The sequence below is a fragment of the Bacillus sp. PPSBB_11 genome (assembly GCF_038023285.1).
In the GTDB taxonomy this organism is placed as follows: domain Bacteria; phylum Bacillota; class Bacilli; order Bacillales; family Bacillaceae; genus Bacillus; species Bacillus altitudinis.
In genome coordinates this window covers 599,122-656,792 of record NZ_CP150633.1, presented here as the reverse complement: position 1 = coordinate 656,792, position 57,671 = coordinate 599,122, and the positions used below count along the sequence as shown (strand labels likewise).

Below are 57,671 nucleotides of genomic sequence, written 5' to 3'. Positions count from 1 at the left end.
AAACGGTTGTGACGACAGACGATCCGGTTGATTCGTTGATTTATCACCAACAACTGCGGGAAGAAGGCTTTTCTGTGCAAGTACTGCCAGGGTTTCGGCCAGATAAGGCATTAGATATCACAAATGACTTGTTTATCGAGTATGTTCATCAGCTAGCGGAGGTTTCATCTATCAAGATCGAATCCTATCAAGACTTCATAAAAGCACTTCATATGCGAATCGATTTCTTTCATGAACAGGGCTGTTTGATTTCAGATCATGCCATCAATGAAATGACGTACGAAGACACGACGGAAGAAGAAGCTACGATCATTTTTCATAAAAGAATGTCTGGACATCCATTGACGGAAAAGGAGAAGGTTCAATTTAAAACACACACATTCATTGAACTAGGTCAGGCATATGCTCAGCGGGGATGGGCGATGCAGCTTCATATCAATGCGCTCAGAAACAACAACTCGAAAATGTTTGAGCGGCTTGGACCAGATACCGGATATGATGCAATGAATGATGAAGACATTGCAAAACCTCTTTGCCGCGTATTAGATCGGTTAGAACAAGCACATGCATTGCCAAAAACCATCCTCTATTCCTTGAATCCAAGGGACAATGTGGTGATTTCAACGATAGCTGGAAGTTTTCAAGATGGAAAGACTCCTGGGAAAATGCAGCATGGAACAGCCTGGTGGTTTAATGATACAAAGCAGGGAATGACAGAGCAGATGATGGCACTTTCCAGTATCGGACTGATCAGCCGATTTATTGGGATGCTGACAGATTCACGAAGCTTCCTGTCTTACACAAGACATGAATATTTTCGTAGACTGTTATGTGACATCATTGGAGATTGGGTGGAAAAAGGTGAAGCGCCTAATGATCTCAATTTGCTAGGGGGAATGGTAAAAGGAATCAGCTATGAAAATGCAAAGCAGTATTTTCAATTTGAACGGGCAAATGAGCTTTCGCATAAAAGCAAGATGATATGAACAAAAAGCAAGAATATGAAAGCGTTTTTATGATAAGATGATAAAAAATCATAAAAGGCGGAATAGCATGACAGTCACAATCAAAGATATAGCAAAATTGGCAAACGTTTCTCATACCACAGTATCAAGGGCTTTGAATAACAGTCCTTTTATTAAAGAGAAAACAAAACAAAACATCTTGTCGATTGCAAAACAGCTGAATTACTCACCGAATGTCCATGCCAGAGGCCTTGTCTCGCAAAAATCATTTACAATTGGTCTGTTTTTTACGAGTTTAACAGAAGGCACATCCTCAAGTTTCTTTGTTGATGCATTAAAAGGCGTCAACAGTGTAATAACAGAAAACTATCATTTGGTTGTAAGAGGAATTGACGATTTTCACGATTACACAACCATTCATAAACAGCGGTATGATGGTATTTTGCTTATGAGCCAAAGCGAGCATGATGAAGCGTTTATCCATCATGTGAAAAAACAGGGCATTCCCATTATTGTACTGAATCGCCGTGTAGAAAGTAATCAAGTGATGAATATATTAGCGGATGATGGTGAAGGGGCATACCAAGCTGCACACTATTTCATTCAGCAGGGGCATAAACAAATTGCCATTATTGAAGGGAAAGAAGGGTTTAAATCCACACAGGAAAGAAAAGCTGGTTTTTTGCAAGCACTCATTGACCATCATGTACCCATGAAGAAGGAATACATGATCACAGGCGACTATCATATGAAGAGCGGCTATGAATCAATGGAAGCCTTACTCACTCTTGATGATCCGCCAACTGCCCTTTTTTGCTCAAACGATGACATGGCGATTGGTGCGATGAATGCATTGTTTGCAAAAGGTAAAAGGTGTCCTGATGATCTCTCTATTATCGGTTTTGATGATATTTCATTTTCATCTTATACAACGCCTGCCCTCACAACAGTCAAAAAGCCAATTGAAAAAATGTGTGCGCTTGGAGCAGAAGCGATCCTTTCAGTCATCAACGGTGAAAAGCAAGAAGACGATCATCTGGAAAAAGTGTATGTCCACACAGAGCTGATGATTAGAGATTCAGTAAAAAAGGTGCAGTAATCAGCATCTTTTAAATGAAAATGTTCACGTGTGCAAACAATGCGGGGAGGAAAAGCGTTTGAGACGATTATCCAAAGATGTGTACCCAGTGGCTGAATATCCTGAAACCATTCTACAAATTGGCGAAGGAAACTTTATGCGGGGATTTATGAATTGGCAGATCCAGAAGCTAAACGACTGTACAGATTTTAAAGGAAGAGCAGTGGTCGTTCCTCCTCGAAAAGGATCAGTGACCGCTCTAAATGAACAAGATGGTTTGTACACTTTATGTATTCAAGGATTTCATGACCAAAAAGAAATGAACGAACGGATCGTCATTCAATCCATCAGCAGGGGAATCAGCACATATACAGATTATGAAGCCTTTTTACATGTAGCGGAAAGTCCTAATGTGCGCTTTGTCTTTTCTAATACAACAGAGGCAGGACTTGTGTTAAGAAAAGAGGACCGATTAGAAGATCGGCCGCAAGTAAGTTTTCCAGGAAAGCTGACAGCCTTCTTGTATCACCGCTTCAAAGCTTTTTCTGGAGATGAGAAAAAGGGCTTGATCATTTTACCTTGTGAATTGATTGAACAAAACGGTGATCGATTAAGAGAATATGTGATCACAATGGCAGCTGAGTGGAATCTTCCGCCTGATTTTGTGGCTTGGGTCAAGGAAGCCAACACGTTCTGTAATACGTTAGTTGATCGGATTGTCCCAGGATTTTCTCAGGAAGCAGCGGAGACTGTTCAAAAAGAAGAGGGGTATATCGATGAATTGCTTGTCACAGCAGAATATTATCACCTGTTTGTCATTGAAGCACCTGCGTTTGTTCAAAAAGAGCTTCCTTTTCAAGAAGCAGGGTTAAACGTACTTTTTGTGGAAGATATCGCTCCCTATCGTATGAGCAAGGTTCGCATTTTAAACGGTGCGCATACAGCGATGGTGCCGATTGCATATTCATGTGGCTTGGATACTGTCAAAAAAGCGGTGGATGATGAGCATGTTGGTGTGTTCATTCGCCGCATGCTTGAGGAGGAAGTGCTGCCAGGTTTGCCACTTCCTGAAGAAGAGCTGCTGCTTTATACACAATCCGTTTGGGATCGATTCTGCAACCCTTTTGTCAAACATCAATTACTTGATATTGCCTTAAATGGTGTATCGAAATTTCGGGCGCGTATTCTCCCGTCTCTTCTAGATTATATAGAGCTAAAAAAACAGTTGCCTACGAAACTTATGTTCTCACTGAGCAGTTTGATTTATTTTTATCAAGTCCATGCAGATCAAATAAAGGATGATGAGTCTGTGATGACATTCATGAAGGAAGCATGGGAGGAAGTGGACCATTCCTATGAATCAATGGTCGATCGACTTCTTTCAAACGAAGTTTTATGGGGGATGGATTTGACGAAGATCGCAGGGCTGAAGGATGCAGTAGCCGAGCAGCTCACCTTCATACATGAAAATGGCATGAGAGCTGCTGTTCACCAAATTCTTCAATATGAAAGTCAGGGGGAGAAGGCATGAGAGACTTTGTTGTGATTCATCCTTCAGATAATGTTGGTATCGCTTTAAAAGTGCTTGAGCAAGGCGAAGAGCTTCAGCACCAAGGTCATACAATCATTTTAAAAGAAACCGTTGCTAAAGGTCATAAATTTGCATTGGCTGAGATCAAAGAAAAAGAGAATATCATCAAATATGGCTACCCCATTGGTCATGCAGCCACTAAGATTTCTGCTGGAGAATGGGTGCATACGCACAATATCAAAACGAATCTATCAGGTAAGCTCGATTACGAATACCGACCTTCTTTAACAGAAAACCCCTATGAAAAAACGAATCTGACATTCAAAGGGTATAAACGAAAAAATGGCGCAAGTGGTATACGAAATGAGCTTTGGATTGTCCCAACAGTTGGGTGTGTCAATGGCATTGCCGATCAAATCATTCAAATATTTACTGCTGACATGGGGGGAAGCATCCATCCTTTTGAAACGGCGTTAGTATTAAAGCACAATTATGGATGCTCACAGCTTGGGGATGATCATGAAAACACAAAAACCATTCTTCAAAATGCCGTAAAGCACCCAAATGCTGGAGGGGTTCTCGTTCTAGGTCTTGGCTGTGAAAACAATGACATTGAGGATTTTAAAGCTACATTAGGGGAGTATGACAAGACGAGGGTGAAATTTTTAAGAAGCCAAGAAGTAGGGGATGAGATTGAGACGGGTGTCGCTTTGCTCAAGGAAATTTATGACGCAGCGAAAGAAGATCAGCGTGAAGACATTCCGTTATCTGAGCTGAAAATTGGCTTGAAATGCGGAGGTTCAGATGGGTTTTCAGGTATTACCGCAAATCCACTTTTAGGCAGACTGTCCGATTTTATTGTGGCTCAAGGAGGGACCACCGTCTTAACAGAAGTACCGGAAATGTTCGGGGCTGAAACGATCTTAATGGAGAGAGCGGAATCAAAAGCGACATTCGACAATATTGTGCAGATGATCAATGATTTTAAACAATACTTTATGGATCATCGACAGCCAGTATATGAAAATCCTTCCCCGGGAAATAAAGCAGGAGGAATTTCGACATTAGAAGATAAATCTCTCGGCTGCACACAAAAAGCGGGTACTTCCGTTATAAAGGATGTTTTAACATACGGGGAGCTGCTAAAACGAAAAGGATTGAATTTATTAAGTGCGCCTGGGAATGATTTGGTTGCTTCATCTGCTCTCGCAGCGTCTGGCTGTCAGCTCGTCCTCTTTACAACAGGCAGAGGCACACCGTTTGGCACATTTGTTCCAACGATGAAGGTATCGACCAATACTGCGTTATATGAAACAAAAAAACATTGGATTGACTTTAATGCGGGGGAATTGCTTGAGGATGTATCAGAAGATGTGGTGCTAGAGAAGTTCATTGCCACGGTGATTGATGTGGCGAGTGGAAAGCTGTTAAATCATGAAAAAAACAATTTTAGAGAGTTGGCTATTTTTAAAACAGGTGTGACACTTTAAGGCGTCTGGGGGATAAGGAAATGTCTAAAAAACGGAATTTGATGTATGTGACAGCAGGAACAGTACTAACAGGAATTGGAATCGCACGTTTAGCAAAGCAAGGGAAAAAAGACAAAGAAACAAATGGCATAGATCATGTGTTAAAGCAGATAAAAGCGCCAAAGTTCCCAGATCGTGAATTCAATGTCATTCATTATGGTGCAGATAACAAAGGGATAGAGCTTTCGACAAATGCTATTCAGTCTGCCATTGATGATGCACATCGTTTGAAAGGAGGGCGTGTGCTGATTCCTGAAGGGACATTTTTGACAGGCGCTCTAGAATTGAAAAGCAATGTAGAGCTTCATCTTCATGAAAACGCCTATGTGAGCTTCAGCCAAGATACACGTGATTATCTCCCGCTTGTTCTAACAAGATATGAAGGAATTGAGCTTTATAATTATTCACCACTTATTTATGCCCATCATGCAGAAAACATCGCGATTACAGGAGCAGGCACGCTGGACGGGAGAGGGGATGAACACCACTGGTGGCCTTGGAAGTATGGAACAAATGGTCAACCCTCTCAAGATCGGGATCGTCAGCTTCTTTTTGAAATGGCTGAAAAAAGAATACCAGTGGAAGAAAGAGTGTTTGGTGAAGGACATTATTTAAGATCAAGCTTTATCCAGCCATACAATTGCCAAAACATTCTCATTGAAGGAGTAACCGTAAAGGATTCACCGATGTGGCAAGTCCATCCGGTGTTAAGTGAAAACGTCATCGTCCGCGGTGTGAATATCATCGGTCATGGCCCAAATACAGATGGTGTGAATCCAGAGTCGTGCCGACATGTGCTCATTGAAGATTGTTATTTTGATAATGGCGATGATTGTATTGCCATTAAATCGGGCAGAAATGAGGACGGCCGGAGAATCGGTGTTCCATCTGAAAACATCGTCATTCGTAGAAATACGATGCGTGATGGTCATGGCGGAGTAACGATCGGGAGTGAAATCTCTGGAGGCGTCAAGTATGTATATGCAGAGGATAATGTCATGGACAGTCCGAACCTCGACAGGGCATTGCGCATTAAGACCAACTCTGTCAGGGGCGGTACCATTGAACACATCTATTTTAAAAACAATCTAGTGAAAAGCTTAAAGCATGAGGTGGTCTGTATCGACATGATGTATGAGGAAGGGGATGCCGGTCCGCATAGGCCTGTAGTCCGTCATATTGAAGTAGAAGGGCTAAAAAGCAGCGGAGGGCGATATGGTGTCAAGATCGCCGCATACTCACATTCCCCGGTCACACACTTTAAAATGAAAGACTGTGTCATTGACGATGTCACGTACCCTCTTTCATTAGAACATGCAGTATCTCCTTCATTTCAGAAAGTTGTCATTAATGGTGAACATATGAACCAATAGCGGAAGTGAAAACAGCCACGTCAAAGGCTGTTTTTCTTTTATAAGGGCAAAAAAACGTATTAGCCGTCACATATACAACCTATCTGCTCTGTAGTATAATATTCCCGAAATTAGAAAAGAATTGACGAAAGAGATGACGTCAAGCAGTACATAAAGCAGGGGGTTTATTGATGAAGAAGTTAACTGGTATTTGGCTATCATTGTTACTTGTGATCGGTGTTTTAGCAGGGTGTGCAGGTGCGGAAACGGACCAAAAAACAAACAGTTCAAAGCCTAAAGAGACAGCGGCTGCCGCATTTCCTGTATCCATCAAAGATGCAGTTGGTAAAACAGTTGAAATCAAAGAACAGCCTAAACGAATTGTTTCGTTAATTCCAAGTAATACAGAGGTTGCCTATGCCCTTGGTCTTGGAGATAAAATCGTTGGTCGATCAGACTTTGACAACTATCCAAAGGAAGTAGAAAAGGTGGAGAAGATTGGCGGTCTTGATTTCAATGTAGAGAAGGTTATTTCCTTAAAGCCTGATCTTGTCTTAGCACATGCATCACAAATGAGCTCAAAAGACGGATTTAAACAGCTTGAAGATGCAGGTATTCAAGTGCTGACTGTCAATGATGCGGCTTCCTTCAAAGATGTGTATAAGTCTATCCATATGATTGGTGAAGCAACCGGCGTAAAAGAGGCATCAACGAAGCTTGTAGATGAGATGAAATCAAAACTGAATGACATCAAAAAACAAGCAGAATCCATCTCCAAAGACAAACAAAAAACAGTTTTTGTCGAAGTATCAGGTGCGCCTGAAATTTATACAACAGGTAAACAAACGTTTATGGACGAAATGTTGTCTGTCATTCATGCAAAAAATGCTGCTGGCGACCAAATAGGCTGGGTGCAAATGACGGAAGAATCAATTATTAAACGAAATCCTGATGCTATTGTTACGATTGATGGCGCAAGTTTAGCTGATCTGAAAAAAAGAGACGGCTGGAAGGCGATCAAAGCAGTCAAAGAAAAACAAGTCTTTCAATTGAATACGGATCTGGCATCACGACCGGGACCGCGATTGGTTGAAGGAGTGGAGGCTCTTGCGAAAAGCATCTATCCTGACACGTTCAAATAAAATCATCATCGCATACACAGCAAGTGCTTTACTTCTTGTGGTGAGCATTGGAATGGGAATCTCATTTGGCAGTTTAGGGATTCCCATTCCTTCTATACTTCGGATCTTTGTTCATGAAGTATTTGGAATTCAGGCCGGAACCATTGATGCAATTGACCGCAATATTATGATGAATATCCGGCTGCCGAGAGTGATATTAGCGGCGTTAGTCGGAGCAGCTCTGGCGTTATCTGGTGCAGCCTTTCAAGGTTTATTAAAAAATCCCCTCGCTGACCCTTATACACTTGGGGTATCTCAAGGGGCATCTGTGGGGGCTGTAGCCACATTGTTTTTCAGTTTGCAGTTTCCTTTGCTTGGCAGTTTTACACTGCCTTTTTTGAGTATGACAACAGCGCTTGTCACACTATGTCTCGTCTTCTTTTTTGCCCGTCTGGTTCACCGAGGAATGAGCATTTCTTCTTTAATTTTGACGGGGGTCATCTTTAGCTCTTTTTTAGGAGCGCTCATTTCATTAATGATTGCGTTAACAGGTGATGATTTAAAAGAGATTATTCATTGGCTTCTAGGCAGTGTGTCTATGAGAGGCTGGCGATATATTGCTCTTTTCCTTCCTTTTTTCCTCATTGGTACATTTGCACTCATCCTGATGGGAAGAGATTTAAATGTGATGACATATGGCGAAGAAAAGGCAAAACTGTTAGGGGTGCATGTGAAACGGAGCAAATATGTGGTGTTGCTTGCTGGTTCGATTCTGACTGGAAGTGCGGTGGCTGTGTCAGGAACGATCGGATTTGTAGGACTGGTGATTCCACATTTTATCCGTCTTTTATCCATTACGGATCATCGTCATTTGCTGCCTTTGTCGATGCTGAATGGTGCTTCCTTTCTCGTTTTAGCAGATGTGCTCTCCCGTACGATCATTGAACCGACTGAATTGCCTATTGGCATCATTACGGCGTTAATTGGTGCTCCTGTCTTTGGCATCATCCTCATCCGCAGATATAGAGGAGGGACGCATCTATGATTCAAGTGAAGGAAGTTAGAGGAGGATATGGTGAAAAAGAGGTCATTCACGGCGTGAGTTTTGAAGTGGAGCGAGGGGAATTCCTCGGCATCCTTGGTCCGAATGGGAGCGGTAAGACGACGCTACTTAAAATGATCGCAGGTATTTTAGCACCTGAGAGCGGCCAAGTAACACTAAGTGGTCATCCAGTTCAATCCTACCGCCCAAAGGCACTTGCGCAAAAATTGGCGGTTCTCCCTCAGAAGACCGATCAAGCCTTTTCATTTACAGTGGAAGAAACGGTCCAGTTTGGGCGTTATCCTTATCAGAAAGGGTGGCTGCAATCTGTTACGAAAGAAGATATCGAGATTGTCAGCAAGGTGATGGACCAAACAGATATTGCGCAATTTAAGGATCAATCCATCCATGAGTTAAGCGGTGGAGAACAGCAGCGGGTTTACTTAGCTCAAGCGCTGGCTCAGTGCCCTGACTATTTATTGCTGGATGAACCAACCAGTTTTCTTGATTTAGCTTATCAAAAAGAGTTACTCGATTTGATTAAACAAGAGACCGCTTCCTCTAACTTAACGGTGATCGGTGTGTTTCATGATGTGAACATTGCCAGTTTGTATTGTGACCGTTTGCTTTTGCTGAATGAAGGAAAGACGGACATGCTGGGAGAACCGCATCATGTGTTGACCACCGAACGGGTGAACCGGGTGTATGAAACAGATGTAACACCTCTCCAACATCCACTGCGGGCCAACCCTCAGCTGGTAATTGAACCTGCGTCCATCTCTGAACATTCAAGGCTGAACTTAGCGGATGGGTGGAAAACATATGGCGCAAACGGAATGACATTTTCTACTCATCAGCCATTGCGCATCCTTTCATCACATGAGAAAAGCGGGGGTTTCTTTTGGACACGGTCCCTTGGAACGGGAACTGAAGCACTCCAAGACATGCTGGATGATGAGGAAGGGTACTTATTTCTTGGTCAATCTGATGGGCCGAAGCAATACGCCGCTGAAGATGATGATGAAGATGTCCTTCTTTATGGGATGCATCAAGAAGGAGAGCTGTCCGTTTGGCTTGTGCTGAAAGGAACGATATCAGATGGTGCGTCTGTCCAGCTGATGGGCGAGCTGATGCACTTCATTAAACAAGAGACAAGTATCCAGGTACATCATCTTTGTATCGCTGCTGCCAATGCAGAAGAAAAGGAGCATACTGCTCATTTACATGAAAGAGTCAGACAGAAAGTGAAGCGTCTTCTTCATACATTGAATGCTATGAAAAAGTGAACCGGCTGGTTCGCTTTTTTTGTTGAAAACATCAACATCTACTTATGTCATCCACTGAATATTTGAAAAAAACGAAAAATGTGTTGCTAAATAAATCATATTGCTTTTATAATAAGAATTATGAAAGCGTTTTAATAATTAATTGTTTAAAAATGCAACAACCGGAAGGGGAGGATCATTTGAACATTCAAGGAATCATTCCAGCTATTTTGACACCGCTTACAGAAGAAGAGCATTTTCATCCAGAAGTGACAAAGCAACTTATTGATCATTTAATCGACTCAGGTGTGCACGGCATCTTTGCTTTAGGGACAAACGGCGAATTTCATTTGTTTTCAGAGGAAGAAAAGCTTCAAATTGCTGAAACTGTTGTAAAGGCTGCGGGCGGCAGGGTGCCTGTATACATGGGAGCAGGTGAGAATAGCACTAAGGCAACCATTAAGCTGTCAAACATGTTCGCAGATTTAGGCGTAGATGTCTTGTCGGTTATCACCCCTTATTTTGTTGCGCCATCACAAGAGGAGCTGTATGAGCATTTTCGTCATATTTCAGAGAATGTGACCATCCCCATTTTACTTTATAACATTCCATCAAGAACAGGTGTGTCACTTGCGCCAGAGACGGTTGCAAGGCTCAGCGTCCTACCGAATGTGTTAGGTATTAAAGACAGTAGTGGAGATATTGCCAATATCAAAGCGTATCTCGATGTCACAAAGGATGAAGAGTTTGTCGTGCTTGCAGGAACGGATTCCCTCATTTTAGAGACATTGAAGCTAGGCGGAACAGGTGCAGTGGCGGCAACGGCAAATGTGCTTCCCAAAACCGTCGTTGGCATTTATGAATCGTTTCAGCAAGGAAATCTTGACCAAAGTGAGCAATGTCAGCAGCAGCTGCAGCCGTTAAGAGCGACATTCACATTAGGAACGTTACCAGCACCTTTGAAAAAAGCAGCTGAACTTTCAGGGATTCCTGTAGGTCCGCCAAAAAGCCCGGTCAAAGCATTATCCGGCGAGGCTTTAGAAGCTGTGATGAACATGATGGAGAATTATCGGATACAAGCAAAAGCAGCAAAGGAGTCGTGAAGAGATGACCATATCACATTATCACTTTCAAACGGCATCACACATTGTTTCTGGCGCCCACTCTCTAGAGCTCCTTGGGGAGAAACTAGAGCTATTAGGACTTAGCAAATTGAGATCGATTTTTATTTTAACGCAGCCATCCATCGTATCTCTTGGTTACGCAGATCAAATCAAAACAGAACTTGCGAAAAAAGGGATTGCGAGTGAGATCAGCACAGAGATTAAGCCTGAACCAACGGAAGAAAATATCGAGGACGTATTCCAGACATTTTTAAAAGGGGAGCATGAAGCCATTATTGGGATTGGTGGCGGGAGTGTGCTGGATGCGGCCAAAATATTAGCTGTTCTAAAGACGAATGATCAGCCAATTTCTGATCTCGTTGGCACGAACCTTGTTAAAAAAAGAGGAGTTCCAACGATTCTCATTCCAACAACCTCAGGTACGGGATCAGAAGTGACACCAAACGCGATTGTTACCTTTCCGGAAAAAGAATTAAAAATTGGCATGGTCAGCCCATACCTTTTGCCTGATCTTGTGATCTTAGATCCCGCACTGACACTCAAATTGCCAAAAGCCATTACCGCAGCTACAGGGATGGATGCTTTTACGCATGCGCTTGAATCGTATATTTCAAATAAAGCCAATCCATTTAGTGATATGTTTGCACTCGAATCGATGAGGCTCATTTCAGGAAGTATTCAGGAGGCCTATCATCACGGGGATAATATGACAGCAAGGGAAGATATGCTGGTTGGTGCCATGTATGGCGGGATGGCGCTCACAAGTGCCGGAACCGCTGCTGTTCATGCAATGGCTTATCCGTTAGGGGGGAAATTCAAAATGTCACACGGTGTCGCTAATTCCATGCTGCTTCCTCATGTCACGGCGTTTAATGCAGACCATATCAAAGATCGTCTTGAAGATATTGCTAGAGTGATAGGGATCGAAGAGAAAGGCTCAAAGCATACGCTTGCAGAGCAAGTGATTCGTCAAGTAGAAGAGTGGACAGCGGATTTACACATTCCTCAACAACTCAAAGCCTTCGGCGTGTCAAAAGAAGATGTGCCGGCACTTGCTGAAGCTGCTTCGGAGGTGAAGAGATTAATGGATAACAACCCGAAGCCGATGTCTGTCTCTGATATTGAACAGATCTACATGAAACTGCTCCACGTTTAACACTTCATACGTCACTGGGATGGGACATGAGAAGTTGCTTCATACGGCTTGCACACAAAGGGGGATTTTAAGTGAATGTCTTAAGTAGTTCTGTCATCACATTTATTTTAATCGTCATTATTCTCTATATTCTGTTTACGACCTGGCTGACGATGCGTTTCCGTAGTAAGTCTAACTCAGAATTTAACAATGCCGCTAAGTCACTTCCAGCTATTGTGGTCGGTATTTTGTTAATGAGTGAATTCATTGGGACGAAGTCAACTGTCGGAACAGCTGAATCTGCTTTTACACATGGGCTTTCCGCTTCATGGTCTGTTATCACAGTTGCTATTGCCTTTTTTATTTTTTCCTTTTTCTTAGTGGGAAAGTTTTATCGAACAGGGCAATACACGATTTCAGGTATTATCGATCAAAAATTTGGAAAATCAACAAAGCTTGTTGTCTCTGTCATTATGATTGCAGCCCTGCTCTTAGTGAATCTAGGAAACTATTTAAGTGGTTCAGCTGCCATTGCATCCATTCTTGGCCTTCCTTTAATGACCTGTGCCATCATCACGGCGGTTGTGAGTACATTTTATTTTACTTTCGGAGGAATGAAGGGGGTTGCATGGGTCACGATCCTTCATTCAATTGTGAAGTATGCGGGGATTTTAATTACACTAGGGGTAGCCCTTTATTTAACAAAAGGCTTTGAGCCAATGAAACAAACATTACCCGACCATTTCTTTACATGGGATGGGACAATCGGTTGGGGAACGATTGGAGCTTGGTTTATAGGAAACATGGGGGCCATTTTTGCGACGCAGTTTATCATTCAAGCGATCACTTCGTCGAAAAGTGAGCGAGAAGCGAAAAAATCGACCCTGTATGCAGCACTCCTTTGTTTGCCGCTTGCCATTGCGATCGGGATCATCGGTGTCTCAGCCCGTTATTTGTATCCAGACATTGATCCTATTTATGCTTTCCCTGTCTTTTTACAGCATATGAATCCGATTTTGAGCGCTATTGTGGCAACATCGCTTGTCGCATCCATTTTTGTTGGTGTCTCGACGGTTGCACTTGCTACAACCACGTTGATTATTGATGACTTTTATGTACCGAAAAAGAAACCATCACCAGAGCAGCGTATGAAGGTGACTCGGTATGTAGCCGTCATGGTTGGGATTGTGCCGCTTGTGGGGGTCGCACTTGCACCAGAGTTGCTGTCACTTTCCTTTTTTACACGAGCACTTCGAACATCGATTGCAGTTGTAGCAGCAATGGGCTTTTACTTGCCATACTTTAATTCAAATAGAGGAGCAACCATTGGTCTTGCCGCTTCAGGCATCGCCACGACGGTGTGGTATTTACTCGATAATCCATTTGGAATCGATAATATGTATGTGGCCATTATCATTCCTTTCCTAGTTCTGGTGATGGATCGATGGATCAGCCCGCCAGCTAAAAAGGATCAATCACTGAAAGGAGAATTATGATGACAAATGAAGACATCATGATCAAAATAGATGGAAAATTGCGACAAAATGAACAAGACGCAGCTAGAAAAGAAGCCTTTTTACCAACAGATTGCGTGCAAAACCATGCGGCAAATCTCATCGAACTGGATAATGGAGATTTGCTGTGTGTATGGTTTGGCGGTACGCAAGAAGGAATTCCTGATATCTCTATCTATATGTCAAGGCTCAAGCAAGGAAGTAATCAATGGACGAAGGCTGTGAAGCTGTCTGATGATTCTACACGATCTGAACAAAATCCAGTTCTTTTTCAAGAGAAAGATGGCAGGCTGTGGCTGCTTTATACAGCACAACTTTCTGGCAATCAAGATACAGCTCTTGTGAGATATCGTTTATCGGAGGATAGAGGAGAGACTTGGGGAGAGATTGGTACTTTATTTGATCAGCCGGGGACGTTTATACGACAGCCTATTGTTGTATTGGATAATGATGATTGGCTCCTTCCGGTGTTCTATTGTAAAACGATTCCTGGCGTAAAATGGACAGGAAACCGTGATGTCAGTGCTGTGAAGATTTCCTCAGATCAAGGGAAGACCTGGGAAGAGGTCACTGTGCCCAACAGTACTGGCTGTGTTCATATGAATATCGGAAAATGTGCGGATGGTTCCCTGCTTGCTCTCTTTAGAAGCCGGTTTGCTGATTCGATTTATATGAGCCGTTCAGTGGATCATGGACGGACATGGTCTGAGCCAAAAGCAACAGAGCTGCCAAACAATAACTCATCCATTCAATTTACGGTGCTCCATAATGGTCATCTTGCCCTCGTTTATAACCATATCAATGCGGATGATCAAACAGAAAGAAGGGCGTCCTTATATGATGAGATTGAGGATGAAGGCGATACACGCACGGCCATTGATACAGAGGCACGTCCAGCCTTTTGGGGAACACCTCGTGCGCCAATGACACTTGCCATCTCGACGGATGATGGTGCGACATGGCCCATCAGACGTAACCTTGAAATTGGTGATGGATATGCCATGACAAACAACTCAAAGGACAAATTGAATCGAGAGTATTCCTATCCATCCATCACAGAAGGAAAAGATGGTAGTCTGCACATTGCGTTTACTTTTTACCGGCAGGCCATCAAGTATGTGTGTGTGAAAGAAGAATGGACTCATCACACGTCTTAACCGCAAGGGATCAGTGTTTCCGTGAATTGTAACCCTCATTTTCTTCATTTATAATTGATGTTTGGAGGGTTGTCTCAATTTGCTAACATTTGGACTCCCTCAACGTATGTCTCACGATGAAGAGATAAAAAATGGGGGTCCTTTTCATGAATATAAAAGTATTAGGTATTGCGCCGTATAAAGGATTAGGCGATGTATTAACCGACCTTGCCAAAGACGAAAAAAGCATCACATTCCAGCTTGAAGTCGGAGATCTTAGGTCTGGTGTTGCACTGGCAGAACAGGCCGAGGCTCAAGGAATGGATATTATTATGAGCCGCGGGGGGACAGCTGCGCTTATTCAAAAACACGTCAACATTCCAGTGGTGGATATCCCTGTGTCAGGCTACGACTTGCTTCGTGCCCTCACGCTGATTAAAGATTACCAAGGGAAAAAAGCAGTAGTTGGATTTGAAAATATTACACATGGTGTACGCACCATCGGAGAGTTATACGGGATCAAAATTGATATTTATACGATACAGCAAGAGGAAGAAGTGTGGGATCTTTTACAGCAGTTACAGGAGCAAGGGACACAGGTTGTACTGGGTGATGTGATTACAGATAAAGCGGCCAAGGAGCTGGGGATGCAAAGCATGCTCATTACCTCAGGACGTGAATCTGTCAAAGAAGCGTTTCATCAAGCAAAACAAATGTACCGTTTATATAAAGAGGCGACAGCTGAGCAGCGCCTCTTTCGTGAAATGATTGACCAAGAGTCAAAAGGGATGCTGATCATTGATCAGCACAATCAGCTTTATTTTATCAATCAACAAATGAAAGAATGGACAGAAAAAGGGTTATTTGCACCGTTTACGTCTCATGTTGATGTGATGGCATGGTGCCCGGCGCTTGAACCAGCAGTAAAAGCGGTTCGAGAAGGAAAACAAAATGGATATTCTCAAATCTCCTTTCAGCAGCAAGTGTGGCATGTCAAAGGAAGCTTATTATCTAAAGGTGAGCTGCTTTTGACGATTGAGAAGCCTTCTGCTGTGATTAATAGGGAGGGGCAGCGTATATGGACGCTGGCTGCACCTGTTCATTCAGCACATCCATTTGCTCTTTTTACTGAGCAGAGTTCAAATATGAAAGATGTGATTAAAAGGGCAAAGGCGTTCAGCCAAACAGATCGATCGATTTGTCTTTATGGTGAACAAGGAACTGGTAAATCAAGCCTTGCTTTTGCTATTCACCAAATGAGTGAGAGGAAAAATGAGAGCTTTATGACGGTGCATTGCAGCCGTTTGACTGAATTAAATGATGTAAACATAATTCCGGTGCATCAAAAAGGGACGATCTTTCTGAAGGATATTGATCGTGTCCCAATGGCTATGCAGTCCATCATGGCCGAGCAGCTTATTCATCATCAGCAGAACATTCGCTGGATGGCTGCATCTACAGTTGATTTGTTCAAATTGATGCAATCTGGGGCGTTTCATGAAGACCTATATACGTGTTTGCAGGAGCTCGTCATTCATGTCCCGCCGTTATCTGAACGGGCAGAAGATATTGAGGATATGAGCCGGTTATTTATAGCTGAATTAAATTCTCTTTATGGGACGCAGGTTGTTGGGCTGTCAGCAGAAGTGATTGCCGCCTTTCAAAACGAGCGATTTAGAGAAAATGTCCGGCAGTTCAAGCGAATTATGGAGGAACTGGTGCTGACAACAAAAAGTGGATATATCACATTGAGTAAAGCAAAGCCGGCAATTGAGCAACTGGCTTCTGAGAATGAAGAAAAACAGCTGTCCAGCTATTTACATGGCACGCTTGACGAAATTGAAAGACGAATCATTCGGACGGTGCTGGAAGAAGAAAATATGAATCAATCAAAAGCAGCAAAGCGGCTCAATATTAACCGCACGACGCTGTGGAGAAAGCTAAAGGAATAATATGCAATGAGACCGAGGTGTCTAAATGACAAACGATCTATTAAAAAAAGGAGCGAACTTAGAGCAAAAGGTGATCATTGTGGCTGATGATTTAACAGGCGCAAGTGATACAGGTGTTCAATTTGTGAAGGCCGGTTTAAAAGCCTCTGTGCTGTTCCAGCCGTCATTTGAGGATATGAGCCGGTACAAGGAGGAAGATGTACTGATTGTCGATACAGACTCACGAAGTATGTCTTCTGAAAGAGCGTATAATGAGGTCAGTCAAGTGGTCCAGCCGTTTCTACAAGGGGATTCGCACCTTTTCTTTAAAAAAATAGATTCAACGTTAAGAGGAAATATAGGAATAGAGCTTCAGGCACTAATGGATCTTGGCCGGTTTGATGCGGCAGTCATTGCCCCCGCTTACCCCGATGCGAATAGATCTACGGCCTATGGGATTCATTATGTGGAGGGTGTGCCTGTTCATCTATCAGAAGCAGCGAAGGACCCAAAAACGCCTGTCCTGACATCCAGTATTTCAGACTTAATTGACGAGCAGACAAACATCAAGCCAAAACATCTTTCGAAGCAAGCGGTCTATTCAGAGCTAAACGAAACGAGTCATGACGTTTCATCTTTATTAAAACATGGTCATCAATGGTTTGTGTGTGATGCAGAAACGAACAATGATTTAACACAGATCGTTGATTTGTTTATGAAGATCAATCAAAGAGTGCTTTGGGTCGGGTCAGCCGGACTCGCTGGCGCATTATCATCCTATGTCGCGAAACACCGCAATCTTTCTCATGCAAAAAAGCATGAATCTGTTCTCATCGTTTCAGGAAGTGCTTCTCAAAAAACAAATGAGCAGTTTGCTTTTTTAAGAGAAAAGCACAAATGTCTCGATGTGAAAGTGAACCCGTTGAATGTATTAAACGGCCGTGAAGCATGGGAAAGGAAATCAGTCATGGATCAGCTGCTCATGCGTCAGGATGAAGATATTCTCCTTTATACAGACGCAAGGCCAGAAATGGTTGAACAGATGTTGGCATACGGTGAAGCGAATGGCATGACAAGACAAGAAGTAGGAAGTACCTTATCTGTCTGTCTTGGTAAGATCACAAAAGACATTGTTGAATTAACAGGGATGAAACGCCTTTTTTTAACTGGTGGAGATACGGCGCGTGCGATATGCCATGAGCTTGGAGCAGGCGGGATTCAGCTGTTGAAAGAAATTGAACCCGGCATCCCGCTTGGGCGGCTCGTTGATACGAGTGTATATGCGGTCACAAAAGCAGGGGCATATGGTCAAAAAGATTCTGTGCTCCATGCGGTTGAAGTGTTGAAAAACATAGAGGGGGTAGACGAATGGCAAAACCAATCATTGCTGTAACGATGGGAGATGCTTCTGGGGTTGGTCCTGAAATTATTTTAAAAGCCTTCCAGCAAAGCCGTTTACATGAAGAAGCCGTTCTATTTGTCATTGGAGACACCCATATATTAAATAGGGCGAAAGATTTTGTGAATACACATGTGGAGATTGTCAGTATTAAAGAACCGGAGGAGGCGGAACAAGTAAAAGCTGGTGCCGTTCCTTGTCTTGATCTTCATCTATTAACAAGTGATATTCCAGTAGGAGAGATTTCAAAAGAAGCAGGGAATGCCGCTTTTCGATATCTTGAAAAAGCCATTACACTTGCGAATGACCGTAGAATTGACGGCATTTGTACAGCACCGTTAAACAAGGAAGCACTTCATAAGGCTGGTCATATGTATCCAGGGCATACAGAAATATTAGCTGACCTGACAGGTACGGACGATTATGCCATGATGCTGGCAGCTCCTAATTTAAAAGTGGTGCATGTGACGACACATATCGGATTAATGGATGCCATCTTAAAAATCAATCCTGAGCGTGTATACACAACGATTAAACTGGCTCATGATACCCTCGTTCGATCTGGTATCCCTGCACCTAGAATTGCTGTGTGCGGGATTAATCCGCATGCCGGGGAGAATGGTCTGTTTGGAAACGGAGAAGAAGAGGAGAAGATCATTCCAGCGGTAGAACGAGCACAGGATGAAGGGGTTCAAGTATTTGGCCCGCTACCAGCTGATACACTGTTCTTTAGGGCGACAAGAGGCGACTTTGATATCGTTGTGGCGATGTATCATGATCAAGGGCATGGACCAATCAAGGTGCTTGGCTTAGAATCAGGCGTTAATATTACAGTTGGATTGCCTATAATCCGTACAAGTGTCGATCATGGGACAGCATTTGATATTGCAGGAACAGGAAAGGCTGATTCTGCGAGTATGGAAGAAGCCATTCGGCAGGCAATCATGCTTTCTGGTACGAGAGAGAACCGATAGTAAAAGTGAAAGAGCCTTCCAATGGAGGCTCTTTCTTTAGTTCATATACGTTCCGCCATTCATATTGATGGTTTCCCCTGTGATGAAATCTGACTGATCAGAGGCTAAAAAGGTGACGGCGTTTGCGACTTGCTGCGGTGTTCCAATTGTTTTCAGAGGAATTCTTTCTAAAACAGATCTACGGTATTCATCACTCCACTGTTTGCTCATGTCTGTCTCAATTGGCCCAGGACAGACAGCATTTACATGAATGTGATGTGCTGCTAATTCTTTGGCAAGATGCATCGTTAAGTAATTGATACCTGCCTTTGAAACGCCGTAAGCGGGTGATGCATTGTGATGAGGGGTTTTGCCAGTAGTTGAACTCATGTTGACAATCTTCCCGCCTTGCTGTTTGATCATGTCAGGAATGACTGCTTGACACATGAGAAACGTACCCGTCAAATTAATATCAATTAGTCTTTTCCATTCATCAACAGATGTATCGACTGTTGATTTCCGCAAATTGATCCCAGCATTGTTGACCAATATATCAATCTGTCCGAAATGGTTTTTTGCCTTCTCAACGAGGGAGGCAGCTGTCGCTGGTAAACTAGCATCACCAGTGACAGAAACAGCGCGTGTCTCTTCTTTATTCAGAGAGGAGCAAACGTCTTGCAATAGCACTTCATTCGTTCCGTTCAGCACCACTTTAGCTCCTTCAAAGACAAATGCCTCCGCAATGGCGCGGCCAATCCCTCTGCTTGCACCTGTAATGATTGCTACTTTGTTTTGTAAAGTCATCTATCATCCCACCCATCAGTCATAATTAAAAAGCGCTTTCATTTATTATAAAATGTGATGTTTCATCATTCAACATATAAAGTAGAAATGAAGAGATTTTGAATAAAAGTGTTTCATAATAAAACAAATACATCTTTTCCACTTCAGGGTATACTAAAAGGAACAAGCAATGGATAAGGGGGAACCTCAATGAAACTTTATACAAAAACTGGAGATCAAGGTCAAACAGGCTTGATTGGCGGGCGAGCTGATAAAGATGACGCAAGAGTAGAAGCGTACGGTACATTAGATGAGGCGAATAGTTTGATTGGACTAGCCCATGCAAACTTAAGGCAGCATGGCGAATTGTTTCAAGATATTCTATCTGAGCTAATGGTCATTCAGCATGAGCTGTTTGACTGCGGCGGTGATTTGGCAGCGGTGAAACCACCGAAAGAAGGCAAGTTAAAAGAAGAGTCTGTCACAGTCCTTGAAAAGCGAATGGACGTGTATGTAGAAGAAGCCGCACCGCTGACTAAATTTATTTTACCTGGCGGCCAGGAAGGTGCTGCCCTCTTACATGTAGCGCGAACAGTCGTCAGGAGAGCCGAGCGGCATATTGTGACACTCGCAAAGCAGGAGGAGATTCCAGCAGTTACGCTCACATATGTGAACCGTCTATCCGACTATTTATTTGCTGTCGCCCGTATTGTAAATCATCGGCTTGGTGAAGCGGATGTTGAATATGAACGAAGTGCAGACGTGTTTCGTTCTAAATGAGGAAAAGCACTCTTCTAGTCGAAGAGTGCTTTTTCTATAGATTCAACCGCTCAGTCTGAGCCATGTTACGACTCTGGTCGCAATCAAAGATCAATCTACGACACGTTTTGCCAGCTTCCTTTTTTGACTATAGTGAAAGCAAGGAGCAAGAAAGGAGGCATGAAGATGAAAATCACAAGTAAAACCATCATCGGTTCAATCCTGATGTTTATCGGTTTATCCATCTTCTTTGGTGGTTCATTGGGCGGGCTGATCCCGACTTTGATTGGGGCGTGGCTCATTTATGTAGGTGTCAAAAAATATGATAAAGGCAGTAAAACAACAGGGGTCATACTCTCTATTATCGGTGTATTGCTTGTCGCACAGTCGCTGCCATTTTTACTCGGAATCGCATTTGCTGGAGTACTTCTCTACTTTGGCTGGAAGATGATCAATGGTGAATCTGCAAAGGAATCATCCGGCAGAACAACATATATGGAGCCAAACACGGCACCGAACATGAAAGAACCGATGCACACGTCATTTGATCAAGAATGGGAAGACTTTTTAAAGAAAAAATAAAGGGAGGAATATGAAATGGTATTAAGAAGAGTACGTGATATGTTTGTTGCAACAGTCAATGAAGGTTTAGATAAATTGGAGAATCCGCGTGTCATGCTGAATCAATATGTTCGTGATATGGAGGACGATATTGCCAAAGCGAAGCATGCGATCATTAAACAGCAAGCCATTCAGCAAGGTTTCTTGAGAAAAGCAGAAGAAACAGAAGAATTTGCTGATAAGCGAAAGAAACAGGCGGAGCTGGCGTTTCATGCAGGAGAAGAAGAACTTGCACGGAAAGCACTGACTGAAATGAAGTATTTTGAAGAAAAGCACAATGAATATCAAGATGCCTATCAGCAATCTGTTAAACAACTGAAAGAGCTGAAAGAACAGTTGCAGCATCTAGAAACAAAGCTGCGTGATGTTAAAGACAAGAAGCAAGCGCTGATTGCAAGAGCCAATGCCGCACAGGCAAAGCAGCATATGAATGAATCTATGAATAAAGTTGATAGTGAAAGTGCTTATAAAGAATTTCTACGCATGGAGAACCGTATAGAGGAAATGGAGACAAAAGCGGGCAGCTATGCACAATTTGCTGATCAGGGTGCATATGCTCATCTTGATTACGCTGATGAGGTTGAAAAGGAATGGCAAAAGCTTCAACGATCAAAGCAGCTTGAGAAACAGCCGGCAAACTAATGGAAATGTGTCAAAACGGAAGAAAAACAGGATTTTTCTTCCGTTATTTGATTTCTTTCTGTTTCGCTTTTCCTTATAATAAAAAGGTCAAAGGATAAAGGGATGATATAAATGAAACGGTTCATTGGTCTAATTTGTATACTTGTTGGTGTTTTTTTGATGATTGGGATGCTTTTCAAAAATGGAGATCTCTCTCATTTGAGCTTTTCTCGTGATAAAGCGGTCACAACAGCTTCAGCGAAAAAGGATGAGGTTGAACAATTAGATATCTCTCTTTCTGGATTTCGCATCAAGGTGGAGCCGGAAGATCGTTCGGATATTTCTGTGATGGTTGTGAATGGAAAAGGGAAAATGTATGCGGAACAAACAGGCGGAACCTTCAAAGTCCGTGCTGAAAATAAAGGATTTTTGTTTTTCTCTGCATTTGAAAAAGGAGAACTCTTAGTCAAAATTCCAACAGATTATCATAAAGATGTGAAAATAACAGGTGGAATCGGCGTGAGCGAAGTAAATGGCGAAGGAAAGCTGTCTCTTCAAGATGTGACGCTCAAATCAACGAGCGGAAACCTCACAGCTGAGAACTTCTCAGCAAATCGTGTGGAAATCAAAGCGACTTCTGGCAGACTTTCAGTGTCTCATATTGATGCGAAGGAAAGTGATATTGGTGCCACTTCTGGTCGTGCTGATATTCAAGATGTAAAAGGAAAGCTGCAATTAGGCATGACAAGCGGCAGGCTGACAGCAAGCTTTGATACAATTGATTCACCAGTCGACTTTCACATGACATCAGGCAGTGCGAAATTGAACTTGCCAGATGAGGGAGATTTCAAAGTTCAAGTGAAAAAAACGAGTGGACGTATTGATCATTCGTATGATTTTGACCAAGCGGATAGTGAAGGCCGAGGTTTTACAGGCACGCATGGGAAAGGGACACACTTAGTCGATATTGAGATGACAAGCGGAAACTTAAAATTGCGGTAAACAAACGAAAAAAGGAAGGAGGCGAGTCAACTGCGTTTTTCTAGAAATCAAATTTTAGGCATCATTGTGGTGATTTTTGGTATTAATCTTTTTCTCAAAATTATTGGGATTGGGGCAGACCTATTTTGGCCAGTGTTTTTTGCTCTATTTGGTTATTGGCTGCACTCTCGATCTAAACGTTGGCTCGGTTCGGTTTCCTATATTTTTGCAGGCTTTCTCTTCTTGAAATTTCTACTAAATATCACGTTTAGTTTGACTGGGTATTTATTTGCTGCCTTTTTGATCTATGCGGGCTATCGTTTATTGAAAAACAAACCTGTTTTTGATGTCGATAAAAAGGATTCATCAGACGATGGAAAGCCTTCACTGAAAGTCAATCTTGAAAAAGAGGGCGATCAGAAGAAAACAAAAAGCCAGACGAAGCCGCGCAAGGAGCATGATTTCTTTATCGGTGAAGTCAGGCTGATGAAAAAACCATTTCAATTAAGCGATTTGACCATTTCAGGTTTTATTGGCGATGTCAAAATCGACTTATCAAAGGCAATCATTGCTGAGGAAGAGAGTACGATCGTCATTAGTGGACTCATCGGAGATGTCGATATTTATGTACCGCAGGATATTGAAGTATGTGTGAGTGCTTCGGCCGCGATTGGTGATATGAAAATCATTGATGAAAAAAGAAGTGGGTTCGGCAGTAAAGTGTATGTCATGACAAATGATTATGACGAAAGCAAGCGAAAAGTGAAAATCTCCATTTCTCTCCTGATTGGGGATGTGGATGTGAGGTACTTATGAGGAAACTGCATTTAGGCATCCAGTGGCAATCTGTTCGTCTTGCAGTCGGTATCTCGCTTGGTGTTGTCATCATGACGACACTCCCGATGTTTTTTTATTACCAGCTTGATCCCATGATTTTGCTGTCTACGCGGTGGTTCGGCATCCCGTTTTTTTGTATTTTACTCATTATTAGTCTCGCCATTGGTGTATCAGCGGGGCATGTGTTTGGCTATCAGCATAAAAAGCGGCTGGATCAGCTTGTAGAGTCGATTTTGAAGTTTGAAAATGGGAATTTTGCCTATAGACTGCCTTCTCTAGGTGATGATGAAATTGGTTTGGCGGCAGATCAATTAAATGAAATGGCGAAACGAGTGGAAGGGCAAGTAGCCTCCTTACAAAAGCTCTCAAATGAGCGAGCTGAATGGCAGGTTCAAATGAAAAAATCGGTTGTCTCTGAAGAGCGTCAGCGTCTAGCGCGTGAGCTGCATGATGCAGTCAGCCAGCAGCTATTCGCCATTTCGATGATGACGTCTGCGATTCTTGAAGGGATGAAGGAAAAGGATGAAAAGATTTTAAAGCAAATGCGACTTGTGGAACGAATGGCTGGCGATGCACAAAATGAGATGCGTGCACTCCTTCTGCATTTAAGACCGATCACCCTTGAAGGAAAAGACTTGAAAAAAGGCTTGATTGAGCTGCTCAATGAATTTCAGGCAAAGCAGCCAATTGATATTGATTGGGAAATAGAAGATGATGCTCCGCTGTCTAAAGGGGTGGAGGACCATCTGTTCCGAATTGTGCAAGAAGCCCTTTCCAATGTGTTTAGGCATGCAAAGGCGACAAAGGTGACAGTGCGTCTGCTCATTCGAAACCGTCAAGTTCAGCTGAAAATAATTGATAACGGGATTGGTTTTCAAACAGATCATGTGAAGACTGCTTCCTACGGACTTGAATCGATACGAGAAAGAACAAGTGAAGTAGGCGGTGTCGCAGAGATTATGTCATTTGAGGGAAAAGGCACACAAATTGATGTGAAGGTTCCCATTTTTGATGAAGGAAAAGGAGAGAACGTTCGATGATTCGAGTGCTTTTAATTGACGATCACGAAATGGTGAGAATGGGTCTTGCTGCTTTTTTAGAGGCACAGGCGGATATTGAAGTCATCGGTGAAGCGTCAGATGGACAAAAAGGTGTAGAACTAGCGGTTGAATTAAAGCCAGACGTGATTTTAATGGACCTTGTTATGGAAGGCATGGATGGCATCGAAGCAACGAAAAGAATTTGTCAGGAAATAGAGGATGCCCGGATTATTGTACTGACGAGCTTTATTGATGATGATAAAGTGTATCCAGTTATTGAGGCTGGTGCATTAAGCTATCTTTTAAAAACATCGAAAGCAGGAGAAATTGCTGATGCCATCAGGTCTGCGAGTATCGGCGAACCAAGACTTGAATCAAAAGTAGCTGGAAAGGTTATGAACAAACTCCGCCATTCATCAAATGGGTCCATTTTGCACGATTCGTTAACCGCAAGAGAAATGGAAATATTAAAGCTGATTGCCGATGGGAAATCGAATAAGGTCATTGCTGAGGAATTGTTTATTACCATCAAAACAGTCAAGACGCATATTACCAACATTCTTTCCAAGCTTGATGTAGAAGACCGCACACAAGCAGCCGTGTATGCACATCGCCATAAGCTGATTCAATAAAAAAACAGCTTTCAAATGAAAGCTGCTGGAACATGCGCAAAATTAGTCCTTATGTCCTGTGATTGGACGTTCGGATAGTTGATGGAGCTCAGGAACTGGAAAAGCCTCCTGCTCCTCGGCCGATTTGTCTTCCAGGGTTTTCTTCATCTCGGAAAGCAGTTTGACGCTTTCCTTTGCCACTGCCGCTTTTTTCTCTTGCAAATCAATGATCTGTGAAAGTCCAACAAATAAACCGCCTCCAATCAGAAGGAGCGCAGGGGTTTGTCCATAATAAATCACGATCAAAAATGTGCTTGAAAAGCTGTCGGCTTCAATGAAGAAATCTTCTTTTGATTGCATGAATACCACGACTAACAGGAGTATTCCTAGAATCAAAAATAGAATGCCGGCCGAAAGTAAAGCTCGTTTCATGATTGACACCCTTTTTTTCTTACCATTTTAACATACTCTATAAGGATTGTGTTGCGCCCTTAGTCCCGAAGTCACGGATTTTCACATTTACCTTGTAACGAATATCCGATTCACTAAAAATGTCATCCCAATGTTTTGCTTCTTTTCGGAATTCCTTCGGATAGGCAATACTCGCTTTTTGATAAAATCCACAAATATCTGCTTTGATCTCATGCTGTAATTCCCCGATAAAATCTTTTACATTTTCCTCAAGTCGATGTGCCACGACTTTCTCAATTTCTTGGAGGTATTTTTCATTAAATGAATTTTCCCGTTCATTCCAATCCTCAGACAATCTTCCATCAAGCTCCACTGACACATCAAATTCATATTTGCCACTGGCTGTTTTATGGGTGTCAATGTTGTGTTTGATTTTAAAGATCTCAAAAGAATAAATGCTATGTTCATATTGGAATTCAATCACTCCGCCTGTTGCATCTCCAGTCAGCAGGTTGTAGGACTGCACCGCTAAAGGAGAGATGTTGGTGAGAAATCGTTTGTTCTGAATAATCGAGGCACCATCCAGCATTAATTTGCCCTGACTGACACTGACTTTCGGAATGGCAAAGGATACGTTGTTTTGCATAGCAGAAGAAATATCTCCTAAGGAAACGGGCTTGAACATACGAATGGTCGTTTTTGTATTCGAAGAAATATCGTATAAGGTGGAAGCGGCAGGCTGGCCGTCGTCATTGATTTTCAGCATATCTCCAGGCTTCTCAGAGGCCATAAAGACAAGGCTTCCTCTTCGTGTTTCATTGTCCCGAATGAATTGATTGATGACCAAATCGAAATTATTTTCATTGATAAGGTCTTGAGAAAACAAATAAACCCTCAGCTGCTGAGCAAAAATGCGGTGTGTTTTTAGGGCCGTTGTACGAAAAATTTGGTGTATGGAATCACCGCTTGTCTCAATAATCTTCGTCGGATCTTTCACGCTTGATTCTTGCTCAATTTTTTGCGGAACGAGCACCTGCATAGACAGCTTCAATTTATGTCCGTCATCTCCTTTATCTACAGCAAATCCAATTGCCATGTTGAGCTCCTCGATATTTGTACTATCCCAGCACCCGCATAATAGAATCAGTGAGAAGAGCGCAAGAACCGCTTTCTTTTTCATGCTGTTTTCCGCCTCCTTTTGAAAAATACGATGATAAATAAAAGAAACGGGAGTATACCAAATAGAAGAAAGAACAAGTTGTTTACGTAGGTTAAATAGTCTCGGACCGTATCAACATCTTTTGGGAAAAGAGCGGCAAAGAAGATCACAATGCCCATCAAGGCGAGCGCGATTTTTTTAGGGAATTTAGTCAATTTGATGACTCCTATCGTAGCAAAAAACGTATATCCTACAAAGCTCGTATAAAGCTGGACAAGCCAAACAATCAGCAAAAAGGATTCAATCCGTTCAATAAAAATCCCCTGAATATCAAATGATTGAAATAAGGCAATGGTCGGCCACGTCAGAGTCGCCGTTTCTTTCACCGTGAGCGCACCAACCACAAGAATATAGGTGAAAATATAGATGATCGCAGGAATCAAAAAGCCGATGGTGCCATATGCAAAAGTGTGTTTTTGCGTATTCATATAGGCAGGCATGAAAAGCATCATTTCAATGCCGACAAACGAAATGGCCGAAGCATTCAAGGAATTGAAAACAGGGGAAATGCCCTCTCCTAAAACTGGCCGTAGGTTATCGAGCTTAAACTCTTGTACACTAAGTCCGTAGGCTACAAATAAGATGATGAGTGTGACAATCAGAAAAAAAGGGCACAGCCGGGCAAAATCACCAATCCCCCCAATCACAAGGTAAAAACCAACCAAAATAAAGCTGATCATCGTCACGGCTACAGGTGTGTTTTGAAGTAGAAAGAATTTCACCATCTCAGACATGGCTCGTACTTCATAGCTGGCAACGCCGAGAAAGTAAATAATAATCAACAGGTTGGCAAGTGAGCCAATCCATTTCCCAAGTCCTTCTTTTGTATAGTCATAGTAGGAAGAAAAGGAAACCTTTTTCATCATGAGCACATTGACAAAAATGAACACAATGTATATCACACTCATGAGTAAGAGTGCAATCCAGCCGTCAGGTGTAGGCGCAGCTTGAGCCATTGATCTTGGCAGAATCATCATACTTGCACCTAGTGTGGTATTGGCGATAATGGCACTTGCCTGATAGCTTGTGATCGACTCTTTATGATTGACCATGTCGTTCCCCTTTCTTTTGATTTTTCAAAGGCAATCTGATGATGGAATTGTCCTCATTTTTATAACTGAACACAAAATCTGGTGAAAAATATGGGGTGCCAAAGCTTTTTTGTCTTGTCAAATGAGTGAGTAAGACGAGCATAAACAGGACAAGTCCATATAAACCGAATGCAGCTGCAGTAAACATGGATACAAAGCGAAGGACACGAAATGATATCCCCATTCCATATTGAGGAAAGGTAAAGGATGCAAGTGCAATGACGCTGACAATAATGACCATAATGGAGCTGACGATATGGGCTTGTACGGCTGCCTGCCCAATGACAACACCGCCCACAAGTCCGATTGTTTGTCCAAGTGGATTAGGAAGCCTTAACCCAGCCTCTCGCAGCAGCTCAATGGTCATTTCCATGATGAGTGCTTCCACAATAGGAGGAAAGGGGACATTCTCTCGTGTGCTTGAGATGGAAATAGCTAAAGTTGTGGGCAAAAGACCTTGATGGAAGGACACAAGGGCAATATAAATGGCTGATAAAAACAATGTGAGAAAGATGGACGTAAAACGCAGCAAACGAATAAGAGAGGCGGCGATCCATCTTTCATAATAATCATCAGGTGACTGCATAATTATCGCAAGGGAAGCAGGCACAATTAAGATAAAAGGTGAATGATCAACAAAGATGGCGACGCGCCCATTGTTTAAAGCAGATGCCACTTTATCAGGCCGTTCTGTGTTTTGAATTTGTGGAAAAGGAGAATACACATTGTCTTCAATGAGCTCCTCAAGAACGCCAGAGTCTTGAATATCATCAATGGTGACTTGTTTGAGACGCTTTTTTACCTCTTTTAAAACAGAGGGCTCAACGATCCCGTCAATGTACATGATCGATACTTGGGTGTATTTCTTTTCGCCGATTTTCATATCTACTGTTTTGAGATCAGGGTTTTTCAAACGCTGTCTGACGAGAGCTAAGTTCGTGTTGATATCTTCAATGAAACCAATCTTTGGTCCTCTTACGACGGTTTCAGATGTAGCATCTCCTAAACTGCGTTTCTTCGTTCCGTGCGTTTCTAAAATATAAGCGTGCTGAAATCCATTAATCAGTACGACACAATGTCCTTGAAAAATGGCATCTACTAGTTCTTCAGAGGTTTTTACCGTACGGGTAGTCATCATTGATAAATTAGATTCTAGCTTCTCTTTTGTTAGAGTTGCATGATCTTGCAATAGCAGTTTTAAGAAGGTTTGAATCTGCATCGCTTCGTTCATTTCTTTAATGTATAAATAGTAGACAACCTGTCCATGAGGCAATGTTTTTTTCTCATGGATCAAATCATCCATGTCCTTTAACTGAGGGAGAATGACAGAGAGATTATCGTATAAGTGCTCTTTCAATGGAGTTTGATTCAAATGGATCACCCGCCTCAATTTCTTTTTCTTAGCATTACCTGCTTGAAAAAACAATATTCTGTGTTACATTATTTTGTGGTATATGAAAGAATCACGGTGTTGGAGGAAAGAAGATGGCGCAAATTCGTTTAGCAGGAACAAAAGAGGAGATCGACCTTATTCTACAGTCGTTTGACAAGCATTATGAGGTGACTTATACGTCAAAAGATTACGGAAAAACAAATCCAAAATACAAATATTCCAAAGATGTTCGTGTTTATATTGAACTAAAATTAAAATAAAGATAAAATTTTAATTGAAAACGCTTAAAGGATTTTCGTTTTTTGTATAGAATAGAGTTGAGTGATGAAGCTATGGAGGGATACATAATGACAGAATTTAGAATCGAAAAAGATACAATGGGCGAAATCAAGGTGCCACAGGACAAGTTCTGGGGTGCACAAACACAACGAAGCAAAGAAAATTTCAAAATCGGTTCTGAGAAAATGCCAAAGGAAGTTGTGAATGCGTTTGCAATTTTGAAACGTAGCACAGCGATTGCGAACGAACGTCTAGGCAACTTAGAAAGTGAAAAAGCAGAAGCGATTGCTGCTGTATGTGATGACATTATCAGTGGAAAATATGACGAGCATTTCCCGCTTGTTGTATGGCAAACAGGAAGTGGGACACAAAGTAACATGAACATGAACGAAGTCGTTGCAAATAGAGCAACTGCTTACTTGAAAGATAAAAATAGTGAATTCAGCATTCACCCGAATGACGATGTCAACCGCAGCCAAAGCTCAAATGATACATTCCCAACGGCTATGCACGTGGCAGCTGTATTAGCTGTGTACAAAAAGCTATTGCCTGCGATTGACCAGTTAAGAGCGACGCTTGATGAGAAAGCAAAAGCATACCAAGAGATCGTGAAAATTGGCCGTACGCATTTGCAAGATGCAACACCTCTTACAGTGGGCCAAGAGATTAGCGGCTGGGTGTACATGCTTGATCGTTCAAAAGAAATGATTTTAGAATCTACTGAAAAAATGAGAGAACTTGCCATTGGCGGAACAGCTGTTGGTACGGGAATTAACGCACATCCTGAGTTTGGTAAATACGTGGCAGAAGAAATCAGCCAGTTAACAGGTCAAACGTTCAATTCTTCACCAAACAAATTCCATGCGCTGACAAGTCATGATGAAATCACATATGCACACGGTGCGCTTAAAGCTCTTGCAGCTGACTTAATGAAAATTGCCAATGATGTGAGATGGCTTGCAAGTGGTCCTCGCTGCGGAATTGGTGAATTGATCATTCCTGAAAATGAGCCAGGCAGCTCCATTATGCCAGGAAAAGTCAACCCAACTCAAAGTGAAGCTTTAACAATGATTGCCGCACAAATCATGGGGAATGATGCAACAATCGGTTTTGCCGCAAGCCAAGGAAACTTCGAGCTGAACGTATTTAAGCCGGTCATCATCTATAACTTCTTGCAGTCAGTTGAATTGCTTGCTGACGGTATGAACTCATTCCATGACAAGTGTGCCGTTGGAATTGAACCAAACCTAGAAACGATCGAGAAAAACCTAAACAATTCATTGATGCTTGTGACGGCACTCAACCCGCACATCGGATATGAAAATGCAGCAAAAATTGCGAAGCTTGCGCACAAAGAAGGATTAACACTAAAAGAAGCTGCCCTTCAATTAGAACTATTAACAGAAGAGCAGTTTGAAGAGTTTGTGAAACCAGAAGAAATGGTGACACCGAAAGCAAAATAAGACACCAGAGGCCTCTGTGCCTCTGGTTTTTTTATGGAAACTCCCTGAAATCACAGAAAAGAAGTTTGATTATTTGTCACAATCATAAACCCAGGGCAACCAAGCCCTGGGTTTTATAAATGATCTTCTTTTAGAATGCGTAATAAGGAGCCTGAGACCGGCTGAAGTGGTGTGTATAATTTCAATTGGTAAAGCATGCCTTTGACGATGACTTGTCTTGGTTTTTGTTTGTTTAACTCATTTTCTAAAATGCCAAGCGCTTCAAATAAATCTGGCTCGTCTTTTACTTCATAATGTGCTTCTGCCAGTTCTCTTAATTCTTTTAATAGAGATTCTGTGAGCGGGTCAAATGATCGTTCATAAATAGGGCCGAACCAGTCGCTTGCTTGGTCCACAGAAATGAGTGGATGGTCATTTCGCTTCATCATACCGCCCATTAGATCATCGATACGGTGAATCATTGTTGCGGCAAGCTCCTCTGCTTCGAGCTGAAAATCATATAAAATGGCAAGCTCAAAGTAAACGTGACTCATGCCCTCAATCGTTAAACATAGATCAGCCATATAAGGAATGGCTGCATCTCCATACACTTGCTTAATGTTATCAATGTGCAACTGAATCGTCGCAAGTCGAATTTGCTTTGCGAGCTGCTGCGTTTCTTCGTTCAATGGGAGCGCCCTGTCGCTTAGCTGCATTTTAATAAAATCTTTTTGCTGCAAAATATTATCGTAATAGACAGTGAGCTGTTTCCGGTAGGCCTCTTTTGGTGTGCCGCCCTCTGTTTGAACCTCGTGAATCCGGGTAAATACCTTATCGTAATAGTAATGCAAGATCGAAATAAGCAGTGCTTCTTTCGATTTGAAATAAAGGTAAAACGCACCCTTTGACATGTGGCATTCATCTGCAATTTCCTGAACAGACGTTGTATTATAGCCTTTGCTGGCAAATAACTTCATACCAGCCTCAATAATCATTTTTTCTTTCTTTTTCAATATGAATGTCATCCTTTCTTACCGAGAGACAAATGTCTTAGGAAACGTGCGCAAAGAGATGTGACTTATCGGTCATAAACGACAAAACTTTTCAAAAATTAATCAGATTGTAACTTGTTTTTTACAGTGTAATTCTTTATATTATAAAGTAAGGTGACCAACCGGTCAAAAAATGTGAAAGGATGATGTTCCATGAGAGAAATTGATGATATGATTAGACGCTTGAAAACAAAAGGAATTCAAGTAGAAAAAGTCAAAATGCCGAAAGAGACAACCATTGAAAAGAAATGGATGTATCAAGCTGGCAAGAAAATCAAAGCCACATACCGTGATTTCAATGGGTATTCATTCATCTAAAAAAGACTGCGGTGTAAAACCTACAGCCTCTTCTTTGGAACAGTGATCGTATAGCGTACACCTAGTTCATCATTTTCAATTGATATGGACGCTTGATGCATTGAAAGAATTCGTTTGACAATGCTTAATCCAATGCCGAATTCGCCCTTTTTTCCCTTACTAAAAGGTTCGTATAGGCTGGATAGCATGTGTTCTTCAATTGGAGGGCCATCATTACGAATGACGATGCGAATTTGATCCTCTTCCTGCTTCATATGAATATCAATTTTACTTTTTGCGTAGCGAAGTTGATTTTCTAATACATTTTCAAATAGTTTGCTCCATTGTTCTGGATCGCCTTCAAGTGCAGCCTCATCATCTAAGTCCACGTTCCACTGCAATTCATTTTTCGACCAGCGTAAACGGTCAACCACTTCCAGCATTGTATTACTCACAAGGAAGGGAGAATGCGCCGGATGTTGTTTTGATAAATAATCAAGCTTTGTTAAATACAGCAAATCTTTGATTTTCTTCTCAAGCTTTTCCGCTTCGCCTTCAATCACTTCCACCGTTTGTTCAAGATCTCCTTTAGGGAAAATTCCATCTTTAATAGACTGCGTATAACCGCGGATGACCATCACAGGTGTTTTTAAGTCGTGTGATATATTTTGCAAAAGCGTTCGTTCTGTTTCATCCTTTTGAATGAGCTTTTGTCTCATTTCTTCAATCGTATGCCCCAGTTTGCCAATTTCATCTTGCCGGTCAACAATCACAGGATCGTCCCAGTCTTCTTGTGCAATGCGCTTGACGTGCTTTTCAAACGCGACGATTGGACGTGATAAGTAGCGGGCGAGCCAAATCGATGGAATCCAGCTTAGTAAAATAACAGTTCCTAAGATGAAAATCAGCTGTTTAAACAGTGTAAAGGACAAGTCATCTCGATAAGAATCGGGTGCATATGACAAGAGAATATATTGTGTATTGCCAGTTGAGACTTTTTTGATCACAAAAAAGATATGCTGGCCATTCACTTCTTCAGAATAGCGTTTTGTTGCGCTTTTTTGTTTTTTAACAAAGGACTGCACTTTTTCAATAAAGGCATGCGGGAAAAACTGAGCCATTTGATTTAATTCATCTGACGGAATCAGAATGTGCTGAACCGAGCGGTTTTCTGGTGTCGACTTTGGTGAGCCGTCTCGATTCAGAGGGTATTCTGTTAACACTTGCTGCTCGTTTTCGATGTTTTTATAAATTTCATTCGTAAAGAAGCTGCGTAATGTATTTGAAAATAAAATGATCAGGACAATCGAGATGGTGAGTAAAATGCCAGAGATGACAACCCAAATTTGAAAAGCGAGTGGTTTGTTCTTCATCCTTTTAGCATCCTATAGCCAAATCCATAAATGGTCTCGACTTTTAAGTCAGGCATTTTTTTTCGCAGCCGTCTGACAAGATCATCGACCACACGATCTGTCCCGAAGTAATCGTGCCCCCAGATCTTGACGAGGATATCTTCCCGGGAAAAGGCATGTCCTTGATGATGGGTAAATAAGAGCAGCAAATCAAATTCCTTAGACGTTAAGTTAATCAGCTGATCTCCTTCATACACCTCTCTTACGTCCTCGTGAATGATATAGGAAGAAACGGGTGTGACGCTTTGCTGAGGTGTGTCACTGTTTTTATATACAAGCTCCAGCAGCTTTTGCACGCGGATGATCAGCTCGCGCGGAAGAAAGGGTTTCGCAATATAATCACTGCTCCCGAGTTCTAAGCCAAGCACACGATCAATATCTGCATCACGTGCCGAAATAAAAATGACCGGTACGTCAGGCGAGGCTGCTTTGATTTCTTTAATGAGTGTGTAGCCGTCCGTATCAGGCAGCATAATATCTAAAATCCATAGATGCGGTGGCTTGTTCATGGCCGCGCGTGCCGCTTCTCCGGTTAAAAAAGAGGACACATTCCAATTTTCACTCTCTAAATATTTGGTTAACAGTTCATTTAAATTCTGCTCATCTTCAACTAAATAAATGGTGTACGACAAAGTCTTCCACATCCTCTCAACGTCATTATAACGGGATACAAAGGCGGCATGTCAACAATCACACGCTTTTTTCACAATTTCACATATTCTTCTCATTATTATCCCATAATGTTTGTTTATGATAAGCTCAAGGGAAAAAAGGGCATAGACAAAAGGCTAATGAATAGGTGCTTTTCACCAATGTGCACACCTTGCTTTTTTTCTATGAATAAGTATTATATAATTTGACATATTGTCATAAAGAATTTTTCAATGATATTGCCATTAAGAGGACATGAGTCCTGTCTAGACATATGAATGAAGCATTTCATGAAAATGATGCAAAGGAGTGCAAGCGATGGATTTCCGAAGAGAAGATGAAGAGAAAAAAATGAATGATCAAGAACACACACATCAAGAGAATGAGAAACAAATAGAAGAACCAGAAAAAGAGAAAGAACTCGTTTTTCACCATCATGAAAACGAAGCATCTGCCTCTCAGGAGAGGGTGACAAATGGGTCTCCTCAAGTGATTGATGACCGTTCGTCTAAAAAGGAGAAAAAACGAAAGGCTGCATGGCTAAGTCCGATTCTTGGAGGGATTATTGGAGGCGGTCTCGTGCTTGGCATTACACCGCTTTTACCGCAGTCACAAGATACAGCGGCAAACACTCAAACCCAAACAGCATCAAGCGAACCGGCTTCATCTGAAAATTTCTCAACAAAACAAATCACCAATGCGACGAATGTTGCTGATATGGTAGAAGATTTAGAGCCGACGATTGTAGGGGTCTCAAACTATCAATCTACACAAAACTCGTTCGGTCTTAGCGGTGATTCAACTGAAGCAGAAGCTGGAACTGGTTCTGGTGTCATCTTCAAAAAAGATGGCAAAAAAGCATACATTATCACAAATAACCATGTAGTCGAGGGTGCCAATAAATTAAAGGTCACACTATACGATGGGAAAACAAAAGATGCCAAGCTTGTCGGCAGTGACGTAATGACAGATTTAGCTGTCGTGGAAATAAATGCTGACGGCATTGATAAAGTTGCAAGCTTTGGAGATTCTTCTAAGCTTCGTGCTGGAGACAAAGTCATTGCAATCGGGAACCCGCTTGGTGCGCAGTTCTCTGGTACAGTAACAGAAGGGATTATTAGTGGTCTCGATCGTACCGTTGAAGCCAATACATCATCTGGAACCGTTGAGATGAATGTGCTTCAAACAGATGCAGCCATTAACCCTGGAAACAGTGGCGGTCCGCTGATCAATACAGACGGTCAAGTCATCGGCATCAACAGTTTGAAAATTAGCGAAAGCGGAGTAGAATCACTCGGATTTGCGATCCCAAGTAACGATGTAAAACCGATCGTAGATCAGCTGTTGAAAAATGGAAAAGTCGAACGTCCTTACCTTGGCGTACAAATGATTGACCTTGAGCAAGTGCCTGAAACGTATCAGGAAAATACACTTGGCCTATTTGATAAACAAATCGGTAAAGGCATCTATGTAAAAGATGTTTCAAAAGGATCTCCTGCACAAAAAGCAGGCTTGAAGTCTGGAGATGTCATCATCAAGTTCAAAGGAAAAGATGTAGCGAACAGCTCACAGCTGAAAGAAATCCTTTATAAAGAAACAAAAATTGGCGATAAAACGACAATGACTGTCATCCGTGATGGAAAGAACAAAAATCTTGATATTACCCTTGGGCAGTCTGATAACGAATAAAAGAAAACAGGTGGATAAACGATCCACCTGTTAGATTGTTGACAAAGGGCTAAAATGAACTTGATTTTAGCCTTTTGTCTTCTTTTTTTCAGCGTGATAGAAAACCTTTGAAGGCTAGGAAGGACGAGTACTGGCGCGGAGCGAATTTGACATTCGTGAGCACCAGCACGCAGGACTGGCAACGAATGCGAGGGTTTGTCTACACGCTGACAGGTGGATAATCGATCCACCTGTTTTTTTGTGCCTATTTTTTTGAAGATAGTGTCCGTAAAATAATGTTTTCCCATACATTCCAAGGCAAGAGCTGCTTTGCTATGAATGAAAGCCGAACACCTTTCCCGACAAGATACCTTAGCTTTTTTAGCCGCTTCTTCTCTGCAAGCGAAACCACAAGCTCTGCAACTTCGCCGGGATCTCCATAGTTGTTTTTTTGCGCCTCTATATAGGACATCATCTTTTGATAAATAGCTGTGTATTTAGAACCTTCTGCAGGCGGCGTCATTTGCTCATTCATGGAGGTGTTCCAAATGTTCGTTTGGAAAGAACCCGGCTCAATCAAAGCGGCCTGAATGCCAAACGCAGCCAGCTCAATTCGCAAACTCTCTGTATAGCCCTCTAGCGCAAACTTTGACGATACATATGGAGAGAGTGCGGGCATTCCCATGAGTCCGCTGATACTGCTCATATTCAATATTTTTGCACCGCTCGTCATCAACGGAAGGACTGCTTGTGTCATTTCCATCACACCAAAGACATTCACTTCGAATTGCTCTCGGTACTGATCAACAGGCACTTCTTCAGCAAAACCAGCATAGGCCGTTCCCGCATTGTTCACAAGCAGGTGAATGGGAGCATAGGCATTAAGCCTTTTCTGAAATGCTTGAATGGACTGTGTATCTGTCACATCTAATGCTTCAATATGTATCGATTCGAATAAAGCGGCGTTCTTTACTTCTTCGGCAAGCTTTTTCGCATTGGTTTCCTGTCTTACGCCAGCAATCACAGTGTACCCTTGCTTAGCAAGACGCAGTGTGATGAGCTTTCCGAAACCGCTGTTGGCACCAGTCACAATGGCTGTTTTATTCATCATCCGGTTCTCCTTTTTGTTTTAATCTACCATAGTCTGCTGTTTTATTGAATAACGAAAAGGGGCTTGGAGAAGAATAAAAAACGAAGCTATAAAATAGGAGGAAATACATGATGTGCTGGAAGAAGGCGGGACTGCTAGGAGTGCTGTTCTTTATGCTGTCTGGCTGTCGTTCAATCGAACCAATACAACATCCGCATGAAGCAGAAGCTGAAAGTCTGTCAGCTGTTCAAATGAAGGAACTGCCATTTCAGCATTTGCAATTGCACGTACAATATGGACAAAAAAGCGAATTATATGAAGCTACCTATCGTCAAGCAGGTGGAAGAGAAGAAGCACTCATTCGAGATCATATGAATGGTGTCCGCTATGAAGGGGAAGAAGCTTTACGTGAAATGAAGATGAAGCTAAATGATATGTCGATTCCTAGTGCAAAGCTGAATGAAACATATGTCAATGAATTATTATCTGCTTTTAATTTAGATGATGATTATCAGCGGATACGAGTCGATATCAAGCTCGAAGATGGGACAAAACGTGCATTCGAAAAGAAAAAGTAAACGAGACTTTCTCATTTTTTAATTGAAAATGATTTTCAAGATCACTTAAATCTGATACACTAAATTGAGATAAGTGAACTTTGACGTCTACATAGACGATATTCAATATAAAAAATTTGGATGAGAAAAGGAGCGTTTGAGCGGAATGAGTGCCATTTCTACTGAAGGTTTAAGCTTAGGTTACGGAGAAACAATGATCATAGACGAACTAAATGTGTCAATCCCTAAGGGTGAAATCACAGTATTTATTGGCAGCAATGGATGCGGTAAATCCACGCTACTTCGCTCTTTGGCCCGTCTCATGAAGCCAATGGGTGGTTCTGTCCTGCTTGAAGGTCATTCCATTGCCAAATTACCAACAAAGGAAGTGGCGAAACAGCTCGCCATTCTTCCGCAAGGACCGGAAGCGCCAGAAGGGTTAACGGTACATCAACTCGTCAAGCAAGGGCGATATCCTTATCAAAATTGGCTGAAGCAATGGTCAAAGCAAGATGAAGAAGCGGTAAATCGCGCACTGAAGTCAACGAAGATGGAAGACCTTGCTGATCGAACGGTTGATTCATTATCAGGTGGACAAAGGCAGCGTGCATGGATTGCGATGACATTGGCACAGGAGACGGATATTATTCTATTAGATGAGCCAACAACGTATTTAGACATGACGCACCAAATTGAAATCCTTGATCTTCTTTTTGATTTAAATGAAAAAGAGCAGCGCACGATTGTCATGGTTCTGCATGACCTCAATCTCGCTTGCAGATATGCGCATCACCTTGTGGCCATTAAAGACAAGTCAATTTATGCAGAAGGAAGACCGGAAACTGTCATTAACTGTGATCTTGTGAAAAATGTCTTTGATATGAACTGCCAAGTCACAACAGATCCTTTATTCGGAACACCGTTATGTATTCCGCACGGCAGAGGACGCTGTATTGTCCAACAGGCACAAGCTGAGACATTTCTTGCTGCAAGATAATCGTATGTGAAAAGCCTGACATCTGTTACACGCAGAGTCAGGCTTTTTTCTGAAAAAAGGAGCGGAATACCAATGGGAAATGAATTAGATGAAAAGCTCGAAGGCCTGCTTGATAAATATACAGAGCTGCTGCTTGGTGAAACAAATGAGGAACTGAAAAGAGATGTCTCGCAGTGGATCATCTATTCTCATATTGCCAAAAGCATGCCGCCTTTAGCCAAGCATTTTAATGACACGTATCCAGAGGCAAAAGAAGACATCAAAGAAACGATTCAGCGGATCAAGCAATTAAATGAAGCTCATCGTGCCAATAAAGACCGTTAAAAAACTGCCAGTACGAGCTGGCAGTATCAGATTGTTGACAAAGGGCTAAAATGAACTTTATTTTAGCCCTTTGTCTTCTTTTCAGCGTGATAGAAAACCTTTGCAGTCTAGGAAGGACGAGCATCGGAGCGGAGTGAATTTGACATTCGTGAGCACCGAAGCGCAGGACTGACACCGAATGCGAGGGTTTGTCTACACGCTGAAACTGCCAGTACGAGCTGGCAGTTTTTCTTTATGACATGGGTGATGATCCGTACGGTGATTGATCTGTCAGTGTTTGCTGGAACTTTTGATGTGCCTGCTGGAGCTTCTGCTGGTCAGCGGCTTCGACAGAGTACCAGCCATATTTGAACATGACATCATATAAATGTCTTTGCGTTTTTTGTGTTTCTAGCGCAATTCGCTGAATATCTTGGTAAAGAGATTCATGGCTGAATTCATTGAGCGCTGTGTTATATCCGCTTGTCATATATTTTTCAGTCGACAAAAGGTCTGTGACAAAGTCGCGATCGTTCATGTTTGTCGTTGTTGGAACCGGCGTTTGTGGATTCCCGATTTTTTGTTGGTTTTGCTGTTCCATGTCTGTTACCTCCTATTGCATAAAGCCAGAAGACTGGCCTTGCCCTGAGCTGCCTAAATGCTGAAGAATTTGTGTGTAATGCTGATGATGCATTTGGCCAACTTGATTGAGTTCTTGTTTCAATGTTTGATCCTGACAATGCTCGGCCATAAAATGAGCCTTTTTCATGGCGATCAAATTCCAGTTCAGCATATCCTCTAGGTACAAGGAATCTTTTACTGAAATCACCTGTGGGGGCATATTCATTTGCTGGTTGTTCAAGATGTGTTCCTCCTTACGATTTCTTTTTATATTGCTGATTTTGACTGGTCTTTTTACCACCTAGGTCTGCTTCTTGTGATGGACCTGCGTTTCCTTTCACACTTGCAGCACTTACGCCTGCTTTTGATGGGTTCTTTTGCAAACGAGACATGTGGACATCACCTCCATTCTTACAATTCCCCCTCGTCTTTAATTCATACGCTGTAAAGAAAGTCGCATGAGAATGTGTAAATTTTTGAAATCTGCTATTGAACTGTTTCGGAAAATCTTTTAAGATAAAGAAAGAGGCATTGCTTTTTTTTGGACAAAAAATGAATGACTGTTCATTCAAAATGTTTAGGGGGATATTTATGGGCAAACATATTCGCAAGGCGGCTGTCATTGGTTCAGGTGTCATGGGCTCAGGCATTGCTGCACATCTAGCCAATATCGGGATACCAGTAACATTGCTAGATATTGTGCCACATGAACTGACAAAGGAAGAAACGGCAAAAAAGCTAACGCTTGATCACCCTAGTGTTCGGAATAGATTAAGCCAAGACGCAATGAAAAAATTGTTAAAGCAAAAGCCAGCACCTCTTACTTCAGCCAAAAACCTATCATACATCACACCCGGAAATCTCACAGATCACCTTTCCTTATTACACGATGCTGACTGGATCATTGAAGTCGTGACTGAAAAGCTCAGCATTAAACAACACGTATTCTCTCTCATCGACGAACACCGCAAAGAAGGCAGCATCGTATCCAGCAATACATCCGGTATTTCTGTTGAAAAAATGGCAGAAGGCCGATCAGCTGATTTCAAACGCCACTTTTTAGGCACTCACTTTTTTAACCCAGCTCGTTATTTAAAGCTGTTAGAAGTAATTCCTATTCAAGAAACAGATCCAGAAGTACTCTCATATATGAAAACATTTGGTGAAGATGTACTTGGCAAGGGTGTGGTCGAAGCAAAAGATACACCGAACTTTATTGCCAACCGAATTGGCACTTATGGGCTTCTTGTCACAGTGCGTGAAATGCTGGAGAACAAATACACGATCGGAGAGGTCGATTCTGTTACAGGTCCACTCATTGGCAGACCGAAAAGTGCGACCTTCCGCACACTTGATGTGGTGGGACTCGACACATTTTCTCATGTAGCCCGCAATGTGTATGAACAGGTAGAAGGAAAGGAAAAAGATATTTTTCAGCTGCCTGAGTTTATGGAAAGAATGCTCGAAAAAGGGTGGATCGGCAGCAAAGCAGGGCAAGGATTTTATCAAAAAAACGGAAAGACCATTTTAGAGCTTGATCCTGTCACACTCACATACGGAGAACGGACAAAGCTAAAGGATCCGGGCATTGACATTGCCAAGCAGCAAAAGGGGATAAAAGCGAAATTGAAAGCGCTTATTTATCAAGACGGCCGTGCTGGGCAATTGCTTTGGAATATGACCGCACCTGTTCTTCTTTATTCAGCTCATCTAAAAGGCGACATTGCGGATGATATTCAGTCCATCGATAACGCCATGAAATGGGGATTTGGCTGGCAGCATGGCCCGTTCGAGCTGTGGGATGCGATTGGCGTGAAAAAAGCCGTCAGTCGAATGGAAGCGGAAGGGCACAGCATCCCGTCGTGGGTGCAAGATATGCTTTCAGAAGGACATGACACGTTCTATCAAGAAAATGCCGAAGGAGACCGTGCATTTTATCAGAATGGTGCTTATGAACAGGAAAAAGGGAACGACAAGAATATTTCGTTAGCTAGATTGAAAAAGAAACACGATGTCATTTTTAAAAATACAGGTGCAAGCTTGATCGATATCGGGGATGATGTTGCCTTGCTTGAATTTCATTCGAAAAGCAATGCCATTGGGCTTGATGTCATTGATATGATCAACCGTGCTGTAGATGAAACGGAAAAGAATTATAAAGGGCTGGTCATCGGTAACCAAGGAAAGAACTTCTGTGTTGGTGCGAATCTCGCCTTAATTTTAATGGAAGCACAGGACGACAACTTCTTTGAAATTGATTTTGTCATTCGCAGGTTCCAGCAGGCGATGATGAAGGTGAAGTATAGTGACCGTCCAGTTGTGGCTGCACCATTTGGTATGACACTTGGCGGAGGGACGGAGCTTTGTCTACCAGCAGCCGCTATCCAAGCGTCCAGTGAAACGTATATGGGGCTTGTCGAAGCGGGAGTCGGACTCATACCGGGCGGAGGCGGAAACAAAGAACTCTATATTCGCCATCTGCAAGGAGCGGAAAAGCCATCAGCAACTGCGATCCAAGATGCTACGCTACAAACCTTTGAAGCCATTGCGATGGCGAAGGTATCTACGTCAGCAGAGGAAGCGCGTGATATGAAGATGCTCCGAGTGAATGACCGGATTAGCATGAATGGTGATCATTTAATCCATGATGCGAAACAACTCGTTCTTTCTCTTGATGAAGCGGGTTATCGTGCACCTCTGAAGCGAAAGGTGCCCGTGATGGGGGAAACAGGCTACGCAGCAATGGTTCTGGCTGCTGAAAACATGAGATTGTCTGGATACATTTCAGATCATGACATGACCATTGCGAAAAAACTAGCGCATGTCATTTCTGGCGGCAAATTGCCATTTGGTACAGAGGTGGATGAACAATACTTATTAGAGCTTGAAAGAGAAGCCTTTTTAAGTCTTGTAGGGGAAGTCAAATCTCAGGCACGCATGCAGCACATGCTCGTTAAAGGAAAACCTTTACGTAACTAGGGGGGAGTCAAAATGAGAGAAGCAGTGATTGTAGCTGGCGCAAGAACACCAGTAGGGAAAGCCAAAAAAGGATCATTAAAACATGTCAGACCTGATGATATGGGCGCATTGTGTGTAAAAGAAACGCTAAAGCGTGCCGGTGATTATGATGGAACAATCGATGATTTAATCATCGGATGTGCGACACCAGAAGCAGAGCAAGGGCTGAATGTGGCCCGGAATATCGGGGCATTAGCAGGTTTGCCATATACAGTACCTGCTATCACCATTAACCGCTATTGCTCTTCTGGTCTGCAGTCAATTGCTTATGCAGGTGAACGAATTATGCTTGGGCAGGCAGAAACCATTTTGGCCGGAGGCGTCGAATCGATGTCGCAAGTCCCAATGATGGGTCACTCCATTCGTCCAAACGCTCTTTTGGCAGAGCAAGCGCCTGAATACTATATGAGCATGGGCCACACAGCGGAGCAAGTGGCGCAAAAGTATCAGGTCACAAGGCAAGATCAAGATGCTTTTGCGGTGAGGAGCCATCAAAAGGCAGCAAAGGCACTTCAAGAAGGGAAATTTTCAGATGAAATTGTTCCCGTTGATGTGACAGAAAGACGGGTAGGAGAGCAGTATCAACTAGAAGAACGCCAATTTACGTTCTCACAAGATGAAGGTGTCAGAGCGGGCACAACAGAGGAGGTTCTCTCAACGTTACGACCTGCCTTCTCAACAAAAGGCACAGTGACTGCAGGAAACTCTTCGCAGACGAGTGATGGAGCGGCATGTGTCATGATGATGGATCGCGAAAAAGCATCTTCTCTTTCTCTTCAGCCGCTCGCCAAGTTCAGAGCGTTTGCTGTTGGTGGTGTACCACCTGAAGTCATGGGAATTGGGCCGGTTGAAGCCATTCCGCGTGCGCTGAAAATCGCTGGTCTAGAGCTGAAGGACATCGGGCTGTTTGAATTAAATGAAGCATTTGCTTCTCAGGCGATTCAAGTCATTCGTCATTTAGGGATCGATGAAGAGAAGGTAAATGTCAACGGCGGCGCCATTGCATTAGGACATCCGCTAGGCTGTACAGGAACGAAACTCACGCTGTCCCTCATTCATGAAATGAAACGGCGAAATGAACAATTTGGTATTGTGACGATGTGTATCGGCGGGGGCATGGGAGCAGCAGGCATTTTTGAATTGATCTAAAGGGGGAAAACAGGATGAAAGCAATGGAAGAAGTAAAAAAGGGTGGCAGTTTCTTAATTGATGAGACGAATTATGAGCATATCTTTACACCAGAGGATTTCTCTGATGAACATCAAATGATCGGGAAAACAACAGAAGATTACATTTTACAAGATGTCGTTCCGCACATCGATCAAATTGAAAATCATGAATTCGAGCATTCTGTTCGTCTCTTGAAAAAGGCTGGTGAGCTTGGCCTGCTTGGTGCTGATGTTCCTGAGGAATTTGGCGGGCTTGGGCTAGATAAAATCAGCTCAGCCATCATTACTGAAAAATTTGCAAGAGCAGGCAGCTTCTCTCTTTCTTACGGCGCCCATGTTGGGATCGGTTCTTTGCCGATCGTGCTGTTCGGCAATCAAGCGCAAAAGGAAAAGTACCTGCCAGGACTCGCCTCTGGAGAAACAATTGCGGCCTATGCCCTAACAGAGCCAGGGTCAGGTTCTGATGCGCTAGGTGCGAAAACAACGGCAGTCCTGAATGAAGCTGGAACACATTATGTCCTCAATGGGGAAAAACAATGGATCACAAACTCCGCATTTGCCGATGTGTTTGTCGTGTATGCGAAGATTGATGGTGAACACTTCTCTGCTTTCATCGTAGAAAAGGATTTTCCTGGAGTCAAAACAGGACCTGAAGAGAAAAAGATGGGCATTAAAGGGTCATCGACGAGAACGTTAATCCTTGAAGATGCCGAAGTGCCAAAGGAGAATTTGCTTGGTGAAGCAGGCAGAGGTCATGTCATTGCCTTTAACATTTTGAACATTGGACGCTATAAGCTGGCTGTAGGGACAATCGGAGCATCAAAACGAGTCATTCAATTATCGGCAGAGTATGCCAATCAGCGCAAGCAGTTTAAAACACCAATTTCTCAATTTAGCTTAATTGGCGAAAAAGCAGCCAACATGTCGGCAAAGCTTTATGCCATGGAAAGTGCTGTATACCGCACAGTCGGGTTATTTGAACAAAGAATGGGTCTGTTAAGTGACGAGGAGCAAAAGGATGGGAAACAAATTGCGCAATCCATTGCAGAATATGCGATTGAATGCTCTCTTTGTAAAGTGCTTGGCTCTGAAACGCTCGATTATATTGTGGATGAAGGTGTGCAGATTCACGGCGGATATGGTTTCATGCAAGAATACGAAGTCGAAAGAGCCTATCGCGACTCACGAATTAACCGTATTTTTGAAGGAACGAACGAAATTAACCGATTGCTTGTGCCAGGCACCTTCTTGAAGAAAGCGATGAAAGGAGAGCTTCCGCTTCTTCAAAAAGCGCAAACCCTACAGGAAGAGCTAATGATGATGATGCCGGAAGAGCCGGGTGATCAGCCGCTTGATCAAGAGAAATACTTACTTGCCCATGCGAAAAAGATCGCCTTGATGGTGGCAGGTATGGCCGCCATGAAATATGGGAAAGCATTAGACAAAGAGCAAGAAATCCTTGTGAATATAGCAGATATCGTCAATGAACTCTTTGCTGCTGAGTCGGCGGTCTTGCGTACGGAAAAAGCAATCGCAGCATCAGGCACAGAAAAAAATGCACAAAAGCTTGCGTATACACAAATTTTCACGCAGGAAGCCTTTTTAAAAATTGAAGCTCATGCGAAAGAATCATTGATTGCCATGGAAGAAGGAGATTCACTCCGTATGAGTCTGTCAGCCCTTCGCAAGCTGACAAGATTCACGCCAATGAATGTCATTGCGAAAAAGCGTGAGGTGGCGAAACGAATCTTTGAAGCAGAGAAATATATCGTATAAGACGGCTGAAAAGGTGCGGATATCATGCCGCACCTTTTTGTAAGCATACATTTAGGTTTTTCATATGTTTTGTGATAAAATGTTGTCACTATTTGCAGGAGGTGAAAATGGTGGCTTTAGATTTTTACGAATACCCATCTTGCGGTACATGCCGAAAAGCAAAGAAATGGCTGGAAGAACACAATAAAGACATCAACAGCATACATATCGTCGAAGAGACGCCTGATAAAGAAACATTAAAAGCCCTTTACGAAAAAAGCGGTTTAGAGCTGAAGAAATTTTTTAATACGAGCGGTCAGAAATACAGAGAGCTGCAGCTGAAAGATAAACTTCCTGCAATGTCAGAGGACGAGCAGCTTGAATTACTTGCGTCTAACGGAATGCTAATCAAGCGTCCAATTACAACAGACGGCAAACGAGTGACAGTTGGATTTAATGAAGATACATTTAAAAGCGTCTGGAAATGATGTAACTTTCATTCAGATTGTGGTATCTTCAATATAGATTGTAAGAAAAGACTGGAGGGGTATGAAATGAGCACACCAAAAGATTTACGTTATTCAGAAGAACATGAATGGGTCAAAGTAGAAGGAGATAAGGTGCGTATCGGTATTACGCATTTTGCTCAATCTGAGCTAGGGGATATCGTGTTCGTTGAGCTTCCTGAAGTAGGAGACAAAATCACAGCGGACGAGCCTTTCGGAAGTGTAGAATCAGTCAAAACAGTTTCTGAACTATACGCACCGATTAACGGCACAATCGTTGAAGTGAACGATGAGCTTGATGACAGTCCAGAGTTCGTCAACGACTCTCCATACGAAAAAGCTTGGATGATCGTAGTAGAGCCAGCGGATGCGTCTGAAATCGAGAACTTAATGACAGCTGAGCAATATGAAGAAATGACAAAAGAAGACTAATTCATGTGAAATTGGACACTCTACCTTTATGGGGGGTGTCCAATTTGTCTTTTCAAAAAGAACAGGTGGATATAACAGAGCATGTCACTGGACGATTCAAAGAGAGCGGCATGGTGCTTTACCATCAAAACGAAGAGATTGGCACGATGATTAGTGAAAATCAATATGAATTAAAATCAGGTTATTCCTATGATCAAAACCGTTTTTATCGTCTGTCAGATACGTTGACCCATGGGACTGAAAAATATGTAGACTGTGACGATGAAAATGGCTGGTGCTAATCACAGATAAGGCTGTAGTGAGTGAATGCTACAGCCTTTTTGTTGATCAAGTGCCCAATCTTTACAACCCGAATGAAAGATTGTAATCTAAGGAAGAAGTGAATCAACGTCAAAAGGGCCAGGTGATCGTGATGAATGTCGAGATAGAAAAGGTCATCATTGTAGAAGGTAAATCAGATAAACAGAAGCTAAAAGAAGTCATAAGTGAACCTGTTACCATCATTTGCACCAATGGCACGATCAGTACATCGAAGCTGGATCAGCTTGTGGACGATTTATTCGGGAAAGACGTTTACATATTAGCAGACAGTGACGATGCTGGCGACAAACTGCGGAAGCAATTCCGAAAAGAATTCCCTGAAGCACTGCATCTTTTTGTCGACAGAACGTACCGCGAAGTGGCCGCTTCACCGTCAGCCCACATTGCATCTATTCTATTAGCTGCAAACATTGATGTTCATTCGAAATATTTATAAGGGTGACGTATATGAAAGAGATTGAAGAGCATGAATTCAAGGAGATAGAGGACGATTTATTTCTTTTGTACTTATATACACCATTTTGCGGAACATGCCAGCTGGCAAAGAAGATGCTGGCAGTGGTTGATGCCATGCAGCCGGAAGTTCCTTTTTATGAAAATAACTTAAATTACTCGCCAAGTTTTGCAAAAGCATTTGAGATCGAAAGTGTCCCTTGCTTTCTCCTGTTTAAAAAGGGTGAAATCGTGCAAAAAGGCTATGCCTTTCACTCCGTTCCATATCTTCACGAAATGATTGAAACCGCTAAATAAAGCGGTTTTTTGTCATATTTCAAGCAATTCATTTGAAAATTTGTCGAGCTATTTATAAAGGACAAGCCGATGTTTGTAGAGAAATGTTATGTATAACCAAATGACAGGGAGGTTATACATGTGGAAAATGTGAAAGCCCATGGAAGTGCAGGGCAGCGATTATTGTTAAAGCCGTTGCTCTCATCATCATCCTTGAAGATTACATTTGAGGCGGAAACGGACTCTTGTACATTGATTGTGGATGAACGTGGTGAAGTGAAGAAACTACCTGCAATTGAGTTATCGGATCTCATCTTTTATGGTGAGCGAAAAGAGATTTTGCAATTATTAGATGGAGACATGTCCTTACAGCAGCTGATCAGCAGAGGACAAGTGAAAGTGAAAGGCTCATTTCGAGCTCTTCTAAGACTAGAAGCGGTACTTTGGCTGACGAACGGTTTTTTTCGAAAAATGATAACGTAGTCGTTTACTTGGAAATTAGCGATTTACAGCGTTGACATATCTCAGATAGCATGATATTCTACGTTAGTAAAAACATGAACATCACATAAAACAACATATTTTCTCTTATTAAGAGAGGTGGAGGGACGTGCCCTATGAAACCCGGCAACCGTCAGCATAGCTGAAATTGGTGCCAATTCACTCAAAGCCGCAACGCTTTGAAAGATGAGAGAAAGGCGTATTTGATATAAAAGGCCTTTCTGCTTGCGTTGCAGTTAGGTCTTTTTTACTGACCTTGCGTCAGGCTAGAGTCATAACAGTCGGAAGAATAATTGAACGTATGTGATGGCAACCTATAGATTCAGCAAGAAAGCAGGTGAACAGACTGTGATCCATTTACAGAATGTATCAAAAACGTATCTTTCAAAAAGCGGAAATGTTGATGCCGTGAAAGACGTCAACTTGGATATCGATAAAGGTGAAATATTCGGAATTATCGGGTATAGCGGCGCTGGGAAAAGCTCCCTGATTCGCCTATTAAACGGTCTGGAGTTGCCAACAGAAGGAATCGTTGAAGTGGCAGGCAACCGGATCAATGAAGTATCGAATGCGAAACTTCGGAAAGCAAGACAAGAAATCAGCATGATTTTCCAGCACTTTAACTTGCTCTGGTCAAGAACAGTGAGACAAAATATTATGTTCCCGCTCGAGATCGCAGGTGTACCAACGTCAAAACGGAGAGCTCGTGCAAACGAACTGATTAAATTGGTCGGTTTAGAAGGAAAAGAAAATGCATATCCTTCTCAGCTCAGCGGCGGGCAAAAGCAGCGTGTAGGGATTGCGAGAGCATTAGCAAATGACCCAAAAGTTCTGCTATGTGACGAAGCCACTTCTGCGCTTGATCCACAAACAACGGATTCCATCCTTGAGCTTTTAGCCGATATTAATAAACGACTAGGACTCACCATTGTATTGATCACACACGAAATGCACGTCATTCGCAAAATTTGTCACCGTGTGGCAGTGATGGAGAATGGCCGTATTGTCGAAGAAGGCGAAGTATTACGTGTCTTCAGACAGCCGAAAGAAGAAATGACGAAGCGATTCGTGAAACAGCTTGCTGAACCAGAAGAAGCAAAAGAAACGATCGAGCACGTCCTAGAGAGAGTAAAAGAAGGTCAGGTCGTCAGGTTGTCCTTTATTGGAGATTCTGCCGAACAGCCGCTGATCACGGAAATTATTCGATCCTTCAAGGTCGATGTGAACATCCTGCAAGGAAAGATTTCTCAAACGCAGGAAGGCGCGTTTGGAACACTCTTTATCCATATTAATGGAGACGAGAACGAAGTTGAAAAAGCCATCGCCTATATCCAAAGCAAACAGGTTGAAATCGAGGTGATGACACATGTTTGAGAAATGGTTTCCGAACGTTGATCTAGAGGTTATTTGGAACGCGACGGGTGAAACGGTCTATATGACACTCATTGCATTAGCGTTTGCTTTTGCTATCGGCATCATCCTTGGGCTGTTGCTCTTTTTGACAAGTAAAGGCGGTTTGTGGGAAAACAAACCAATTAATGCTGTCATCGGCGCAGTAGTCAACATTTTCAGATCGATTCCCTTTATCATATTAATCATTCTATTATTAGGATTTACTAAACTAATTATGGGCACGATATTAGGTCCAAATGCAGCATTACCAGCCCTTGTCATTGGCTCAGCCCCTTTCTACGCACGTCTTGTCGAAATTGCACTGCGTGAAGTAGACAAAGGAGTCATTGAAGCAGCAAGATCTATGGGAGCAAAAACGTCGACCATTATTTTCAAAGTATTGCTGCCAGAATCACTGCCAGCCCTTATTTCAGGAATTACTGTAACAGCGATTGCTCTGATTGGCTCTACTGCGATTGCAGGAGCAATTGGAGCAGGCGGACTGGGTGACCTTGCTTATGTAGAAGGATACCAATCTGGTAATACAGATGTCACACTTGTAGCCACTGTGTTTATTCTGATCATCGTCTTTATCATTCAAATAATCGGTGATTTGATTACAAATAAAATTGATAAACGTTAAGGGAGGAATTATTCATGAAGAAATTGATTTTAAGTGCACTATTTCTAGCATTTGCAGGCATTTTAGCTGCTTGCGGTTCATCAAATAACGCAAGCGATAACAAAACCATCACGGTTGCAGCTTCAAAAACACCACATGCCGAGATTCTTGAAGAAGCAAAACCACTTCTAAAAGAAAAAGGTTACGATCTAAAAGTGAAAGTACTGAGCGATTATAAAATGTACAACAAAGCATTAGCTGAAAAAGAAGTGGATGCGAACTTTTTCCAACATATCCCTTACTTAAACGAAGAAAATAAATCAAACAAAGATTACAACCTAGTAAGTGCTGGTGCCGTTCACCTTGAGCCTTTCGGTATCTACTCTAAGAAATACAAATCAGTAAAAGATATTCCAAACGGCGGCACGATCATCATGACAAACAACGTAGCTGAGCAAGGACGTATGCTTGCCCTATTACAAAATGCTGGTGTGATCAAGCTTGATCCAAAAGTAGATACAATCAACGCAACAGTCAAAAACATCAAAGAAAACCCGAAGAACCTAAAATTCAAAAAAATCGCTCCTGAACTAACAGCGAAAGCTTATGAAAACAGTGAAGGCGATGCTGTATTTATCAACGTTAACTATGCGATCCAAAATAAATTGAATCCGAAAAAAGATTCAATTGAACTTGAGCAAACGAAAAACAACCCGTATGCAAACATCGTCGCTGTTCGCAAAGGTGACGAAAAATCAGAGAAGATCAAGGTATTAATGGAAGTTCTTCACTCTGATAAAATCAAAGAATTCATCGACAAAAAGTATGATGGTGCAGTATTGCCTGTATCTGAATAACAACTTGTAAACCTCGCTTTCATGAAAGCGAGGTTTCAACGTGTAGACAAACCCTCGCATTCGTTGTCAGGTCTGCGCTCCGGTGCTCACGAATGTCAAATTCGCTCTGCTCCGGTACTCGCCCTTCCTAGACTGCAAAGGTTTTCTATCACGCTGAAAAAAGAAGACAAAGGGCTAAAATAAAGATCATTTTAGCCCTTTGTCAATCATCTGCAACCTCGCTTTCATCAAAGCGAGGTTTTTTTGTGTATTTTTTCAAATCTCGCTCATAATAAATACGAACAAATGACCTGAAGGGATGGAATGAAGATGAATGAACAACATTTGAGCGGATCGATGCAGCAATCACTGACGGATTATAAAACGGCAATGGGTGAATTTCAGAAGAAAATGCCGGTGTTTGGCAAGAAATTCAATGAATTTACGGAGCAGTGCTTTCAGAGCGATTCATTAACACAAAAAGAAAAACAAATGATTGCCCTCGGCATCAGCATTCATGCACAGGATGAATATTGCATGATCTATCATACAAAGGGAGCACTCGATCAAGGCGCAACAGAAGAGAATTTGCTGGAGGTCGTCAGTGTGGCGGCAGCGTTTGGCGGCGGTGCTGCGCTAAGTCAAGGCATCACAGTTGTTCAGCAATGTATTGATGAATTTGGAGGACAGACGCATTAAGGGAAGGATAAGATGGTATTTTTCCAAATCAGGGAGTTGAGTCGTTCTCAGCCGGTTGTGTGAGAAAATATGCCAGCATAGCGTGTTATATCCCTTTTGAGTGAAGCAGCATGCCTTTGATACAATGAAGCTACACTCAAAGAAGGGAATGGTTTATTATTTGTTCGGACCAGAGTACACTGGGATTGGATTATACCGCCGAGATGGAAAAGGCCATGCATCAATCTCATGGCATGAGTTATGCAGAGTACGAAAGAGACCATGACTTACGAATGAAAGTAGAACTTAAACGAGAGCAGTCCTATCGAGATGAGAAAAGACAGCTCGCAAAAATGAATATACGAGGCTATTGATAGCTAAGGGGCGGGGAGAATAGTTTCCCGTCCTTTCTTTATGAAAACAGTCTTTTCGACATAAATCCTTTTATCTACCTGTATTTTTTGTTAGAATTTTGAGAGCATCCTCTCACGCTTGTCGTGAATGTGTTGTATTCACTTTTAATTTGTTATAAAATTAGAATGAGAATAAATTGAGAATAATGATTATTTTGGAGGTATCGATATATGACTGCTTCGACATTAACAATTAAGGACTTGCACGTTGAGATTGAAGGGAAAGAAATCTTAAAAGGTGTAAACCTAGAAATAAAAGGTGGAGAATTCCACGCAGTAATGGGACCAAACGGTACAGGTAAATCTACTTTATCTGCTGCAATCATGGGCCACCCTAAGTATGAAGTGACAAAAGGCAGCATTTTGCTTGATGGCGAAGATGTTCTTGAAATGGAAGTAGATGAGCGCGCTCAAGCGGGTCTTTTCCTTGCAATGCAATATCCATCTGAAATTAGTGGTGTGACAAATGCAGACTTCCTTCGTTCGGCTATTAACGCACGCAGAGAAGAAGGCGATGAAATCTCTCTCATGAAATTCATCCGCAAAATGGACGAAAACATGGAATTCCTTGAAATGGACCCTGATATGGCGCAACGCTACCTAAACGAAGGTTTCTCAGGCGGGGAGAAAAAACGCAACGAAATTCTTCAATTAATGATGATTGAACCAAAAATCGCCATCCTTGACGAAATCGATTCTGGTCTTGATATCGATGCGCTGAAAGTTGTTTCTAAAGGAATTAATAAAATGCGCGGCGAAAGCTTCGGCTGCTTAATGATCACTCACTATCAGCGTTTATTGAACTACATCACACCAGATCACGTTCATGTCATGATGCAAGGACGTATTGTGAAATCTGGCGGACCAGAACTCGCGCAGCGTCTAGAAGCAGAAGGTTATGACTGGATTAAAAAAGAGTTAGGAATTGAAGACGAAACTGTTGGTCAAGAAGCGTAAGCGTTAGGAGGATTATTGATGACATTAGAAACGAAATTATCAGTAGATCAAGATTATGTCAAAAGCTTCTCCGAGAAGCATCAGGAACCGGCATGGATGAGTTCCCTTCGCTTACAGGCTCTTGAAAAAGCAGAAGACCTTCCAATGCCAAAGCCTGACAAAACGAATATTTCTAAATGGAATTTAACCAATTTCAAACAGCATACAGTCGAAAGTGCGCCATTTGGATCTTTAGAAGAGCTTCCTGAAGAAGTGAAGTCTCTTATTGATTTAGAGGACACAGATAAGACAGTCTATATTCAGCGTGATCAAACGCCAGCATACTTGTCTCTTTCTACTGAAGCAAAAGACAAAGGCGTGATCTTCACTGATATCCATACAGCGATTCGCGAACATGGAGAGCTAGTGAAGAAATATTTCATGACTGATGCAGTGAAAGTGGATGAGCACAAACTAACAGCTCTACATGCTGCTTTAGTGAATGGCGGAGCTTTCCTCTATGTACCGAAAAACGTAGAGCTTGAAGCACCAATTCAAGCCGTTTATCTTCATGAAAATGACGAAACAACGTTGTTCAACCATGTCATCGTTGTAGCAGACGATCATAGTGCTGTGACATATGTCGAAAACTACATCAGTACGGCAACACCAGAAGAAGCGATCTTCAATATCGTGTCTGAAGTCTTCACGGGTGCAAATGCCCGCGTCACTTACGGTGCAGTGGATAACCTTGCAGAAGGTGTGACAGTCTATGTGAATAGACGTGGTATGGCAAATGGTCGTGACAGTAAAATCGAATGGGCGCTTGGCCTGATGAATGATGGAGATGTCGTGTCTGAAAACATCACGAAGCTTATGGGCGACGGTACATTCGGTGATACAAAATCAGTTGTTGTTGGCCGCGGGAATCAAACGGAAAACTTCACAACAAGCATCATCCACTTCGGTAAAAACTCTGAAGGGTATATCTTGAAGCATGGTGTCATGAAGGATCAAGCATCTTCTATCTTTAACGGAATTGGTAAAATCGAGCATGGCGCAACGAAGTCAAATGCAGAGCAAGAATCTCGTGTTCTCATGCTGAGTGAGAAAGCACGCGGTGACGCTAACCCAATTCTTTTAATCGATGAAGATGATGTAACAGCAGGGCACGCTGCTTCTGTTGGGCGTGTTGATCCAATTCAACTTTATTACCTCATGAGCCGTGGGATTTCCAAAGAAGATGCAGAAAGACTTGTCATTTATGGCTTCTTAAATCCAGTCGTCAAAGAACTGCCGATTGAAGGAGTTAAAAAGCAGCTCGTTTCTGTGATTGAAAGGAAAGTAAAATAATGAATATCAAAGACGTTCGTGAGCAGTTTCCAATCCTTCATCAGCAAGTGAACGGACATGATTTGGTGTATTTGGACAGTGCAGCGACATCTCAAAAACCACGAGTTGTCATTGATGCAATGAATGAGTATTACCGGTCTTACAACTCGAACGTCCACCGGGGTGTTCATACCCTTGGCACAAAAGCAACGGACGCATACGAGGGTGCAAGAGAGAAAGTTCGAGCATTCATTGGTGCTTCTTCTGTCCAGGAGATTATTTTTACTAGAGGTACAACAACCGCACTAAACACAGTGGCAATCAGCTATGCAAGAGCAAACCTCAAAGAAGGCGATGAGATCGTCATTACGCATATGGAACATCATGCGAATATCATCCCTTGGCAGCAGGCAGCAAAAGCAACTGGCGCCACATTGAAATATATTCCGTTACAGGAAGACGGCACGCTGTCGCTTGAAGATGTGAAGCAAACCATCACACATCAAACGAAAATCGTTGCTGTCACACATGTCTCAAACGTATTAGGAACCATCAACCCAATTAAAGACATCGCAAAGATTGCTCACGATCACGGTGCAATTATCGTCGTCGATGGTGCCCAGAGCACCCCTCACATGCAAATTGATGTTCAGGACTTGGATTGCGACTTTTTCGCCTTCTCTGGGCATAAAATGTGTGGACCGACTGGCATTGGTGTTCTTTACGGGAAGAAGGACCTTTTGAATAATATGGAGCCTGCTGAGTTTGGCGGTGAAATGATCGACTTTGTGGATCTATATGATTCTACATGGAAAGAGCTGCCGTGGAAATTTGAAGCGGGAACACCGATTATTGCAGGAGCAATTGGGCTCGGAAAAGCGATTGATTTCTTAAATGACATCGGAATGGAGGAAGTCAGCCGTTACGAGCATCAGCTTGCGACTTATGCACTTGAGCGCTTTAAGGAGTTTGAAGGTGCCACGGTTTACGGACCGCAGCACCGAGCTGGACTTGTGACGTTTAACTTAGACGACGTCCATCCTCATGATGCCTCAACTGTTCTAGATACGGAAGGTGTCGCCATTCGTGCTGGACATCACTGTGCACAGCCGCTCATGAAATGGCTTGGTGTATCAGCGACTGCAAGAGCAAGCTTCTATCTGTACAATACAGAAGAGGAGATTGACGAGCTCATGGCAGCGCTCCGTAAGACAAAGGAGTATTTTACGAATGTCTTTTAATGTAAACTTAGACACACTGTACAGACAAGTGATTATGGATCATTATAAAAATCCGAGAAACAAAGGTGTGTTAAACGACAGCATTGTCGTCGATATGAACAACCCTACGTGTGGTGACCGCATTCGTCTCACGATGAAAATCGAAGACGAAAAAGTCATCGATGCGAAATTTGAAGGAGAAGGATGCTCGATTTCGATGGCATCTGCCTCTATGATGACGCAGGCGATTAAAGGGAAAGATATTGAAACAGCTTTGAAAATGTCTCAGATTTTCTCCGATATGATGCTAGGAAAAGAATACGACGATTCCATTGATCTTGGTGACATTGAGGCGCTGCAGGGAGTGGCAAAATTCCCAGCGCGCATCAAATGTGCAACATTATCCTGGAAGGCGCTTGAAAAAGGCGCATCTGCCGAAGATAACGGCAAATCATAAGATTGGAGTGAAAATGGATGGCTAAAAAAATGCCAGATGTTGGTGAATATAAATACGGCTTTTCTGATAAAGACGTTTCCATTTTCCGTTCAGAGCGCGGACTGACAAAAGAGATCGTTGAAGAAATTTCTCGTATGAAAGAAGAGCCTCAGTGGATGCTCGACTTCCGTTTGAAATCTCTTGAGCACTTTTACAACATGCCGATGCCACAATGGGGCGGAGATCTAAATGCATTAAACTTTGATGAAATTACGTACTACGTAAAACCATCAGAACGCTCTGAGCGTTCTTGGGATGAAGTACCAGAAGAAATCAAACAAACCTTTGATAAGCTTGGAATCCCTGAAGCAGAGCAAAAGTACTTAGCAGGTGTATCTGCTCAGTACGAATCTGAAGTTGTGTATCACAACATGAAGCAAGATCTTGAAGATTTAGGCATTGTGTTTAAAGATACAGATAGTGCATTAAAAGAGAACGAAGACATCTTCCGTGAGCACTGGGCAAAAGTCATTCCTCCGACTGACAACAAATTTGCTGCGCTTAACTCGGCTGTATGGTCTGGTGGTTCATTCATCTACGTACCAAAAGGCGTAAAAGTAGATACACCACTTCAAGCATACTTCCGAATCAACTCTGAGAACATGGGTCAGTTCGAACGTACACTGATCATCGTTGATGAAGGCGCACATGTGCATTACGTAGAAGGCTGTACAGCTCCAGTTTACACAACAAACTCACTTCACAGTGCGGTTGTTGAAATCATCGTGAAAAAAGGCGGCTACTGCCGTTATACAACGATTCAAAACTGGGCAAACAACGTCTTCAACCTTGTGACAAAACGTACGATTTGTGAAGAGAATGCAACAATGGAATGGATTGATGGAAACATCGGTTCTAAGCTGACAATGAAATACCCAGCGGTTATCCTAAAAGGTGAAGGCGCTCGTGGTATGACATTAAGTATTGCCCTAGCAGGTAAAGGTCAGCACCAAGATGCAGGTGCAAAAATGATTCACCTTGCACCAAACACATCTTCAACGATCGTATCAAAATCGATTTCCAAACAAGGCGGTAAAGTCACATACCGCGGAATCGTTCACTTCGGACGCAAAGCAGAGGGTGCACGCTCAAACATCGAGTGTGACACACTCATCATGGATAACAAATCAACATCTGATACGATTCCTTACAATGAAATCTTAAACGACAACATTTCATTAGAGCACGAAGCGAAGGTATCGAAAGTATCAGAAGAGCAGCTATTCTACTTGATGAGCCGCGGAATTTCTGAAGAAGAAGCAACAGAAATGATCGTCATGGGCTTCATCGAGCCATTCACAAAAGAACTACCAATGGAATACGCAGTTGAAATGAACCGTTTGATTAAGTTTGAGATGGAAGGTTCTATTGGTTAATACAGAGGATTGAAAATGATTGATATAAGAGGTTGATGAAGCGTGCCGAATTTGTGCCGGTCAAGAGACCTTTTAGTGTAGGAGACGAACTTTTTAAGTTCGTCTTTTTCTATTTCATTGGTTACATC

60 protein-coding genes and 1 riboswitch (1 of these 61 running past the window's edge) are annotated in these 57,671 nt (G+C 42.4%); of the genes, 48 read left to right on the top strand and 12 right to left on the bottom strand.

All coding sequences use genetic code 11. The features are described 5' to 3' along the window. The 15 genes from uxaC to pdxA all read left to right on the top strand — a co-directional run. Positions 1-986 carry the 3' portion of a glucuronate isomerase gene (uxaC, locus tag V7L95_RS03340; RefSeq protein ID WP_017359252.1) on the top strand. 451 nt of this gene lie to the left of the window's left edge, so only the last 986 of its 1,437 coding nucleotides appear in the window; its start codon lies off the left edge, out of view; the stop codon is at positions 984-986. A gap of 67 nt (positions 987-1,053) precedes the next feature. After that, the gene (locus V7L95_RS03335; RefSeq protein ID WP_017359253.1) at positions 1,054-2,064 is read left to right on the top strand and encodes a LacI family DNA-binding transcriptional regulator; all 1,011 of its coding nucleotides are present in this window, start codon (positions 1,054-1,056) and stop codon (positions 2,062-2,064) included. A 58-nt stretch (positions 2,065-2,122) separates the two neighbouring features. Continuing rightward, entirely contained in the window at positions 2,123-3,574 is a 1,452-nt protein-coding gene (locus V7L95_RS03330) for a tagaturonate reductase (protein ID WP_046344462.1), read from the top strand. Further along, positions 3,571-5,064, top strand: a complete 1,494-nt coding sequence (locus V7L95_RS03325) for an altronate dehydratase family protein (RefSeq protein WP_046344460.1) — start codon at positions 3,571-3,573, stop codon at positions 5,062-5,064. Before V7L95_RS03330 ends, V7L95_RS03325 begins: the two co-directional genes overlap by 4 nt. Before the next feature lie 20 nt (positions 5,065-5,084). Then, the gene (locus V7L95_RS03320; protein ID WP_046527685.1) at positions 5,085-6,476 is read left to right on the top strand and encodes a glycoside hydrolase family 28 protein; all 1,392 of its coding nucleotides are present in this window, start codon (positions 5,085-5,087) and stop codon (positions 6,474-6,476) included. A 170-nt stretch (positions 6,477-6,646) separates the two neighbouring features. Further along, positions 6,647-7,597, top strand: coding sequence for an ABC transporter substrate-binding protein (locus V7L95_RS03315; protein ID WP_340967984.1), 951 nt, complete (start codon positions 6,647-6,649; stop codon positions 7,595-7,597). After that, complete coding sequence (locus V7L95_RS03310) at positions 7,563-8,621, top strand: iron ABC transporter permease (protein WP_340967983.1); 1,059 nt, start codon at positions 7,563-7,565, stop codon at positions 8,619-8,621. Before V7L95_RS03315 ends, V7L95_RS03310 begins: the two co-directional genes overlap by 35 nt. Then, on the top strand, positions 8,618-9,904 hold the full coding sequence (locus V7L95_RS03305) for a heme ABC transporter ATP-binding protein (RefSeq protein ID WP_340967981.1): 1,287 nt from the start codon (positions 8,618-8,620) through the stop codon (positions 9,902-9,904). The genes V7L95_RS03310 and V7L95_RS03305 overlap by 4 nt, the downstream gene beginning before the upstream one ends. A 179-nt stretch (positions 9,905-10,083) precedes the next feature. Then, a complete protein-coding gene (gene dapA / locus V7L95_RS03300; protein ID WP_017359260.1) occupies positions 10,084-10,986 on the top strand; it encodes a 4-hydroxy-tetrahydrodipicolinate synthase in 903 nt (300 codons plus the stop codon). A 4-nt stretch (positions 10,987-10,990) separates the two neighbouring features. Continuing rightward, positions 10,991-12,163 carry an iron-containing alcohol dehydrogenase gene (locus V7L95_RS03295; protein WP_340967979.1) on the top strand — a complete coding sequence of 391 codons (1,173 nt, stop codon included), beginning with the start codon at positions 10,991-10,993 and terminating at the stop codon, positions 12,161-12,163. 71 nt (positions 12,164-12,234) lie between these two features. Beyond that, complete coding sequence (locus V7L95_RS03290; protein ID WP_008347100.1) at positions 12,235-13,638, top strand: sodium:solute symporter family protein; 1,404 nt, start codon at positions 12,235-12,237, stop codon at positions 13,636-13,638. Next, positions 13,638-14,813 carry an exo-alpha-sialidase gene (locus tag V7L95_RS03285; RefSeq protein WP_052320879.1) on the top strand — a complete coding sequence of 392 codons (1,176 nt, stop codon included), beginning with the start codon at positions 13,638-13,640 and terminating at the stop codon, positions 14,811-14,813. The genes V7L95_RS03290 and V7L95_RS03285 overlap by 1 nt, the downstream gene beginning before the upstream one ends. Positions 14,814-14,959: 146 nt before the next feature. Continuing rightward, a complete protein-coding gene (locus tag V7L95_RS03280) occupies positions 14,960-16,744 on the top strand; it encodes a sigma-54-dependent Fis family transcriptional regulator (RefSeq protein WP_249476559.1) in 1,785 nt (594 codons plus the stop codon). A 25-nt stretch (positions 16,745-16,769) separates the two neighbouring features. Beyond that, positions 16,770-18,116: a four-carbon acid sugar kinase family protein gene (locus V7L95_RS03275; protein ID WP_116306190.1), complete on the top strand. Its 1,347-nt coding sequence runs from the start codon at positions 16,770-16,772 to the stop codon at positions 18,114-18,116. Beyond that, a complete protein-coding gene (gene pdxA, locus V7L95_RS03270; protein ID WP_035389369.1) occupies positions 18,092-19,096 on the top strand; it encodes a 4-hydroxythreonine-4-phosphate dehydrogenase PdxA in 1,005 nt (334 codons plus the stop codon). The genes V7L95_RS03275 and pdxA overlap by 25 nt, the downstream gene beginning before the upstream one ends. A gap of 36 nt (positions 19,097-19,132) precedes the next feature. On the opposite strand, the gene V7L95_RS03265 is transcribed toward pdxA, so the two are convergent. Then, the gene (locus tag V7L95_RS03265; RefSeq protein ID WP_076821085.1) at positions 19,133-19,879 is read right to left on the bottom strand and encodes a 3-oxoacyl-ACP reductase family protein; all 747 of its coding nucleotides are present in this window, start codon (positions 19,877-19,879) and stop codon (positions 19,133-19,135) included. A gap of 189 nt (positions 19,880-20,068) precedes the next feature. Here V7L95_RS03265 and V7L95_RS03260 point away from each other — a divergent pair, with 189 nt between their 5' ends. The 7 genes from V7L95_RS03260 to V7L95_RS03230 all read left to right on the top strand — a co-directional run bounded on the left by V7L95_RS03260 (position 20,069) and on the right by V7L95_RS03230 (position 25,349). Further along, a complete protein-coding gene (locus tag V7L95_RS03260) occupies positions 20,069-20,638 on the top strand; it encodes a cob(I)yrinic acid a,c-diamide adenosyltransferase (RefSeq protein ID WP_007500294.1) in 570 nt (189 codons plus the stop codon). Positions 20,639-20,803: 165 nt separating this feature from the next. After that, complete coding sequence (locus V7L95_RS03255; protein ID WP_340967977.1) at positions 20,804-21,199, top strand: hypothetical protein; 396 nt, start codon at positions 20,804-20,806, stop codon at positions 21,197-21,199. A 15-nt stretch (positions 21,200-21,214) separates the two neighbouring features. Further along, entirely contained in the window at positions 21,215-21,880 is a 666-nt protein-coding gene (locus V7L95_RS03250) for a PspA/IM30 family protein (protein ID WP_340967975.1), read from the top strand. Between the two features lie 111 nt (positions 21,881-21,991). Further along, positions 21,992-22,861, top strand: coding sequence for a DUF4097 domain-containing protein (locus V7L95_RS03245; RefSeq protein ID WP_340967974.1), 870 nt, complete (start codon positions 21,992-21,994; stop codon positions 22,859-22,861). A gap of 30 nt (positions 22,862-22,891) precedes the next feature. Continuing rightward, positions 22,892-23,656 (top strand): cell wall-active antibiotics response protein LiaF, encoded by a 765-nt coding sequence (liaF, locus tag V7L95_RS03240; protein ID WP_234884901.1) that lies wholly within the window; start codon positions 22,892-22,894, stop codon positions 23,654-23,656. Further along, positions 23,653-24,717 (top strand): two-component system sensor histidine kinase LiaS, encoded by a 1,065-nt coding sequence (liaS, locus tag V7L95_RS03235; protein ID WP_007500303.1) that lies wholly within the window; start codon positions 23,653-23,655, stop codon positions 24,715-24,717. Before liaF ends, liaS begins: the two co-directional genes overlap by 4 nt. After that, on the top strand, positions 24,714-25,349 hold the full coding sequence (locus tag V7L95_RS03230) for a response regulator transcription factor (RefSeq protein ID WP_007500305.1): 636 nt from the start codon (positions 24,714-24,716) through the stop codon (positions 25,347-25,349). Before liaS ends, V7L95_RS03230 begins: the two co-directional genes overlap by 4 nt. Positions 25,350-25,391: 42 nt before the next feature. On the opposite strand, the gene V7L95_RS03225 is transcribed toward V7L95_RS03230, so the two are convergent. Genes V7L95_RS03225 through V7L95_RS03210 form a run of 4 tightly spaced genes read right to left on the bottom strand, consistent with a single transcriptional unit; the run spans position 25,392 to position 29,421 of the window. Beyond that, positions 25,392-25,760 (bottom strand): hypothetical protein, encoded by a 369-nt coding sequence (locus V7L95_RS03225; RefSeq protein ID WP_265154534.1) that lies wholly within the window; start codon positions 25,758-25,760, stop codon positions 25,392-25,394. 37 nt (positions 25,761-25,797) lie between these two features. Next, on the bottom strand, positions 25,798-26,919 hold the full coding sequence (locus tag V7L95_RS03220) for a Ger(x)C family spore germination protein (protein WP_041507750.1): 1,122 nt from the start codon (positions 26,917-26,919) through the stop codon (positions 25,798-25,800). After that, on the bottom strand, positions 26,916-28,010 hold the full coding sequence (locus V7L95_RS03215) for an endospore germination permease (RefSeq protein ID WP_081114492.1): 1,095 nt from the start codon (positions 28,008-28,010) through the stop codon (positions 26,916-26,918). Before V7L95_RS03215 ends, V7L95_RS03220 begins: the two co-directional genes overlap by 4 nt. After that, positions 27,997-29,421, bottom strand: coding sequence for a spore germination protein (locus tag V7L95_RS03210; RefSeq protein WP_081114491.1), 1,425 nt, complete (start codon positions 29,419-29,421; stop codon positions 27,997-27,999). The genes V7L95_RS03215 and V7L95_RS03210 overlap by 14 nt, the downstream gene beginning before the upstream one ends. 113 nt (positions 29,422-29,534) lie before the next feature. On the opposite strand from V7L95_RS03210, the gene V7L95_RS03205 reads away from it, so the two are divergent. Both V7L95_RS03205 and fumC read left to right on the top strand, forming a co-directional pair. After that, a complete protein-coding gene (locus V7L95_RS03205; protein ID WP_017359274.1) occupies positions 29,535-29,702 on the top strand; it encodes a YvzF family protein in 168 nt (55 codons plus the stop codon). A gap of 87 nt (positions 29,703-29,789) precedes the next feature. After that, complete coding sequence (gene fumC / locus V7L95_RS03200; protein ID WP_017359275.1) at positions 29,790-31,184, top strand: class II fumarate hydratase; 1,395 nt, start codon at positions 29,790-29,792, stop codon at positions 31,182-31,184. Between the two features lie 113 nt (positions 31,185-31,297). Here fumC and V7L95_RS03195 read toward each other — a convergent pair whose 3' ends face one another. Continuing rightward, positions 31,298-32,176, bottom strand: coding sequence for a TetR/AcrR family transcriptional regulator (locus tag V7L95_RS03195; RefSeq protein WP_017359276.1), 879 nt, complete (start codon positions 32,174-32,176; stop codon positions 31,298-31,300). A 192-nt stretch (positions 32,177-32,368) separates the two neighbouring features. Between V7L95_RS03195 and spxO the strand changes: the two genes are divergently transcribed. Beyond that, positions 32,369-32,533: an anti-adapter protein SpxO gene (spxO, locus tag V7L95_RS03190; RefSeq protein WP_096881830.1), complete on the top strand. Its 165-nt coding sequence runs from the start codon at positions 32,369-32,371 to the stop codon at positions 32,531-32,533. Positions 32,534-32,553: 20 nt separating this feature from the next. Here spxO and V7L95_RS03185 read toward each other — a convergent pair whose 3' ends face one another. Continuing rightward, entirely contained in the window at positions 32,554-33,885 is a 1,332-nt protein-coding gene (locus V7L95_RS03185; RefSeq protein ID WP_017359277.1) for a HAMP domain-containing sensor histidine kinase, read from the bottom strand. After that, a complete protein-coding gene (locus V7L95_RS03180; protein ID WP_008347066.1) occupies positions 33,882-34,556 on the bottom strand; it encodes a response regulator transcription factor in 675 nt (224 codons plus the stop codon). The genes V7L95_RS03185 and V7L95_RS03180 overlap by 4 nt, the downstream gene beginning before the upstream one ends. Positions 34,557-34,893: 337 nt before the next feature. On the opposite strand from V7L95_RS03180, the gene V7L95_RS03175 reads away from it, so the two are divergent. Further along, positions 34,894-36,264 (top strand): trypsin-like peptidase domain-containing protein, encoded by a 1,371-nt coding sequence (locus V7L95_RS03175; RefSeq protein WP_008347064.1) that lies wholly within the window; start codon positions 34,894-34,896, stop codon positions 36,262-36,264. 244 nt (positions 36,265-36,508) lie between these two features. On the opposite strand, the gene V7L95_RS03170 is transcribed toward V7L95_RS03175, so the two are convergent. After that, positions 36,509-37,351 (bottom strand): oxidoreductase, encoded by an 843-nt coding sequence (locus V7L95_RS03170; protein ID WP_079919096.1) that lies wholly within the window; start codon positions 37,349-37,351, stop codon positions 36,509-36,511. Between the two features lie 113 nt (positions 37,352-37,464). On the opposite strand from V7L95_RS03170, the gene V7L95_RS03165 reads away from it, so the two are divergent. The 3 genes from V7L95_RS03165 (at position 37,465) to V7L95_RS03155 (ending at position 39,211) form a co-directional block, all read left to right on the top strand. Further along, a complete protein-coding gene (locus V7L95_RS03165) occupies positions 37,465-37,911 on the top strand; it encodes a YusW family protein (RefSeq protein ID WP_171465740.1) in 447 nt (148 codons plus the stop codon). 145 nt (positions 37,912-38,056) lie between these two features. After that, entirely contained in the window at positions 38,057-38,887 is an 831-nt protein-coding gene (locus V7L95_RS03160) for an ABC transporter ATP-binding protein (RefSeq protein WP_008347057.1), read from the top strand. 72 nt (positions 38,888-38,959) lie between these two features. Beyond that, on the top strand, positions 38,960-39,211 hold the full coding sequence (locus V7L95_RS03155) for a YusU family protein (RefSeq protein ID WP_017359282.1): 252 nt from the start codon (positions 38,960-38,962) through the stop codon (positions 39,209-39,211). A 232-nt stretch (positions 39,212-39,443) separates the two neighbouring features. On the opposite strand, the gene V7L95_RS03150 is transcribed toward V7L95_RS03155, so the two are convergent. The 3 genes from V7L95_RS03150 to V7L95_RS03140 are packed head-to-tail and all read right to left on the bottom strand — an operon-like array spanning position 39,444 to position 40,203. Continuing rightward, positions 39,444-39,791 carry a spore coat protein gene (locus tag V7L95_RS03150; RefSeq protein WP_007500333.1) on the bottom strand — a complete coding sequence of 116 codons (348 nt, stop codon included), beginning with the start codon at positions 39,789-39,791 and terminating at the stop codon, positions 39,444-39,446. A 12-nt stretch (positions 39,792-39,803) separates the two neighbouring features. Then, on the bottom strand, positions 39,804-40,055 hold the full coding sequence (locus tag V7L95_RS03145) for a hypothetical protein (RefSeq protein WP_060698253.1): 252 nt from the start codon (positions 40,053-40,055) through the stop codon (positions 39,804-39,806). Between the two features lie 10 nt (positions 40,056-40,065). Further along, positions 40,066-40,203, bottom strand: coding sequence for a YuzL family protein (locus tag V7L95_RS03140; RefSeq protein WP_008347049.1), 138 nt, complete (start codon positions 40,201-40,203; stop codon positions 40,066-40,068). A 199-nt stretch (positions 40,204-40,402) separates the two neighbouring features. Between V7L95_RS03140 and V7L95_RS03135 the strand changes: the two genes are divergently transcribed. The 19 genes from V7L95_RS03135 (at position 40,403) to sufB (ending at position 57,543) form a co-directional block, all read left to right on the top strand. Next, the gene (locus V7L95_RS03135) at positions 40,403-42,790 is read left to right on the top strand and encodes a 3-hydroxyacyl-CoA dehydrogenase NAD-binding domain-containing protein (protein WP_340967970.1); all 2,388 of its coding nucleotides are present in this window, start codon (positions 40,403-40,405) and stop codon (positions 42,788-42,790) included. 12 nt (positions 42,791-42,802) lie between these two features. Beyond that, positions 42,803-43,978: an acetyl-CoA C-acetyltransferase gene (locus V7L95_RS03130; protein WP_008347045.1), complete on the top strand. Its 1,176-nt coding sequence runs from the start codon at positions 42,803-42,805 to the stop codon at positions 43,976-43,978. 14 nt (positions 43,979-43,992) lie between these two features. Further along, positions 43,993-45,774: an acyl-CoA dehydrogenase family protein gene (locus V7L95_RS03125; RefSeq protein ID WP_017359285.1), complete on the top strand. Its 1,782-nt coding sequence runs from the start codon at positions 43,993-43,995 to the stop codon at positions 45,772-45,774. 110 nt (positions 45,775-45,884) lie between these two features. Further along, the gene (locus V7L95_RS03120; protein WP_008356673.1) at positions 45,885-46,241 is read left to right on the top strand and encodes an arsenate reductase family protein; all 357 of its coding nucleotides are present in this window, start codon (positions 45,885-45,887) and stop codon (positions 46,239-46,241) included. Positions 46,242-46,307: 66 nt separating this feature from the next. Then, positions 46,308-46,691: a glycine cleavage system protein GcvH gene (gene gcvH / locus V7L95_RS03115; RefSeq protein WP_008347039.1), complete on the top strand. Its 384-nt coding sequence runs from the start codon at positions 46,308-46,310 to the stop codon at positions 46,689-46,691. Positions 46,692-46,735: 44 nt separating this feature from the next. Next, positions 46,736-46,972: a YusG family protein gene (locus tag V7L95_RS03110; protein WP_008347037.1), complete on the top strand. Its 237-nt coding sequence runs from the start codon at positions 46,736-46,738 to the stop codon at positions 46,970-46,972. A gap of 131 nt (positions 46,973-47,103) precedes the next feature. Continuing rightward, positions 47,104-47,448, top strand: a complete 345-nt coding sequence (locus V7L95_RS03105) for a toprim domain-containing protein (RefSeq protein ID WP_008347035.1) — start codon at positions 47,104-47,106, stop codon at positions 47,446-47,448. Between the two features lie 11 nt (positions 47,449-47,459). Beyond that, on the top strand, positions 47,460-47,762 hold the full coding sequence (locus V7L95_RS03100; RefSeq protein WP_007500346.1) for a thioredoxin family protein: 303 nt from the start codon (positions 47,460-47,462) through the stop codon (positions 47,760-47,762). Between the two features lie 120 nt (positions 47,763-47,882). Next, on the top strand, positions 47,883-48,224 hold the full coding sequence (locus V7L95_RS03095; protein WP_008347033.1) for an SCP2 sterol-binding domain-containing protein: 342 nt from the start codon (positions 47,883-47,885) through the stop codon (positions 48,222-48,224). Positions 48,225-48,326: 102 nt separating this feature from the next. Further along, a riboswitch (SAM riboswitch) is annotated at positions 48,327-48,435 on the top strand. A gap of 155 nt (positions 48,436-48,590) precedes the next feature. After that, positions 48,591-49,616 carry a methionine ABC transporter ATP-binding protein gene (locus V7L95_RS03090; protein ID WP_017359288.1) on the top strand — a complete coding sequence of 342 codons (1,026 nt, stop codon included), beginning with the start codon at positions 48,591-48,593 and terminating at the stop codon, positions 49,614-49,616. After that, a complete protein-coding gene (locus tag V7L95_RS03085; RefSeq protein WP_025207943.1) occupies positions 49,609-50,277 on the top strand; it encodes a methionine ABC transporter permease in 669 nt (222 codons plus the stop codon). The genes V7L95_RS03090 and V7L95_RS03085 overlap by 8 nt, the downstream gene beginning before the upstream one ends. Before the next feature lie 14 nt (positions 50,278-50,291). Beyond that, positions 50,292-51,113 (top strand): methionine ABC transporter substrate-binding lipoprotein MetQ, encoded by an 822-nt coding sequence (metQ, locus tag V7L95_RS03080; RefSeq protein WP_007500351.1) that lies wholly within the window; start codon positions 50,292-50,294, stop codon positions 51,111-51,113. A 309-nt stretch (positions 51,114-51,422) separates the two neighbouring features. Continuing rightward, positions 51,423-51,791, top strand: a complete 369-nt coding sequence (locus tag V7L95_RS03075; RefSeq protein ID WP_076821525.1) for a carboxymuconolactone decarboxylase family protein — start codon at positions 51,423-51,425, stop codon at positions 51,789-51,791. Positions 51,792-52,006: 215 nt separating this feature from the next. Beyond that, positions 52,007-52,144, top strand: a complete 138-nt coding sequence (locus tag V7L95_RS03070) for a hypothetical protein (protein ID WP_008356693.1) — start codon at positions 52,007-52,009, stop codon at positions 52,142-52,144. 210 nt (positions 52,145-52,354) lie between these two features. Continuing rightward, the gene (gene sufC, locus V7L95_RS03065) at positions 52,355-53,140 is read left to right on the top strand and encodes a Fe-S cluster assembly ATPase SufC (protein ID WP_007500355.1); all 786 of its coding nucleotides are present in this window, start codon (positions 52,355-52,357) and stop codon (positions 53,138-53,140) included. 18 nt (positions 53,141-53,158) lie between these two features. Next, positions 53,159-54,472 (top strand): Fe-S cluster assembly protein SufD, encoded by a 1,314-nt coding sequence (sufD, locus tag V7L95_RS03060; protein ID WP_046526628.1) that lies wholly within the window; start codon positions 53,159-53,161, stop codon positions 54,470-54,472. Beyond that, positions 54,472-55,692, top strand: coding sequence for a cysteine desulfurase (locus V7L95_RS03055; RefSeq protein ID WP_076821074.1), 1,221 nt, complete (start codon positions 54,472-54,474; stop codon positions 55,690-55,692). Before sufD ends, V7L95_RS03055 begins: the two co-directional genes overlap by 1 nt. Beyond that, positions 55,682-56,128: a Fe-S cluster assembly sulfur transfer protein SufU gene (sufU, locus tag V7L95_RS03050; protein WP_008347017.1), complete on the top strand. Its 447-nt coding sequence runs from the start codon at positions 55,682-55,684 to the stop codon at positions 56,126-56,128. Before V7L95_RS03055 ends, sufU begins: the two co-directional genes overlap by 11 nt. 17 nt (positions 56,129-56,145) lie before the next feature. Next, positions 56,146-57,543: a Fe-S cluster assembly protein SufB gene (gene sufB, locus V7L95_RS03045; RefSeq protein WP_017368012.1), complete on the top strand. Its 1,398-nt coding sequence runs from the start codon at positions 56,146-56,148 to the stop codon at positions 57,541-57,543. The last annotated feature ends 128 nt before the right edge of the window (positions 57,544-57,671 follow it).

Excerpts from the sequence above, each read along its gene's own strand:
- V7L95_RS03335 (WP_017359253.1), top strand. The coding sequence starts at position 1,054 with ATGACAGTCACAATCAAAGATATAGCAAAATTGGCAAACGTTTCTCAT.
- V7L95_RS03325 (WP_046344460.1), top strand. The coding sequence starts at position 3,571 with ATGAGAGACTTTGTTGTGATTCATCCTTCAGATAATGTTGGTATCGCT.
- V7L95_RS03320 (WP_046527685.1), top strand. The coding sequence starts at position 5,085 with ATGTCTAAAAAACGGAATTTGATGTATGTGACAGCAGGAACAGTACTA.
- V7L95_RS03315 (WP_340967984.1), top strand. The coding sequence starts at position 6,647 with ATGAAGAAGTTAACTGGTATTTGGCTATCATTGTTACTTGTGATCGGT.
- V7L95_RS03305 (WP_340967981.1), top strand. The coding sequence starts at position 8,618 with ATGATTCAAGTGAAGGAAGTTAGAGGAGGATATGGTGAAAAAGAGGTC.
- V7L95_RS03295 (WP_340967979.1), top strand. The coding sequence starts at position 10,991 with ATGACCATATCACATTATCACTTTCAAACGGCATCACACATTGTTTCT.
- V7L95_RS03285 (WP_052320879.1), top strand. The coding sequence starts at position 13,638 with ATGACAAATGAAGACATCATGATCAAAATAGATGGAAAATTGCGACAA.
- V7L95_RS03280 (WP_249476559.1), top strand. The coding sequence starts at position 14,960 with ATGAATATAAAAGTATTAGGTATTGCGCCGTATAAAGGATTAGGCGAT.
- V7L95_RS03275 (WP_116306190.1), top strand. The coding sequence starts at position 16,770 with ATGACAAACGATCTATTAAAAAAAGGAGCGAACTTAGAGCAAAAGGTG.
- pdxA (WP_035389369.1), top strand. The coding sequence starts at position 18,092 with ATGGCAAAACCAATCATTGCTGTAACGATGGGAGATGCTTCTGGGGTT.
- V7L95_RS03265 (WP_076821085.1), bottom strand. The coding sequence starts at position 19,879 with ATGACTTTACAAAACAAAGTAGCAATCATTACAGGTGCAAGCAGAGGG.
- V7L95_RS03260 (WP_007500294.1), top strand. The coding sequence starts at position 20,069 with ATGAAACTTTATACAAAAACTGGAGATCAAGGTCAAACAGGCTTGATT.
- V7L95_RS03255 (WP_340967977.1), top strand. The coding sequence starts at position 20,804 with ATGAAAATCACAAGTAAAACCATCATCGGTTCAATCCTGATGTTTATC.
- V7L95_RS03250 (WP_340967975.1), top strand. The coding sequence starts at position 21,215 with ATGGTATTAAGAAGAGTACGTGATATGTTTGTTGCAACAGTCAATGAA.
- V7L95_RS03245 (WP_340967974.1), top strand. The coding sequence starts at position 21,992 with ATGAAACGGTTCATTGGTCTAATTTGTATACTTGTTGGTGTTTTTTTG.
- liaS (WP_007500303.1), top strand. The coding sequence starts at position 23,653 with ATGAGGAAACTGCATTTAGGCATCCAGTGGCAATCTGTTCGTCTTGCA.
- V7L95_RS03230 (WP_007500305.1), top strand. The coding sequence starts at position 24,714 with ATGATTCGAGTGCTTTTAATTGACGATCACGAAATGGTGAGAATGGGT.
- V7L95_RS03225 (WP_265154534.1), bottom strand. The coding sequence starts at position 25,760 with ATGAAACGAGCTTTACTTTCGGCCGGCATTCTATTTTTGATTCTAGGA.
- V7L95_RS03220 (WP_041507750.1), bottom strand. The coding sequence starts at position 26,919 with ATGAAAAAGAAAGCGGTTCTTGCGCTCTTCTCACTGATTCTATTATGC.
- V7L95_RS03215 (WP_081114492.1), bottom strand. The coding sequence starts at position 28,010 with ATGGTCAATCATAAAGAGTCGATCACAAGCTATCAGGCAAGTGCCATT.
- V7L95_RS03205 (WP_017359274.1), top strand. The coding sequence starts at position 29,535 with ATGGCGCAAATTCGTTTAGCAGGAACAAAAGAGGAGATCGACCTTATT.
- fumC (WP_017359275.1), top strand. The coding sequence starts at position 29,790 with ATGACAGAATTTAGAATCGAAAAAGATACAATGGGCGAAATCAAGGTG.
- spxO (WP_096881830.1), top strand. The coding sequence starts at position 32,369 with ATGAGAGAAATTGATGATATGATTAGACGCTTGAAAACAAAAGGAATT.
- V7L95_RS03185 (WP_017359277.1), bottom strand. The coding sequence starts at position 33,885 with ATGAAGAACAAACCACTCGCTTTTCAAATTTGGGTTGTCATCTCTGGC.
- V7L95_RS03175 (WP_008347064.1), top strand. The coding sequence starts at position 34,894 with ATGGATTTCCGAAGAGAAGATGAAGAGAAAAAAATGAATGATCAAGAA.
- V7L95_RS03170 (WP_079919096.1), bottom strand. The coding sequence starts at position 37,351 with ATGAATAAAACAGCCATTGTGACTGGTGCCAACAGCGGTTTCGGAAAG.
- V7L95_RS03165 (WP_171465740.1), top strand. The coding sequence starts at position 37,465 with ATGTGCTGGAAGAAGGCGGGACTGCTAGGAGTGCTGTTCTTTATGCTG.
- V7L95_RS03160 (WP_008347057.1), top strand. The coding sequence starts at position 38,057 with ATGAGTGCCATTTCTACTGAAGGTTTAAGCTTAGGTTACGGAGAAACA.
- V7L95_RS03155 (WP_017359282.1), top strand. The coding sequence starts at position 38,960 with ATGGGAAATGAATTAGATGAAAAGCTCGAAGGCCTGCTTGATAAATAT.
- V7L95_RS03150 (WP_007500333.1), bottom strand. The coding sequence starts at position 39,791 with ATGGAACAGCAAAACCAACAAAAAATCGGGAATCCACAAACGCCGGTT.
- V7L95_RS03140 (WP_008347049.1), bottom strand. The coding sequence starts at position 40,203 with ATGTCTCGTTTGCAAAAGAACCCATCAAAAGCAGGCGTAAGTGCTGCA.
- V7L95_RS03135 (WP_340967970.1), top strand. The coding sequence starts at position 40,403 with ATGGGCAAACATATTCGCAAGGCGGCTGTCATTGGTTCAGGTGTCATG.
- V7L95_RS03130 (WP_008347045.1), top strand. The coding sequence starts at position 42,803 with ATGAGAGAAGCAGTGATTGTAGCTGGCGCAAGAACACCAGTAGGGAAA.
- V7L95_RS03125 (WP_017359285.1), top strand. The coding sequence starts at position 43,993 with ATGAAAGCAATGGAAGAAGTAAAAAAGGGTGGCAGTTTCTTAATTGAT.
- gcvH (WP_008347039.1), top strand. The coding sequence starts at position 46,308 with ATGAGCACACCAAAAGATTTACGTTATTCAGAAGAACATGAATGGGTC.
- V7L95_RS03105 (WP_008347035.1), top strand. The coding sequence starts at position 47,104 with ATGAATGTCGAGATAGAAAAGGTCATCATTGTAGAAGGTAAATCAGAT.
- V7L95_RS03100 (WP_007500346.1), top strand. The coding sequence starts at position 47,460 with ATGAAAGAGATTGAAGAGCATGAATTCAAGGAGATAGAGGACGATTTA.
- V7L95_RS03085 (WP_025207943.1), top strand. The coding sequence starts at position 49,609 with ATGTTTGAGAAATGGTTTCCGAACGTTGATCTAGAGGTTATTTGGAAC.
- metQ (WP_007500351.1), top strand. The coding sequence starts at position 50,292 with ATGAAGAAATTGATTTTAAGTGCACTATTTCTAGCATTTGCAGGCATT.
- V7L95_RS03075 (WP_076821525.1), top strand. The coding sequence starts at position 51,423 with ATGAATGAACAACATTTGAGCGGATCGATGCAGCAATCACTGACGGAT.
- V7L95_RS03070 (WP_008356693.1), top strand. The coding sequence starts at position 52,007 with ATGCATCAATCTCATGGCATGAGTTATGCAGAGTACGAAAGAGACCAT.
- sufC (WP_007500355.1), top strand. The coding sequence starts at position 52,355 with ATGACTGCTTCGACATTAACAATTAAGGACTTGCACGTTGAGATTGAA.
- sufD (WP_046526628.1), top strand. The coding sequence starts at position 53,159 with ATGACATTAGAAACGAAATTATCAGTAGATCAAGATTATGTCAAAAGC.
- V7L95_RS03055 (WP_076821074.1), top strand. The coding sequence starts at position 54,472 with ATGAATATCAAAGACGTTCGTGAGCAGTTTCCAATCCTTCATCAGCAA.
- sufU (WP_008347017.1), top strand. The coding sequence starts at position 55,682 with ATGTCTTTTAATGTAAACTTAGACACACTGTACAGACAAGTGATTATG.
- sufB (WP_017368012.1), top strand. The coding sequence starts at position 56,146 with ATGGCTAAAAAAATGCCAGATGTTGGTGAATATAAATACGGCTTTTCT.